The 57,050-nt window shown below is 64.9% G+C and carries 54 protein-coding genes and 1 tRNA gene (1 of these 55 running past the window's edge); 33 read left to right on the top strand and 22 right to left on the bottom strand.

The genetic code is table 11. The features are described 5' to 3' along the window. From AC1DT6_RS26120 to AC1DT6_RS26110, 3 genes are all read right to left on the bottom strand, one after another. Nucleotides 1-762, bottom strand: partial view of an FAD-binding oxidoreductase gene (locus AC1DT6_RS26120; protein WP_477103936.1) — the 5' portion only. It extends 651 nt beyond the left edge of the window; 762 of the gene's 1,413 nt are visible here — the first part of the coding sequence; its start codon is at nt 760-762; the stop codon falls past the left edge of the window. Between the two features lie 29 nt (nt 763-791). Next, nucleotides 792-1,538, bottom strand: a complete 747-nt coding sequence (locus AC1DT6_RS26115) for a FadR/GntR family transcriptional regulator (protein WP_441636295.1) — start codon at nt 1,536-1,538, stop codon at nt 792-794. Between the two features lie 235 nt (nt 1,539-1,773). Then, nucleotides 1,774-2,559, bottom strand: a complete 786-nt coding sequence (locus AC1DT6_RS26110) for an IclR family transcriptional regulator (RefSeq protein WP_006155981.1) — start codon at nt 2,557-2,559, stop codon at nt 1,774-1,776. Between the two features lie 237 nt (nt 2,560-2,796). Here AC1DT6_RS26110 and AC1DT6_RS26105 point away from each other — a divergent pair, with 237 nt between their 5' ends. The 3 genes from AC1DT6_RS26105 to AC1DT6_RS26095 are packed head-to-tail and all read left to right on the top strand — an operon-like array spanning nt 2,797 to nt 5,248. Then, the gene (locus AC1DT6_RS26105) at nt 2,797-3,522 is read left to right on the top strand and encodes a (Fe-S)-binding protein (RefSeq protein ID WP_441636298.1); all 726 of its coding nucleotides are present in this window, start codon (nt 2,797-2,799) and stop codon (nt 3,520-3,522) included. Nucleotides 3,523-3,563: 41 nt separating this feature from the next. Then, nucleotides 3,564-4,973, top strand: coding sequence for a LutB/LldF family L-lactate oxidation iron-sulfur protein (locus tag AC1DT6_RS26100; RefSeq protein WP_441636300.1), 1,410 nt, complete (start codon nt 3,564-3,566; stop codon nt 4,971-4,973). Beyond that, entirely contained in the window at nt 4,973-5,248 is a 276-nt protein-coding gene (locus tag AC1DT6_RS26095) for a hypothetical protein (RefSeq protein ID WP_441636302.1), read from the top strand. Before AC1DT6_RS26100 ends, AC1DT6_RS26095 begins: the two co-directional genes overlap by 1 nt. A gap of 65 nt (nt 5,249-5,313) precedes the next feature. Here AC1DT6_RS26095 and AC1DT6_RS26090 read toward each other — a convergent pair whose 3' ends face one another. The 15 genes from AC1DT6_RS26090 to AC1DT6_RS26020 all read right to left on the bottom strand — a co-directional run bounded on the left by AC1DT6_RS26090 (nt 5,314) and on the right by AC1DT6_RS26020 (nt 20,245). After that, nucleotides 5,314-6,108 (bottom strand): ABC transporter ATP-binding protein, encoded by a 795-nt coding sequence (locus tag AC1DT6_RS26090; protein ID WP_035860073.1) that lies wholly within the window; start codon nt 6,106-6,108, stop codon nt 5,314-5,316. A 1-nt stretch (nt 6,109) separates the two neighbouring features. Further along, entirely contained in the window at nt 6,110-7,006 is an 897-nt protein-coding gene (locus AC1DT6_RS26085) for an ABC transporter permease (RefSeq protein ID WP_035860075.1), read from the bottom strand. A 149-nt stretch (nt 7,007-7,155) separates the two neighbouring features. Then, a complete protein-coding gene (locus AC1DT6_RS26080; protein WP_477103934.1) occupies nt 7,156-8,127 on the bottom strand; it encodes an ABC transporter substrate-binding protein in 972 nt (323 codons plus the stop codon). Between the two features lie 320 nt (nt 8,128-8,447). Further along, a complete protein-coding gene (locus tag AC1DT6_RS26075; RefSeq protein ID WP_441631272.1) occupies nt 8,448-9,506 on the bottom strand; it encodes an aldo/keto reductase in 1,059 nt (352 codons plus the stop codon). Nucleotides 9,507-9,601: 95 nt separating this feature from the next. Then, complete coding sequence (locus tag AC1DT6_RS26070) at nt 9,602-10,636, bottom strand: quinone-dependent dihydroorotate dehydrogenase (protein ID WP_441631270.1); 1,035 nt, start codon at nt 10,634-10,636, stop codon at nt 9,602-9,604. A gap of 111 nt (nt 10,637-10,747) precedes the next feature. Further along, a complete protein-coding gene (locus tag AC1DT6_RS26065) occupies nt 10,748-11,572 on the bottom strand; it encodes an arginyltransferase (protein WP_441631268.1) in 825 nt (274 codons plus the stop codon). Nucleotides 11,573-11,663: 91 nt separating this feature from the next. Further along, nucleotides 11,664-12,410: a leucyl/phenylalanyl-tRNA--protein transferase gene (gene aat / locus AC1DT6_RS26060; RefSeq protein WP_441631266.1), complete on the bottom strand. Its 747-nt coding sequence runs from the start codon at nt 12,408-12,410 to the stop codon at nt 11,664-11,666. 28 nt (nt 12,411-12,438) lie between these two features. Then, on the bottom strand, nt 12,439-13,023 hold the full coding sequence (locus AC1DT6_RS26055; RefSeq protein WP_035860091.1) for an NUDIX hydrolase: 585 nt from the start codon (nt 13,021-13,023) through the stop codon (nt 12,439-12,441). A gap of 196 nt (nt 13,024-13,219) precedes the next feature. Beyond that, nucleotides 13,220-13,295: transfer RNA gene (locus AC1DT6_RS26050), tRNA-Met, on the bottom strand. 123 nt (nt 13,296-13,418) lie between these two features. After that, nucleotides 13,419-14,171, bottom strand: coding sequence for an RES family NAD+ phosphorylase (locus tag AC1DT6_RS26045; protein ID WP_441631264.1), 753 nt, complete (start codon nt 14,169-14,171; stop codon nt 13,419-13,421). Then, nucleotides 14,131-14,520: an MbcA/ParS/Xre antitoxin family protein gene (locus tag AC1DT6_RS26040; protein ID WP_035860093.1), complete on the bottom strand. Its 390-nt coding sequence runs from the start codon at nt 14,518-14,520 to the stop codon at nt 14,131-14,133. Before AC1DT6_RS26040 ends, AC1DT6_RS26045 begins: the two co-directional genes overlap by 41 nt. A 156-nt stretch (nt 14,521-14,676) precedes the next feature. Further along, entirely contained in the window at nt 14,677-15,912 is a 1,236-nt protein-coding gene (gene boxA, locus AC1DT6_RS26035) for a benzoyl-CoA 2,3-epoxidase subunit BoxA (RefSeq protein WP_477111171.1), read from the bottom strand. Between the two features lie 74 nt (nt 15,913-15,986). Further along, complete coding sequence (gene boxB, locus AC1DT6_RS26030) at nt 15,987-17,411, bottom strand: benzoyl-CoA 2,3-epoxidase subunit BoxB (protein ID WP_441631260.1); 1,425 nt, start codon at nt 17,409-17,411, stop codon at nt 15,987-15,989. A 78-nt stretch (nt 17,412-17,489) separates the two neighbouring features. After that, the gene (gene boxC / locus AC1DT6_RS26025) at nt 17,490-19,172 is read right to left on the bottom strand and encodes a 2,3-epoxybenzoyl-CoA dihydrolase (RefSeq protein ID WP_477103932.1); all 1,683 of its coding nucleotides are present in this window, start codon (nt 19,170-19,172) and stop codon (nt 17,490-17,492) included. A gap of 134 nt (nt 19,173-19,306) precedes the next feature. Further along, nucleotides 19,307-20,245 carry a helix-turn-helix transcriptional regulator gene (locus AC1DT6_RS26020; RefSeq protein WP_441631256.1) on the bottom strand — a complete coding sequence of 313 codons (939 nt, stop codon included), beginning with the start codon at nt 20,243-20,245 and terminating at the stop codon, nt 19,307-19,309. A 222-nt stretch (nt 20,246-20,467) separates the two neighbouring features. Between AC1DT6_RS26020 and AC1DT6_RS26015 the strand changes: the two genes are divergently transcribed. From AC1DT6_RS26015 to AC1DT6_RS25970, 10 genes are all read left to right on the top strand, one after another. Continuing rightward, a complete protein-coding gene (locus AC1DT6_RS26015; RefSeq protein WP_477115002.1) occupies nt 20,468-22,102 on the top strand; it encodes a benzoate-CoA ligase family protein in 1,635 nt (544 codons plus the stop codon). A 48-nt stretch (nt 22,103-22,150) separates the two neighbouring features. After that, nucleotides 22,151-22,966, top strand: a complete 816-nt coding sequence (locus tag AC1DT6_RS26010) for an alpha/beta fold hydrolase (RefSeq protein ID WP_441631252.1) — start codon at nt 22,151-22,153, stop codon at nt 22,964-22,966. Nucleotides 22,967-23,111: 145 nt separating this feature from the next. Further along, on the top strand, nt 23,112-24,293 hold the full coding sequence (locus tag AC1DT6_RS26005) for an ABC transporter substrate-binding protein (protein WP_045241734.1): 1,182 nt from the start codon (nt 23,112-23,114) through the stop codon (nt 24,291-24,293). A 137-nt stretch (nt 24,294-24,430) separates the two neighbouring features. Further along, the gene (locus tag AC1DT6_RS26000; protein WP_441631249.1) at nt 24,431-25,297 is read left to right on the top strand and encodes a branched-chain amino acid ABC transporter permease; all 867 of its coding nucleotides are present in this window, start codon (nt 24,431-24,433) and stop codon (nt 25,295-25,297) included. Nucleotides 25,298-25,301: 4 nt separating this feature from the next. Further along, complete coding sequence (locus AC1DT6_RS25995) at nt 25,302-26,327, top strand: branched-chain amino acid ABC transporter permease (RefSeq protein WP_441631247.1); 1,026 nt, start codon at nt 25,302-25,304, stop codon at nt 26,325-26,327. Beyond that, on the top strand, nt 26,324-27,127 hold the full coding sequence (locus tag AC1DT6_RS25990; protein WP_441631245.1) for an ABC transporter ATP-binding protein: 804 nt from the start codon (nt 26,324-26,326) through the stop codon (nt 27,125-27,127). Before AC1DT6_RS25995 ends, AC1DT6_RS25990 begins: the two co-directional genes overlap by 4 nt. After that, a complete protein-coding gene (locus AC1DT6_RS25985; RefSeq protein ID WP_441631243.1) occupies nt 27,124-27,834 on the top strand; it encodes an ABC transporter ATP-binding protein in 711 nt (236 codons plus the stop codon). The genes AC1DT6_RS25990 and AC1DT6_RS25985 overlap by 4 nt, the downstream gene beginning before the upstream one ends. Before the next feature lie 306 nt (nt 27,835-28,140). Then, nucleotides 28,141-30,042, top strand: coding sequence for a potassium transporter Kup (locus tag AC1DT6_RS25980; protein WP_477115001.1), 1,902 nt, complete (start codon nt 28,141-28,143; stop codon nt 30,040-30,042). Nucleotides 30,043-30,363: 321 nt separating this feature from the next. Then, nucleotides 30,364-30,609 carry an AbrB/MazE/SpoVT family DNA-binding domain-containing protein gene (locus AC1DT6_RS25975; protein WP_052686225.1) on the top strand — a complete coding sequence of 82 codons (246 nt, stop codon included), beginning with the start codon at nt 30,364-30,366 and terminating at the stop codon, nt 30,607-30,609. Further along, entirely contained in the window at nt 30,609-31,031 is a 423-nt protein-coding gene (locus AC1DT6_RS25970) for a type II toxin-antitoxin system VapC family toxin (RefSeq protein WP_441631240.1), read from the top strand. Before AC1DT6_RS25975 ends, AC1DT6_RS25970 begins: the two co-directional genes overlap by 1 nt. A gap of 140 nt (nt 31,032-31,171) precedes the next feature. Here the strand turns inward: AC1DT6_RS25970 and AC1DT6_RS25965 are convergent, their stop codons facing one another. Next, entirely contained in the window at nt 31,172-33,541 is a 2,370-nt protein-coding gene (locus tag AC1DT6_RS25965; protein WP_441631238.1) for a Tex family protein, read from the bottom strand. A 164-nt stretch (nt 33,542-33,705) separates the two neighbouring features. Between AC1DT6_RS25965 and AC1DT6_RS25960 the strand changes: the two genes are divergently transcribed. The 3 genes from AC1DT6_RS25960 (at nt 33,706) to AC1DT6_RS25950 (ending at nt 37,118) form a co-directional block, all read left to right on the top strand. Continuing rightward, nucleotides 33,706-34,518 (top strand): hypothetical protein, encoded by an 813-nt coding sequence (locus AC1DT6_RS25960; protein ID WP_441631236.1) that lies wholly within the window; start codon nt 33,706-33,708, stop codon nt 34,516-34,518. 140 nt (nt 34,519-34,658) lie between these two features. Next, nucleotides 34,659-34,862 (top strand): DUF465 domain-containing protein, encoded by a 204-nt coding sequence (locus AC1DT6_RS25955; protein WP_035860131.1) that lies wholly within the window; start codon nt 34,659-34,661, stop codon nt 34,860-34,862. Between the two features lie 144 nt (nt 34,863-35,006). Continuing rightward, the gene (locus AC1DT6_RS25950) at nt 35,007-37,118 is read left to right on the top strand and encodes a DNA repair helicase YoaA (protein WP_441631277.1); all 2,112 of its coding nucleotides are present in this window, start codon (nt 35,007-35,009) and stop codon (nt 37,116-37,118) included. An 84-nt stretch (nt 37,119-37,202) separates the two neighbouring features. Here the strand turns inward: AC1DT6_RS25950 and AC1DT6_RS25945 are convergent, their stop codons facing one another. After that, a complete protein-coding gene (locus AC1DT6_RS25945) occupies nt 37,203-38,033 on the bottom strand; it encodes an outer membrane protein assembly factor BamD (protein WP_035860133.1) in 831 nt (276 codons plus the stop codon). 16 nt (nt 38,034-38,049) lie between these two features. Here AC1DT6_RS25945 and AC1DT6_RS25940 point away from each other — a divergent pair, with 16 nt between their 5' ends. Together AC1DT6_RS25940 and pgeF are read left to right on the top strand one after the other, a co-directional pair. Continuing rightward, on the top strand, nt 38,050-39,267 hold the full coding sequence (locus AC1DT6_RS25940) for an RluA family pseudouridine synthase (protein WP_035860220.1): 1,218 nt from the start codon (nt 38,050-38,052) through the stop codon (nt 39,265-39,267). Beyond that, nucleotides 39,257-40,048 (top strand): peptidoglycan editing factor PgeF, encoded by a 792-nt coding sequence (pgeF, locus tag AC1DT6_RS25935; RefSeq protein WP_441631233.1) that lies wholly within the window; start codon nt 39,257-39,259, stop codon nt 40,046-40,048. The genes AC1DT6_RS25940 and pgeF overlap by 11 nt, the downstream gene beginning before the upstream one ends. A gap of 13 nt (nt 40,049-40,061) precedes the next feature. Here pgeF and AC1DT6_RS25930 read toward each other — a convergent pair whose 3' ends face one another. Next, on the bottom strand, nt 40,062-40,343 hold the full coding sequence (locus AC1DT6_RS25930) for a hypothetical protein (protein WP_441631231.1): 282 nt from the start codon (nt 40,341-40,343) through the stop codon (nt 40,062-40,064). Between the two features lie 370 nt (nt 40,344-40,713). Between AC1DT6_RS25930 and phaC the strand changes: the two genes are divergently transcribed. From phaC to AC1DT6_RS25870, 12 genes are all read left to right on the top strand, one after another. Further along, nucleotides 40,714-42,507, top strand: coding sequence for a class I poly(R)-hydroxyalkanoic acid synthase (phaC, locus tag AC1DT6_RS25925; protein WP_441631229.1), 1,794 nt, complete (start codon nt 40,714-40,716; stop codon nt 42,505-42,507). Between the two features lie 79 nt (nt 42,508-42,586). After that, nucleotides 42,587-43,768, top strand: a complete 1,182-nt coding sequence (locus tag AC1DT6_RS25920; protein ID WP_441631227.1) for an acetyl-CoA C-acetyltransferase — start codon at nt 42,587-42,589, stop codon at nt 43,766-43,768. Nucleotides 43,769-43,883: 115 nt separating this feature from the next. Continuing rightward, entirely contained in the window at nt 43,884-44,624 is a 741-nt protein-coding gene (locus AC1DT6_RS25915) for a 3-ketoacyl-ACP reductase (protein WP_035860140.1), read from the top strand. Nucleotides 44,625-44,824: 200 nt separating this feature from the next. Then, nucleotides 44,825-45,073, top strand: a complete 249-nt coding sequence (locus AC1DT6_RS25910) for a hypothetical protein (RefSeq protein WP_441631224.1) — start codon at nt 44,825-44,827, stop codon at nt 45,071-45,073. 6 nt (nt 45,074-45,079) lie between these two features. Then, a complete protein-coding gene (gene phaR / locus AC1DT6_RS25905; protein ID WP_035860143.1) occupies nt 45,080-45,631 on the top strand; it encodes a polyhydroxyalkanoate synthesis repressor PhaR in 552 nt (183 codons plus the stop codon). Between the two features lie 262 nt (nt 45,632-45,893). Then, the gene (locus tag AC1DT6_RS25900; RefSeq protein ID WP_441631222.1) at nt 45,894-46,196 is read left to right on the top strand and encodes a type II toxin-antitoxin system HigB family toxin; all 303 of its coding nucleotides are present in this window, start codon (nt 45,894-45,896) and stop codon (nt 46,194-46,196) included. A gap of 3 nt (nt 46,197-46,199) precedes the next feature. After that, entirely contained in the window at nt 46,200-46,556 is a 357-nt protein-coding gene (locus AC1DT6_RS25895) for a helix-turn-helix domain-containing protein (protein WP_477103931.1), read from the top strand. A gap of 427 nt (nt 46,557-46,983) precedes the next feature. Beyond that, nucleotides 46,984-47,964 carry a tRNA dihydrouridine synthase gene (locus AC1DT6_RS25890; RefSeq protein ID WP_441631218.1) on the top strand — a complete coding sequence of 327 codons (981 nt, stop codon included), beginning with the start codon at nt 46,984-46,986 and terminating at the stop codon, nt 47,962-47,964. A 178-nt stretch (nt 47,965-48,142) separates the two neighbouring features. Continuing rightward, on the top strand, nt 48,143-49,522 hold the full coding sequence (rimO, locus tag AC1DT6_RS25885; protein WP_045241720.1) for a 30S ribosomal protein S12 methylthiotransferase RimO: 1,380 nt from the start codon (nt 48,143-48,145) through the stop codon (nt 49,520-49,522). Between the two features lie 103 nt (nt 49,523-49,625). Beyond that, nucleotides 49,626-50,810, top strand: coding sequence for a beta-ketothiolase BktB (gene bktB, locus AC1DT6_RS25880; protein ID WP_477115000.1), 1,185 nt, complete (start codon nt 49,626-49,628; stop codon nt 50,808-50,810). A 12-nt stretch (nt 50,811-50,822) separates the two neighbouring features. After that, nucleotides 50,823-51,476: a hypothetical protein gene (locus AC1DT6_RS25875; protein ID WP_441631214.1), complete on the top strand. Its 654-nt coding sequence runs from the start codon at nt 50,823-50,825 to the stop codon at nt 51,474-51,476. A gap of 105 nt (nt 51,477-51,581) precedes the next feature. Further along, the gene (locus tag AC1DT6_RS25870; RefSeq protein ID WP_441631212.1) at nt 51,582-52,808 is read left to right on the top strand and encodes a cystathionine beta-lyase; all 1,227 of its coding nucleotides are present in this window, start codon (nt 51,582-51,584) and stop codon (nt 52,806-52,808) included. A 60-nt stretch (nt 52,809-52,868) separates the two neighbouring features. On the opposite strand, the gene serB is transcribed toward AC1DT6_RS25870, so the two are convergent. Beyond that, the gene (gene serB, locus AC1DT6_RS25865) at nt 52,869-53,723 is read right to left on the bottom strand and encodes a phosphoserine phosphatase SerB (RefSeq protein ID WP_441631210.1); all 855 of its coding nucleotides are present in this window, start codon (nt 53,721-53,723) and stop codon (nt 52,869-52,871) included. A gap of 1,271 nt (nt 53,724-54,994) precedes the next feature. On the opposite strand from serB, the gene AC1DT6_RS25860 reads away from it, so the two are divergent. From AC1DT6_RS25860 to AC1DT6_RS25850, 3 genes are all read left to right on the top strand, one after another. Then, nucleotides 54,995-55,456, top strand: a complete 462-nt coding sequence (locus AC1DT6_RS25860; protein ID WP_477114999.1) for a hemerythrin domain-containing protein — start codon at nt 54,995-54,997, stop codon at nt 55,454-55,456. Between the two features lie 133 nt (nt 55,457-55,589). After that, nucleotides 55,590-55,724, top strand: a complete 135-nt coding sequence (locus AC1DT6_RS25855; RefSeq protein ID WP_441631206.1) for a hypothetical protein — start codon at nt 55,590-55,592, stop codon at nt 55,722-55,724. A 463-nt stretch (nt 55,725-56,187) separates the two neighbouring features. After that, nucleotides 56,188-57,050 (top strand): phospholipase D-like domain-containing protein (locus AC1DT6_RS25850; protein WP_441631204.1); only part of this gene is annotated, 863 nt, incomplete at its 3' end.

Raw genomic sequence — 57,050 nt, 5'->3', positions numbered from 1 at the left:
CTCAAAGGCTTGCAGGCGCGCGCCACACTGGGCGAACAGCAGTTCGAAAAGCTCCAGCGCCTGCAGGGGCGACGCCACCGCGGCCAGCACCACCGAGCGCGCATCGGTGCGCGGAAACAGGCGCAGCGCCGCGGCGGTGATCACGCCGAGCGTGCCCTCGGAGCCAATCAGCAATTGTTTGAGATCGTAGCCGGTGTTGTCCTTGCGCAAGGCGCGCAGCCCGTGAAAGATCTCGCCGTTGGGCAGCACGGCCTCGACGCCCAGCACCAGTTCACGCGCCATGCCATAGCGCACCACATTGACACCGCCAGCATTGGTAGCAAGGTTGCCRCCGATCTGGCAGGAGTCCTCGGCSGCCAGGCTGAGCGGTAGCAGGCGATGCGCTTCTTGGGCGGCGCGCCGCAGGTTACCCAGGATGCAGCCCGCTTCCGCGACCATCGTGTTGGCGATGGTATCGATCGAACGGATCGCGTTCATGCGGTCCATGCTCAGCACCACGTTGACCGGACTGCTGTCAGGAGCGGCGCCGCCGCACAGGCCGGTATTGCCGCCGCGCGGCACCACCGGCACCGCGGCCTGCTGGCACAGCGCCAGGCAGCGGGCCACCTCATCCACCGAGCGCGGCCGTACCACGGCTTGCGCATTGCCACGGTAAAGGCCGCGCCAGTCGGCGAGCCAGGGCGCGACCTGGTCGGGCTCGGTGGCAACCACGTCGGGGCCCAGTGTTTCGATCAGGCGGGGCAGGAAGGCTGTATTTTGCATGGTGGTTCTATCTGGAGAGACGATGCGGCTCAGGCCGCTGAATGGGATGGTTCCTGCCGGGCTGCGGGGGACTCGGCGCGCGCGTGCGGCCGCAGGCCCAGGCGCGCCGCCGCGCCCTGCAGATGGGACACGGCAGCGGCGCGCGCCAGTTCCGGGTCGCCGGCACGGATTGCGTGGAAGATGGCCAGGTGCTCTTGGTGGACTTGTTCGGACAGGCCATCCTGCTGGCGCGTATTCAGCCGTGCCACATGCACGGCCTGGTGCAATTGCAGGTTCAGGTATTGGAGCAGTTGCAGGTAGTACTTGTTGTGCGTGGCGGTGGCGATTGCCACGTGGAAGGCGGTGTCCGCCTCCACGCTGCGGTGAGGATCATGCAGTTGCGCCGCCAGCCGCTCCAGCAGCGATTGCATCTCAGCGACATCCTGCGCGGTGCGTCGTTGCGCGGCCAGCGCGGCGGCAGCGCTCTCGAGGTCGAGCCGCAGTTCGTAGATGCTCGCCAGTTCGTCGCGATCGATGTCCATCTCCCGCGGCAACTGGAAACCGGCGTTGCCCACGCGGGAGCGCACCGTGCTGCCCACGCCCTGACGGCTTTCGATCAGGCCCTGGGAGCGCAGGTGTTCGGTCACCTCGCGAATGACGGCCGGGCTCACGCCGTAGTGCCCGGCAAGCTGCTTGCCGGTCGGCAGGCGGGCGCCAACGGGGTACGTGCCGTTGGCGATCTCGGCGCGCAGTTGCTGGGTCACCTGTTCGGTGAGGGTGATGGCTTTGGTACGCATGCCCGGCAGGATATCGTTGTTCAGGTTATCTGAAAACTAAGTGTAAACCCTTGCCGTTGCGGATCGATGCATGAATGGGGAAATGGGGTTAAGCGCGCCGCCGGCGATTGAGGATCAATAACAGCCAAGCGGCAACCCAGCGGCAGGCGTCAGCGGAAAAGCAGGATAGCGGGGTGAAGGCGGTGCCGGGACCGGGCGGGAAGGGTGTCCCGCCTATCCCTCACCCCCGAGGGGCTCAGGCGGCCACGTCGGTCGCGTAGCCCATGCCGCGCGAGATCTGCAGCGCGGTTTCCTTCAGGTTCTGCAGCCAGCTGTCCTGCAGGCGGTCGGCCGGGGCCGATAGCGAGAGCCCGGCAACCAGCCGGCGCGAATCGTCGTAGATGCCGGCTGCAATGCAGCGCACGCCGAGTTCCAGTTCCTCGTTGTCGCGCGCGTAGCCGTTCGTGCGGACCCAGTTGAGTTCGCGTTCCAGCTTGATCAGGTCCGTGATCGAGGTGCGCGTATGGCCGGCCAGCCCGGTGCGGGTGGCATAGTTGCGCACCCGCGCGACTTCGTCGGCCGCCAGGAACAGCTTGCCCACGGAGGTCAGGTGCAGCGGCGCGCGTCCGCCAATGGCGCGCACCACCTGCATGCCGGAGCGTTCGCTGTACGCGCGCTCGATGTAGACGATCTCATCGCCCTGGCGCACAGACAGGTTGACGGTCTGGCCCGTCACGCGATGCAGTGCGCGCATCGGCGCCAGTGCCGCGTCGCGTACCGACAGGCGGGCCTTGACCAGGTTGCCCAGTTCCAGCAACCGCATGCCAAGCCGATAGCTGCCGGGATCGGAGCGGTCGACGAAACGGCAGGCCACCATATCGTTGAGGATGCGGTGCGCCGTGGAGGGGTGCAGGCCGGTGGTCAACGACAGTTCTTTCAGGCTGACCGGATCAGCATGCTGGGCTAGCGCATCCAGCAAGGTCATCATGCGCTCGATGACCTGGATGGATGTCTTTCCTGGTGCCTTGTCTGCTTCTGCCATGGGGAAATGTTGCCGTGCGGCAAATTAAGCGGTTGCCTGATTCTATCTCGCATTGTGAAAATTTCAATAGGTGAAATGACATTACCGAAAGAAACTTCAGATTCCGCCGATGGCGGATGTGCCGGGAAAGGCATGCAAAAATGCAGTGAATTCCCCCGCGCCATGAACGCTTTTGTATGCCGCACGGTGCGCAAGAGCGCATAATTGCGGGGTTTCGGGGTCTGGAAAAGGGAAACAATGCGAGTCGGTCTGTTCGCCACCTGCCTGGTGGACCTCATGCGTCCGGAAATCGGTTTCTCGGTGCTCAAGCTGCTGGAGAAGGCGGGTTACGAAGTGATGGTGCCCGAGGCGCAGACCTGTTGCGGCCAACCTGCCTACAACTCGGGCGAACGCGTCGGGGCGCGCGATCTGGCGGAGAAATTCCTGCGCGAGTTCGAGATGTTCGACTATGTGGTGATCCCGTCGGGCTCATGTGGCGGCATGGTGCTGCATCACTACGCCGACCTGCTGGGCGACGATCCCGAACTGAATGGCCGCTATGAGGGCTTGCGCTCGCGCGTGTTCGAGCTGACCGACTTCCTGGCCAACGTGGCCAAGCTGGGCGAATTCGATTCCAGGTTCGCCGGCCGCATTACCTACCATGACTCCTGCTCCGGCCTGCGCGAACTCGGCGTCAAGAGCCAGCCGCGCGCCTTGCTGGCGCAATTGCCCGGCGTACAGTTGAGCGAAATGAAGGACTGCGAGGCCTGCTGCGGATTCGGCGGCACCTTCTCGGTCAAGTACGGCAATATCTCGACAGCCATCGTCGACGAGAAGTGCGCCAACATCAAGGCCAGCGGCGCTGATGCCGTGGTGCTGGGCGACCTTGGCTGCATGCTCAATATCGAAGGGCGCCTGCGCCGGACCGGCGACACACGTACCCAGGTGCTGCACATCGCGCAAGTGCTCGCCGGCGACGCCTGAGCCCGGGCGGACGAAAAACAAACCTTGGCGAGATCCCCGCTATGCAAGTTCGCAGCATGGAATTCAAGGCGCGCGCGGGCCAGAAACTGGCTGACCAGCGCCTGCAGCAGAACCTCAAGAAGCTTTCCACCAAGTTCGTGACGGCGCGCGCCGATGCCATTCGCGACATCGATTTCGATGCCACGCGCGAGGCGCTCAAGGAGCGACGTGACCGCGCGTTGCAGAACCTCGATGTCTGGCTGGCCACTTTCGAGGAAAACGCCACGCGCCGCGGCGCCACCGTGCTGTTTGCCGAAACCACCGCGGATGCCGCGCGGCTGGTGGCGGAGATCGCGCAGAAGCATGGCGTCAAGAAGGTCATCAAGAGCAAATCGATGGTGACCGAGGAAATGCGCCTGAACCAGGTGCTTGGCGAGATGGGCGTGCAGAGCATCGAGACCGACCTCGGTGAGTACATCCTGCAGATCAACGACGCGGAGCCGCCGTCGCACATCATCGCCCCGGTGGTGCACAAGGACAAGGAAGAGATCGCCGACCTGTTTGCCAGGGTGCACCACAAGCCGCGCCTGACCGATATCCCCGAGATGACGCGCGAGGCGCGCGAAGTGCTGCGGCCGGAATTCCTGTCGGCCGACATGGGCGTGACCGGCGGCAACTTCATCATTGCCGAAACCGGATCGGTGGCGGTGGTGACCAACGAAGGCAACGAGGGCATGTGCACGGTGATGCCACGAGTGCACGTAGCCGTGACCGGCATAGAGAAAGTACTGCCGACGCTGGAAGACCTGGCCACCGTGATGCGGCTGCTGCCGCGCTCGGCTACCGGGCAGGCGATCTCCAATTATTTCTCGCTGCTGACCGGCCCGCGTGCCGAGGGCGAGCGCGATGGCCCGGAGCATATGTATTTCGTGCTGGTCGACGGCGGGCGCAGTGGCCTGATCGGGGGCGACTTCCAGGACATGCTGCGCTGCATCCGCTGCGGCGCCTGCATGAACCACTGCCCGGTGTACCAGAAGATCGGTGGCCATGCCTATGGCTGGGTTTATCCTGGCCCGATGGGCAGCGTGCTGACGCCGAGCTATACGGGCCTGGCCAACGCGCTGGATCTGCCACAGGCAGCCACGCTGTGCGGCGAATGCAACCGCGTGTGCCCGGCTTCCATCCCGTTATCGGACCTGTTGCGCAAGCTGCGGGAGAAACAGATGGAACGCGGCCTGCGCCCCTGGCAGGAGCGGCTCGGGCTGCAGGTGTGGGGCTACGTGGCGCGCCGTCCGGCGCTCTATGCCTTCGCCACCCGCATTGGCGCGCGCCTGCTCTCGCGCATGGGCGGCAGCAGCAAGCTGATCGCCAGGCTGCCGATGGCAGGCCGGGGCTGGACGGAGACCCGCGACCTGCCCGCACCGAGCGGACGGACCTTCCGCGAACTCTACAAGGAAAGGAGGGCCCGTTGATGGCCACGACCACTGACAACGCGCCGGCGCTGGCGGCCATGCGCGCAGCGCTTGAACAACATATCGGCGGCCAGCTCGCCGCCGATGGCCTGGTGCGCAACTGGCGCGAGGCAGCGCCCGCGCTGGTATTGCCGCCGATGTTCGAGCAGGCGATGGAAGAGTTGCTGCGCCGGCTGGAGATGTCGGCAGTGTTCGCGCAGGACAGCTGCTCGTTTTCGAGTTCGGCGGTGACCGACCAGCTCAAGCGCTGGCTGGACAAGGCGGCCACGGCCTGAACGTGGCCGGCCAAAATGCGGAAGGCCCCCGCCGAGACGGGGGCCTTCCGCATTTTGGCCGGGGCTTAGCCTAGCAGCAACGCATCGTCATCCAGTTGCTCATGCCGTGTCTGCTCGAACATGCGCAGCAGATCCGGCACGTCCAGTCCGGCGCGCTGATCGCCCGACACGTCCAGTACGACCTGGCCCTGGTGCAGCATCACCGTGCGCTGCCCGTAGTCCAGCGCCTGGCGCATGCTGTGCGTAACCATCATGGTGGTGAGCTTGGCTTCCTCCACGATCTTGGCGGTCAGCTCCAGCACGAAGGCCGCCGTCTTCGGGTCGAGCGCGGCGGTGTGCTCGTCCAGCAGCAGGATGCGCGAGGGCTGGAGCGAAGCCATCAGCAGGCTCACGGCCTGGCGCTGGCCGCCCGAGAGCAGGCCGATACGGTCCGTCAGGCGATTTTCCAGGCCCAGGTTGAGCAGGCGCAGCTTGTCGCGGAACAGCTCGCGCGAGGGCTTGTTCAGCGCCGCGCGGAAGCCGCGCCGGCTGCCGCGCGCCATGGCCAGCGCCATGTTCTCCTCGATGGTCAGCGCTTCGCAGGTGCCCGCCATCGGGTCCTGGAACACGCGTGCCACCAGCGGGGCACGGTCCCAGGCCGGCTTGCGCGTGACATCGATATCATCGATGGTGATGCGGCCCGAATCGACCATCTGGTCGCCGCTGATGGCGTTGAGGAAGGTCGACTTGCCCGCGCCATTGGAACCGATCACGGCAACGAACTGGCCGGTCGGGATATCCAGGCTGAGGCCGCGCAGCGCGCGCGTCTCGATCGGGGTGCCGGGATTGAAGGTGAGTTTCAGGTCTTGTGCGCGCAGCATCTCAGGCACCTCCGTTCTTGCGGCCGAACAGCTTCTTGCGGGTTCCCGGCAACACCAGGGCGCCGGTCACCAGTACCGCCGTGACCAGGTTCAGGTCTTGCGCCTTGAGGCCGATGAACTCGCTGTTGAGCGCCAGCGCGATGAAGAAGCGGTAGAGGATGGCGCCCAGCACCACGGCCAGCGTGGTGTACACCAGCCGGCGCGCCGGCAGGATGCTCTCGCCGATGATCACCGCGGCCAGGCCGATCACGATGGTGCCGATGCCCATGGAGATGTCGGAACCGCCCTGGGTCTGCGCGAACAGCGCGCCCGCGAGTGCCACCAGGCCATTGGACAGCGCCATGCCGGCCAGCGTGGCGCGGCCGGTGGCGATGCCCTGGGACCGCGCCATGCGCGGGTTGGCGCCGGTGGCGCGCATGGCCAGGCCGAGCTGCGAGGAGAAGAACCAGTCCAGGCCGAGCTTGGCCACCACCACCACGATCAGCAGCAAGGCCGGGCGCAGCATGTAGTCCGGCAGCCAGTCAGGTTGCAGGATGGTGAAAATGGTGGACTCGGTGATCAGCGGCACGTTGGGCTTGCCCATGATGCGCAGGTTGACCGAGTACAGCGCGATCATCATCAGGATACTGGCGAGCAGGTCCATGATCTTGAGGCGTACATTGAGCCAGCCGGTGATGAAGCCGGCAAAGGCGCCCGCCACGATCGCCAGCCCTGTGGCGATGAAGGGATCCTGGCCGGAAGCGATCAGCGTGGCCGCCACGGCGCCGCCCAGCGGGAAGCTGCCGTCGACGGTCAGATCGGGAAAATTGAGGATGCGGAAGGAGATCAGCACCCCCAGGGCGACGAGGCTGAAGATCAGGCCGATCTCCAGGGCGCCCAGAAGGGAAAAGAGGGACATGGGGAAATCCAGTTGCTATTTCCGGCACGGGAGGCCGGATCAGGAACGCCTGGCGCGCTGCCCGGGTCGGGCGACGCGGTACGGGCGTTCCGGGGGCGGGCCCGGATAGAGCCACCTGCGCGCGAACGCGCAGGGTCAGCGTGCCGTGATTACTTGATGACGGTCTTCGCTTCCTTGACCAGTTCGGGCGACAGCGTCACGCCTTGCTTCTCGGCCGCGCCGGTGTTCACGAACAGCTCCAGCTTGTCGCTGGTTTCCGAAGCGATCGCGCCGGGCTTCTCGCCCTTCAGGATACGCACCACCACCTTGCCGGTCTGATGGCCGAGGTCGCCGTAGTTGATGCCCAGCGCGGCAATGGCGCCACGCTTGACGCTGTCGGTATCGGCAGCCACCAGCGGGATCTTTGACTCGTTGGCGACCTTGACCAGGGCTTCGTACGCCGACACCACGTTGTTGTCGGTGTTGGTGTAGATCACATCGACCTTGCCGATCAGGCTCTTGGCGGCGGCGCCGATGTCGACCGTGCGCGGCGCGGCGGCTTCCTTCAGCGTCAGGCCTTCCTTGGCCAGCATCGCCTTCAGTTCCTTGACCACCACCACCGAGTTGGCTTCACCGGGGTTGTAGACCATGCCAACCGTCTTGGCCTTGGGCACCACGCGCTTGATCAGGGCAACCTGGCGGTCCAGCGGCAGCTTGTCCGACACGCCGGTCACATTGGTGCCCGATGCGCCCCAGCCCTTGACCAGCTGGGCGGCAACCGGGTCGGTCACGCCGGAGTACACCACCGGCACCGACTTGGTGGCGGCCACCACGGCCTGTGCCGACGGCGTGGCGATGGCGACGATCACATTGGGCTGGTCGCCGACGAACTTGCGCGCGATCTGCGCGGCGGTGCCGGTATTGCCCTGTGCGCTCTGGTATTCCCACTTCAGGTTCTTGTCGGCATCGTAGCCAGCGCTCTTCAGTTCGTCGCGCACGCCATCACGGATGGCGTCCAGCGCGGGATGGTCGACGATCGACAGCACCTTGACGGTCTGGGCCTGCACGGCGCCGCCATACAGCAGCGCGAGGGCCACGGCGCTGCCCAGGATGGTCTTGCTCGATGTCTTGAGACACTTCATGGTATGGATCTCCCCCGGAGTGGGTTCTGGGTAATCAGCCGCTCTTGGTTTTCGATGGGTTTGGTCCGCAGTCCTGCCCGGTGGCGCGTGGCGCCGGCCGGCCGGTCCGTTGCGGGAACGACACACCAGGCGGCAGGCAGGCGGTCGCTGGGGCGCAGCGGATACGACGGCGATAAGCCTGCGAGGATACCATTTTCGAGACGCGATTTGCCCTGTTTTGCCCTGTTCTAGTGCGGCACTAGGGGAAAACGGCAGGACCGGAGCGCGCTGAGGGCGGCTCCGGTTGGCGCGCCGGCATCGGTGCGCGGAACGCGGGAAGTCTACTGGGCGGGGTTGTGAATCTCGGCGTGGATGTGGGCGATGGCTGCGGTTGCCGCTTCGGGCAGGGGCACCTGCCAGGCGTCGATGTTCTCGCGCAGTTGCTCCACCGAAGTGGCCCCGACGATCGTGCTCGCCGCGAACCAGCGCGAGTAGGCCCAGGCCAGCGCCAGCGTCGCCGGCGAGATGCCGTGCTCGCGCGCCAGCGCCACATAGCGGGCGGCGGCGGCCAGGCTTTCCTGGCGCAGGTAGCGCGGGCTCCAGTCGGGCGGGAAGCGCGTGAGCCGCCCTTTGGCCTGCGTGTCGAACACGGGATGCGCGAGATCGCCGCCCAGGTATTTCCCGGTGAGCTGCCCAAAGGCCAGCGGGCTATAGACCAGCAGGCTGACGTCGGTACGGAAGCAGGCCTCGTCCAGGCCCTGCTCGTAGCTGCGGTTGAGCAGGTTGTATGGGTTCTGGACCGTGGCGATGCGCGGCAGGCCGTGCAGCTCTGCCTGCTTGACGAATTCGGCCACGCCCCACGGCGTTTCGTTGGACACGCCGACGTAGCGGATCTTGCCCGCGCGTACCAGTTCGCCCATGGCTTCAAGCTGCGCCTGGACCGAGGCGCACTCGCGCTCGTTTTCCGGATTGAACTGCTTCTGCCCGAAGATGGGCGCGTTGCGAGCCGGCCAGTGGATCTGGTACAGGTCGATGTAATCGGTTTGCAGGCGCGCCAGCGAGGCGTCCACCGCCGCGCGGATGCTGTCCGGCGTCAGGTCGCTGCCGTTGCGGATCCACGGCATGCGCGCCGGGCCGGCGACTTTGGTCGCCAGCACGATACGGTCGCGCTGCTGGCGCTTGAGCCAGCTGCCGACGATGCGCTCGGTGCTGCCATACGTTTCGGCGCGCGGCTTGACCGGGTACATCTCGGCGGTGTCGATAAAGTTGATGCCGCGCGACACGGCGTAGTCGAGCTGGCTATGGCCTTCGGCTTCGGTGTTCTGCTCGCCGAAGGTCATGGTGCCGAGGCAGATGCGCGAGACCTGCAGGTCGCTGCGGCCCAGACGAATGGTTTCCATTGGCTATCCTTGTTAGGCGTTGACGCCCGGTATGGGGAGGGCGGCTGTGGTATCACCGGCTGCCAGCACCCTGGCAACCCCAATCGAAGCGCGCCTCAGCCGCGCAGGGCGGCGGCACATTCCTTGACCAGCACCGGTCCGCGGTAGATCAACCCGCTGTACACCTGTACCAGTTGCGCGCCGGCCGCAATCTTGGCTTGCGCGTCGGCGCCGCTGAAGATACCGCCCACGCCCACGATGGGCACCGCATCCCCAACCACCTCGCGCAGGCCCTTGACGACGCGCGTGGACGACTCGAACACCGGCCGGCCCGACAGGCCGCCGGCTTCCTCGCCGTGCGGCAGCCCCTTGACCGCGTCGCGCGCGATGGTGGTGTTGGTGGCAATCACGCCATCGATGCGGTGGCGCACCAGCGCATCGCCGATATTGCGGATCTGGTCGGCGTCGAGGTCGGGCGCGATCTTGAGCGCGAGCGGCACGTAGCGCTTGTGCTGGTCGGCCAGGCGCTGCTGCGCGTCCTTGAGCGTCGAGAGCAGGCTGTCGAGTTCACTCGCGCCCTGCAACTGGCGCAGGTTCTTGGTGTTGGGCGACGAGATATTGACGGTGACGTAGCTGGCGTGCGGGTAGACCCGTTCCAGGCAGTGCAGATAGTCATCCACCGCGCGCTCGATCGGCGTATCGGCGTTCTTGCCGATGTTCAGGCCCAGTACGCCGCCCTCGGCCTTCCAGCGCGACGCCTTGACGTTGGCGATAAACGCATCCACACCGCCATTGTTGAAGCCCATGCGGTTGATCAGCGCATCGGCCTGCGGCAGGCGGAACATGCGCGGGCGGGGGTTGCCCGCTTGCGCGCGCGGCGTCACGGTACCCACTTCGATAAAGCCGAAGCCGAACGCCGCCAGCCCGTCGATATAGGCGCCATCCTTGTCGAGCCCGGCGGCCAGGCCCACCGGATTGGGAAACCGCACGCCCATCACCGTGCGCGGGTCATCGGCGATGGTGTTGCCGATGCAGCCCGCCAGCCCCAGACGCTTGGCGCGCAGCAGGTTGTTGAGGGTGAAATGGTGGGCGTCCTCCGCATCCATCGAAAACAGGGCGGGGCGAAACAGGGGATAGAGCGCGTTCAGCACAGGGAATCAGCTTGGAAGTCGGGACCAGGACGGCATTGTAGCGGTTGGGCCGGAAGCGGTACTGCCGCGCAGGCGCGACCCGGCTCCAGCCGCCCCCCCGGATACCGGCCATCAAGTCTCCGGCGCTTCCTCGCCGGGCTGCGGCGGAACGATCGGGATGGCAGTGGGAGAGGCAACCGCGACCGCTTCCTGTGGCGAATCGAAGGGGCGCCACTGGTTGGCGGTCAGCACCTGCAGCGGCTGGTAGCGCGCCTTATAGGCCATCTTGCGGCTATCGGCGATCCAGTAGCCCAGGTACAGGTGCGGCAGGCCGAGTTCGCGGGCCTGCTGGATCTGCCACAGGATGTTGTAGGTGCCATAGCTGGCTTTGACTTCCAGCGGGTCGTAGAAGGTATAGACCGAGGACAGCCCGTCGTCGAGCACGTCGATCATGCTGACCATGCGCAGGCGGCCGGCCTCCGGCGAGCCCGGCGGTTCGCGGAATTCGACCAGGCGCGAGTTGACCCGGCTTTGCAGCAGGAACTGCTCATACTGGTCCCGGCTGTCCTGGTCCATGCCCCCACCGGCATGGCGCATCGACTGGTACAGGAGATAGAGCGAATAATGCTCTTCGACATAAGTCAGCGGCGCCACCAGGGCCTGCAGGCTCTCGTGCTGCCGCCAGGCCCGGCGCTGGCTGCGGTCGGGGCGAAACTGGTCCACCACCACGCGGCATGGCGTGCAGGCGCGGCATTCATCGCAATAGGGGCGGTAGGTAAAGATGCCGCTGCGCCGGAACCCGGCGCGGACCAGCCGCGAGTAGACGTCGGCATTGATCAGGTGGGCGGGCGTGGCCACCTGCGAGCGCGCCATGCGGCCATCGAGGTAGCTGCAAGCGTAGGGCGCCGTAGCGTAGAACTGCAGCGCGGAAAGGGGGAGTTCCTTTAGCTTGCTCATGTGTCTGCAACGGCCAGGGATGAAACAGCAACGCAGGTAAGCCGATGGCGCCGTGACCGGACGCTGCGCAGTGTGGCCGGAGGGGCGGGCCCTATGCCCGATCCTGAATCCGGGTCCATCTCTGCAGCACCGTCTTGTCGAAGCGCCACGGGTTGATATCCGGCTGGCGGGTGGCGATGCGGATATGGGCCGCGAACTCAGCACGCGGAATCGGACTCGCCCCGAGCGAAGCCAGATGATCGGTTTCCTGCTGGCAGTCTATCATCGCCACGTCGTGGTTGCCGAGGAACGCGCACAGCGCGGCCAGGGCAATCTTGGAAGCGTCCGTGCGCCGCGCGAACATCGATTCGCCATAGAACATGCGCCCGAGCGCCACGCCATACAGCCCGCCCGCGCGCTCGCCGCGGTACCAGCTCTCCACGCAATGCGCCAGGCCGTTACGGTGCAGCGCACCATAAGCGGCAATGATGTCTTCGGTGATCCATGTGCCATGCTGGCCCTCCCGCGGGGTCAGCGCGCAAGCCTGCATCACGGCGATAAAGTCGTCGTCGACGCGGATTTCCCAGTCGGGGTCGCGCAGCACGCGCTTGAGGGTCTTGCGGAAGGTGGCGGAAACCCGCAGCGCCTGTGGCGCCAGCACCATGCGCGGATCGGTGCTCCACCACAGCACCGGCTGGCCTTCGGCATACCAGGGGAAGATGCCTTGCCGGTAAGCCAGCAGCAGGCGCTGGGCCGACAACTCGCGGCTGGCCGCCAGCAGGCCGGGCGCGTCCGACCCGGGGCCGAGCGCACGCTCGACCGGCGGGAACGGATCATGCGGATCCAGCCAGGTGATCATGCGGGAGTGGCGGGCAACGCGCCCGTGTTCAGGGTTCGACCGTGGCCCGGCTGGTCAGCGGGCGCATCGGCTTGTCGATATCCAGGCTGTGCAGGCGGAAGGTGCCGTCCGTCAGCCGTCCCGCCGCGCGGTCAGCGAAGAAGCAGCGCAGCGAATGGATCACGGTGGGGAAGGCCAGTTCGTCCCAGGGCACGTCGGCTTCCTCGACCAGCTTCACCTCCAGGCTCTCCTCTCCCGCGGAGATATCGAGATCCTCCAGCGTGGCCAGGTAGAACATATGCACCTGATGCACATGCGGCACATTCAGGATGGAGAACAGCTCCCCGATCTTTACCCGTGCACCGGCTTCCTCGAGCGTCTCGCGGGCGGCGCCCTGCGCGGTGGTCTCGCCGATCTCCATGAAGCCGGCGGGCAGCGTCCAGAAGCCGTAGCGCGGCTCGATGGCGCGCTTGCACAGCAGGACCTTGTCCTCCCACACGGGAATGGTGCCGACTACATTGCGCGGATTGACGTAGTGGATGGTGCTGCAGTTGTCGCACACTGAACGCAGGCGCGAGTCGCCTTCTGGGATGCGCAGCACGACCGCATGGCCGCAGTTCGAGCAGAATTTCATGAGAGGCGTCCGGGAGGAATGGCGAAAGTGTATCACCGCCGATGCGGGCTGCCGGGGGTGCGATGCTAGTTTGGGAAAGGTCCGCGAACGGGGTGGCGGCCATGTAGAGAATTCGTCGCGCAAAAAACAAAAAACGCCCGGAGGGGCGTTGATTTGTTCTGCGTCCGACAGCCGGTCGCGTGGGTCTGCGTGGCTTTGGTTGCGGGGGCAGGACTTGAACCTGCGACCTTCGGGTTATGAGCCCGACGAGCTGCCAACTGCTCCACCCCGCGTCCGTCGAAGAAAAAGATTGTAAGGCAATTCCTTTTGTTGCGCAACAGCTAATTGCGTAACAATGGGAAAAGGCGCAAGACCATGCCCCTGCAACGCATGCCAGCGCGATGGCGCACCGTCATTCAGTCCTTGTCCGTGCCGTCCGGGCTGCGCTGCCACGCGCTGGCCGGGAACTGAAAACTGTCTCGCTGCAGCAGGTCGTCTCGCTGCCAGATGACACGGTCGGGACGTACCGTCAGCATCCAGGTGGTGGTCACGCGGGGGTTGGGTTCGGCGAAGGCGCGCGGCGTCAGCAGCGCGGCACAGGGGCCGTGTTCCGGGTCGCGTACCGAGGTGTAGCGGATCATGCCCAGGCCCGCCTCGCGCGCCACCCGGGCCAACGCCTGGCACGCATCGTAGCGGACGGGATCGGTCCACTGCGCCGCATCTTGCACGAAGGGCGGGGCGTCGAGCGCGATGCCGTCGGTGCGAACGCTGACCTGAAACAACGTGTGCGGGCGCGCATCGATGCGCGGCAGCGCGGGACTGTCGAGCAGGAAGCGCCAGCGCCAGTAGCCAAGCTCGGCGCAGGCGGTGCGGATATCGTCGGCGCCGTAGAACACGCCTGGATCCTGTTCGGCGCGAAAGCGCGAGCCCCACGGCGACGGGGGGTAGCGGAACGGCGTGAACAGCAGGTAATGGAGATGGCGAGCGTCGGCGGGCACGGCGGGCTTGCCGGCGTCGAGCACGGCTTCGAGCACTGCCTGTTCTTCCAGGCTGTCGACCAGCGGCATGGTCGAGACTACGTGCTGGGCCTCCACCGCGCGCCAGAGCGTGAGCGCAAAGGCCTTGCGCTCAGACGCGACCGCGGGTGGCATCCAGATAGTGAACGACACGTACCAGGCCCTCGGTTGTGCGGATCAGGTCGAGCGGTTTGCCGCCCAACGCCAGGTTTTCATTGGCAAGCCAGAGACGGGCCTGGTCGCTGTGTCCGAGGATGGCGTCGAGCGAGCGGAACAGGCGCACGAACAGCACGCCGAATTCCCATTCCTTGCGGTGCGCATCGAGCACATAGCCGCCGGATGCCATTCGGGAAACGGAGGCTGTGCTGATGCCCAGCACGTTGGCCACGCCTGCCTGGCTGATGCCGAGAAAGCCGGCGGCACGCATCACCGCCTTGGTGAGTGTGGTGCCGGGGTCCGGACTGCCGGCAGGAAGATGCTCGGGGACTTGCCTTGGTTGCATCGCCTCGCTCCTGTTTCTTCAGAAACATTATAGGCGGTTCGTTTCGTAAGGGAAGTAGTAAACGACGCCGCATCTGTAGGGTTTGGTGGCTTCGGCGGCGGCAAGTTCTCCGGCAATACGATATGTGGCCGGCCAGATTGCATTGGCCTGACAGGCCTAATAAGTCTCGATGTGGAGCCGTCCCTCCGCTTTCATGCGCGCCTCCAGTTCGGCCCAGGGAAGTCCCGCATCCGCGCACGCATCCCCGAACGCGGCGAGCACGCCGTCTTCCATGCCTTTGAGACCGCAGATATAGACATGGCCGTGCGGGTCGTTCAACAGGCCGGCCACGCGCGCGCCGGCATCCCGGATAGCGTCCTGCACATAGCGGCGTGGCTGGCCGGAGTCGCGCGAGAAAGCAAAGTGGATATCCAGGAAACTCGGCGGCAGTTTCATCAGCGGGCCGAAGTAGGGCAGTTCCCGCGCATTGCGCGCGCCGAAGAACAGCATGCGCTGCCCGGCGAAATGGTCAAGGTTGCGCCGCATGCGTTCGGTCATGGCGCGCATCGGTGCCGAGCCTGTGCCGGTGCAGATCATCATCACGCTGGCTTCGCGGTGGTTCGGCATCAGGAAGGTGCTGCCGAACGGGCCGACCACGCGCACCTCGTCGCCGCGCGCGAGGTCGCACAGGAAGTTGGATGCCACGCCGCGAACCGGCCGCCCCTCGTGGTCCTGCTCGACCCGCTTTACCGTCAGCGCGATGTTGTTGTAGCCCGGCCGCTCACCATCGCGCGGGCTGGCGATCGAGTACATGCGGATATAGTGCGGCTTGCCCGCCGCGTCGGTGCCGGGCGGCACGATGCCGATAGCCTGGCCTTCCAGTACCGGGAAGAAGTGCTGCCCGAAATCCAGCACGATGTGGTGGACGTCGCTCGACGCGTCGTCGGCGGTCAGGCGGTAGTTGCCGGCGACAGCGGCCGTGGCGGGAGCACGCACGCCGTGCAGGTTGACGTAGGGATGCGCGGCCGACCAAGGCGCCTTGGGCGAGGTATGCCCGCTGGTTTCCACCTGTTGCGCCTGCGGTTCCTGCGCACTTTCCGGCGCGGCCGGATCGGGCTGGCTCTCTGCCTCGCCGGTTGCCGGCAGCGGCGTGTGGCCAGGCAGTTCATCCCAGAGCAACTGCGCCGCGATCGGATAGGCCTCGCTTTTCAGTATGGTGCGCCAGTTGTCGATGGCACCGGTAGGGCACGGCGACAGGCAGGCGCCGCAACCATTGCATACGTCGGCCTTGACCACATAGTTGCGGTCGTCGTGGGTAATCGCGTCGATCGGGCAGGTGTCTTCGCAGGTGTTGCAGCGGATGCAGATTTCGGGGTCGATCAGGTGCTGCCTGATGATCTCGGGGGCGCCCATCTCTTGTCTCCTTGGCGTGCGGCGGGTCTGTTGCCGCCGCTGCGCCGAACGTTGCCGGTGGGTCAGTCGTTGCGTCAGTTGAAGCGCACGTACTCAAAGTCCATGGGCTGGCGGTTGACGCCGACCATCGGCGGCGCGATCCAGTTGGCGTACTTGCCGGGTTCGGTCACGCGGCCCATCAGCGAGGCAACGAAGGCGCGGTCTTCTTCCGTTGCCAGCCATTCACGTTCACTCGCCTGCCATTGGCCTTCGGTAAGCAATTCGCCCGCGGGCGAGACATGCACGTTGGCAAAGCTGCCGATCTTGCGGTTGAACGCCTTGTGCGGCACCGTCATGCGGAAGTCGATGCCGTGCTTTTCAATCACCTTGTTCCAGCGCGCCACGCCGCCGATGGAATCCTTGATGTAGTCGTCGCGCAGCACCTCGTTGAGCGCGTTGAGCATGGGTACCTCGCGCTCGCCCAGGCGGCCGTCCTGGATATCGAGGATGCGGTACACGTCGCCCTTGAGCACGTGGTCGTCGTTGCGCTTGCCTTCCTCGAAGCGGCCCTTGAGCCCGGCGCTGTAGAAGGTGGCGGCGTTGGACGACTGGTCCGCGCCGAACAGGTCGATCGTCACGCTGTAATGGAAGTTGAGATAGCGCTGGATGGTTTCGAGGTCGATCACGCCCGCCGCGCGGACCTCGGCCGGATCCCGGATATCGCGTTCGCGCATCACTTCGCAGGTGCGCTGGATCACGCGTGAGACGCCGGATTCGCCCACGAACATATGGTGGGCTTCCTCGGTCAGCATGAAGCGCGTGGTGCGCGCCAGCGGATCGAAACTGGATTCGGCCAGCGCGCAGAGCTGGAACTTGCCATCGCGGTCGGTGAAGTAAGTGAACATGAAAAAGGCCAGCCAGTCGGGCGTGCGCTCGTTGAAGGCGCCGAGGATACGGGGGTTGTCCTCGTCGCCGGAGCGGCGCCCGAGCAGCGCTTCGGCTTCTTCCCGCCCGTCGCGGCCGAAGTGGCGGTGCAGCAGGTAGACCATGGCCCACAAGTGGCGGCCTTCCTCCACATTGACCTGGAACAGGTTGCGCAAGTCATACAGGGAGGGGCAGGTCATGCCAAGATGGCGCTGCTGCTCGACCGAGGCTGGCTCGGTGTCGCCCTGGGTGACGATGATGCGGCGCAGGTTGGCACGGTGCTCGCCCGGCACCTCCTGCCAGGCCGCCTCGCCTTTGTGCTCGCCGAAATGGATGCGGCGCGCGGGATCGGCGGGCTGGAGGAAGATGCCCCAACGGTAGTCGGGCATCTTGACGTGATCAAAGTGCGCCCAGCCGGAAGGATCGACCGAGACCGCGGTGCGCAGGTAGACATCGTGCTGGTGCGAGCCCTCTGGCCCCATGTCGCGCCACCAGTCGAGGAAGGCAGGTTGCCAGTGCTCCAGCGCGCGCTGGAGCGCGCGGTCATCCGACAGGTTGACGTTGTTGGGGATCTTCTGGCTGTAGTCGATGCTCACGGGATGTCTCCTGGTTTTCTTTTTGTCTTCTATTTATCTTCTTTTGTCTTGTCGCGTGTTGCACTTGCGAGTGCCGGTTCAGACGCGGTCCCAGTCGAAGCGGGCCTTGTTGCCGGAGCCGAAGACTTTGAGCGCGCCGTGTTCGCCAATGGCATTGGGCCGGTTGAAGATCCAGTTTTGCCAGGCGGTGAGGCGGCCGAAGATGCGGGTCTCCATGGTTTCCGCCGGCCCGAAGCGCAGGTTCGCTTCGAGCCCGGTCAGCGCGTCCGGCGACAGGCTTGCGCGCTCTTCGATGGCGATGCGGATCTCGTCTTCCCAGTCGATGTCGTCGGGCGTGGCGGTGACCAGCGCCAGCGAGGCGGCGCTGATGGCGTCTAGCGGCGCGCCGGCATGGTCCTGCACGGCCTGGATCGCGGCCTCATCCTGGTAGAAGCGCGCGGCCAGCCGCGTCAGTCCGTTGACCATCGGGTAGCGGCCGAAGTTGGCAGCGCAGGCGAACAAGCGCGGCGCGTCGTCCGGCGCGTCGGGCAGGTGCAGCATATAGCTGCGGTCGGCAGCCAGCGCCAGTTCCAGCAAGGTGCCAGCAAAGCACGAGTCCGGTTCGATCAGCGCGAACAGCGTGCGGGAGGAAACTTCCAGGCGCGCCAGCGTGCGCCGCAGCATGCCGATGGTCTCGCGCACGAACCAGTGGCCGGCATGCGCTTCCAGCAGGGCATCGGTGGCCAGGACCTGATGCGGGTCGCCTTCGGTCTTGAGAATCCAGATGCCGATGTCGAGATGATTGGCGCGCAGCGTGAGGATGGCGTCGTCGAGCTCGCGCGCCATCTTCAGCGGCCACCAGTCGGCGCCAGCGGCGAGGATCTGGGCTAGCGTCTGCGGCTGCTGTTTGCGGGGGCCGAATACCGCTAGCGTTGCCTTGCGCGCAGCCGGGTCCAGGTGTACCTGGACGGTGTCATAGCGGTAGCCGTGCGCATCGTGGCTGCGCGACAGCGGCGTGAGCCGTACGCCCGGCTGGTCCGCGGGGCGGTCGCTGTCGGCGGCAAGCGCAAGCGCGCGCTGTTGTACGTGTTCGGCAAACCGCGCCGGTTTCACCACGGCATCGACCAGCTTCCACTCGAGTGCCCTCTGTCCGCGCACGCCCTCGGTGGTGGTGCAGAAGATGTCGGCATGGTCGCGCCGCACGCGGCGCTTGTCGGTGACGCGCGTAAGGCCGCCGGTGCCCGGCAGCACGCCGAGCAGCGGCACTTCGGGCAGGCTGACGGCCGATGAGCGGTCATCGACCAGCACGATTTCGTCGCAGGCCAGGGCAAGCTCATAGCCGCCGCCGGCGGTGGTGCCGTTGCAGGCCGCGATGAATTTCAGGCCTGAGTAGCGGCTGGCGTCCTCGATGCCGTTGCGGGTTTCGTTGGTGAACTTGCAGAAGTTCACCTTCCAGGCATGGGACGACTTGCCGAGCATGAAGATGTTGGCGCCAGAGCAGAAGATGCGTTCCTTGGCGCTGGTGAGCACCACGGTACGCACCTCGGGATGCTCGAAGCGGATGCGCTGCAGGGCATCGTGCAGTTCGATATCCACGCCGAGGTCGTAGGAGTTCAGCTTGAGCGCATAGCCGGGCCGCAGGCCGCCGTCCTCGTCGACATCCATGGACAGCGTGGCGACCGGGCCGTCGAACGCCAATTTCCAGTGGCGATATGTCGCGGGGTCGCGTTCGAAAGTGATGGGGGGATGCGCGGTGGTGGCAGGGACGGCCGGGGCGGACATTGTTGTCTCCTTTATGCACTATATTGTCGATCATCCTCTGTGATGAAATATAGTGCACAAATCCGGACGGCGCAATCCTTGTGCGATAACTTTCAGACCGGGCTGGCACGCCGGGCGGCAGCCAGCGCCGCCGCTCAGGTGCCCAGCACGCGGAGCTGGGCGCGCAGTGCCTGCAGGGAGGTGTTGGGATCCTGGCCGCTGGTGTCGATCGTCGCATCGGCGCGCGAGTAGAGCGGGGTGCGCGCCTGCAGGATGCGGCGCAAATCGTCCATGGCCTCCCGGTTGCCTTCCATCGGGCGCATGTCACCTTGCGCCACCACGCGCGCCATATGCTCCTCGGGCGAAGTCTTTACCCAGACCGCGTAGCAGCGCGCCAGCAGCAGGTTGAAGGTGGAGGGCTCCGAGACCAGGCTGCCAGGCGTGGCAAGCACCATGCGATCGTGCTCGCGCAGCACGCGTTCGAGTGCGCGCATCTCGTAGCGGCGGTAGGCCGCCTGTCCGTACAGCGAGTGAATCTCTGCCAGGCTGGCGCCGGCTTCCTGCTCGATGACGCCGTTCAGTTCGACAAAGGGTACTTCCATTGCCGCCGCCAGCGCCCGCCCGAGGGTGGACTTGCCCGCGCCGCGCAGCCCGATCAAGGTGATGCGGCGATGACGCAGGTCATGGGACGCCGACGGCGCCAGCGCGTAATGGCAGGCTTCGCGCACGCGCGCCAGGTCACCGGCGGGCAGTTGCGCCAGCCATTGCACCAGTTGCGAGAATTCGGAGGCCGGCTGGCCGCCGGGGGCATGCTGCGTTTCCATCTCCGCCAGCACCACCGGCAGGGGCACGTCGAGCGCGCGCGCGACCTGCCGCAGCAGCAGCACGGAAGCATTGCCGGTACCGGTTTCCAGGTTGGCGAGATAGCGCTCGGAAACCTCCGCGCCGCGAGCCAGGTCCTTGCGCGACATGCCGCGCGCAGCGCGCAGCGAGCGAATGCGCTCCCCGAGTTGCGTCAGGTAGGGATCGCGCTCGCCGGCAGGGCGGGAGTCGGAGGAGTCTGGGGCCAGCAGGGGATCTGGATCGCGGCGCATGGACGGCTTTTACGTGTCAATGAGATCCGGGAGGCATCCGGATCGGGGTTGCGATTATAAGGGACAGTACGCTCGTGTCATATAGTGCATTACTCTGCTTGCATAATAGTTGATATGCAATAAAATGCATCAACAAAAGAAAGAACAGAAGACACAACAAATACCTGACTCCGTTTCCCCATGACCAAGCTTGACCGGGGGACGGCATCGAGGAGTGGAGACATGACGCCCCCTGTTGCATCCCCGTCCCCGGTGGCCGGCGCGGGTTTGCCGCCGGCTGCCGTCGCAGTGCTGCCGGCACGGTACAACGCGGCCGCGGACCTGCTGACGCGCAACCTCACCGCCGCCCGCGCCGGCAAGCTCGCCTATGTGGACGATGCCGGCACGCTCACCTTTGCCGCGCTCGACCGGCGCAGCCGGTGTTTTGCCGCCGCGCTGCTGGCGTCCGGTGTGCGCCCGGAGGAGCGCTTGCTGCTGTGTGCCCTCGACACCATCGATTTCCCCACGGTCTTCCTCGGGTGCCTGCTGGCTGGCGTGGTACCCGTGGCCGTGAATACCCTGCTGACGGTCGACGACTACGCTTATATGCTGGAGCACAGCGGCGCGCGCGCGGTAGTGGTGTCGGCGCCGCTGGCCGCCACGATGCGCGAGGCTATCGGCAAGGCCGGCACGGATCCCGCGCTGATGCTGGYCGGCCCCGATGACGCATCCGCCGGCCCGGCGCCCAGCGTGGCCGGGATGGCAGGGCAGGGCGCGCCGCTGGAAGGCGCTGCCGCAACGCGACCGGACGACATTGCATTCTGGCTCTATTCGTCCGGCTCCACGGGGCGGCCGAAGGGCACCGTGCATACGCATGGCAACCTGTTTCATACCGCCGATCTCTATGCGCGCCAGGTGCTCGGCCTGCGTGAAGACGATGTGGTTTTTTCCGCGGCGAAGCTGTTCTTTGCCTATGGCCTAGGCAACGCGCTGACGTTCCCGCTCGCTGTTGGCGCCACCACGGTGCTGATGGCCGAGCGCCCCACGCCGCAGGCTGTTTTCCGGCGCCTGCGCGAGCACCGGCCCACGGTTTTCTGCGGCGTGCCGACGCTTTACGCAGGCATGCTGGCCGCAAGCGACCTGCCCGCGCGGGCGGACGTCGCACTGCGGCTTTGCACCTCGGCGGGAGAAGCGCTGCCCAAGGATATGGGCGATCGTTTCCAGGCGCATTTTGGTTGCGACATCCTTGATGGGATCGGCTCCACGGAGATGCTGCACATCTTTCTCTCGAACCGTCCCGGCGACGTGCGCTACGGCACCACCGGCAAGCCGGTGCCCGGTTATGCGCTGAAGCTGCTCGACGAAGCGGGTCAGCCGTGCGCGCCGGGCGAGATCGGCGACCTCTTTATCAAGGGGCCGAGCGCCGCGCTGATGTACTGGGGGAACCGCGACAAGAGCCGCGACACCTTCGTTGGCGAATGGACCCGCAGTGGCGATAAATACCTGCAGGATGCGGACGGCTATTTCATCTACGCCGGGCGCAGCGACGACATGCTCAAGGTGGGCGGCATCTATGTCTCGCCATTCGAGGTGGAGGCGGTGCTGGCGCAGCACCCGGCCGTGCTGGAGGCCGCGGTGATCGGCGTGACCGATGCCGACGGGCTGGTCAAGCCCAAGGGCTTCGTGGTGATGCGCCCCGGCCACTCGTGGCATGAGGACATGGCGGCGGAGTTGCAGGTCTTTGTCAAGTCGCGGCTGGCTCCCTACAAATATCCGCGCCAGATCGAATGCGTGGCCGAGTTGCCGAAGACGGCCACCGGCAAGATCCAGCGTTTCCGCCTGCGCCAGCGCGAGGAAGCTGCGCAGGCCGGGGGCTGAGAATCAAAGTCCAAGGCAAGAAACAAAGACATAGGCAAAGGCAAAAGCATGCAAAGCGAGTTGGTGGAAATTCCTTTCGACGGCCGCCGTATCCAGGTGGAAGTGCAGTGGCTGCGCCCGGACCGGCAGGAGCGCCCGCTGGTGGTCTTCCTGCATGAAGGGCTGGGTTCAATCAGCATGTGGCGCGACTATCCGGCCGCCCTGTGCGAGGCCGGCGATTTTCGCGGGCTGGTGCTGTCGCGCTATGGCTATGGCCGCTCCACGCCGCGTCCCGCGGAGGAAAAGTGGGGCGTCGACTTCATGCACCGGCAAGCGAGCGAGGCCTTGCCGGCGCTGTTTGATGCACTTCAGATCGGGCCCGGCCGCAGCCGCGGCATGCCCTGGCTGTTCGGTCACAGCGACGGCGGCTCGATCGCCCTGATCTACGCCGGCAGCTTCCCGCAGGCAGTCGACGGGATCACCGTGCTGGCGCCTCACATCATGGTCGAGGACGTGTCGGTGAACAGCATCCGGGCCACCCGCGAAACCTACCTGCAGACCGATCTGCGCAGCAAGCTGGCACGCCATCATGCCGACGTGGATTCGGCCTTCTGGGGCTGGAACGACATCTGGCTCGATCCCGCCTTCCGCGCCTTCGATCTGCGGCCCTTGCTGCCGCAATTGCGTTGCCCTGTGCTCGCCGTGCAAGGCGAAGACGACGAATACGGCACCATGGCACAGATTGAGGGTATCCATCGATATGCGCCACAAACCGTCCTGCTTAAACTCCCGCGATGCGGCCACTCGCCGCACCGCGACCAGCCAGGGCCGTTGACGGATGCGGCGGTCCGGTTTATAACGGCGCATACTTCATACCTAAAATAATTTCGCGCCCCCTGCACGTTAGCCTGCATTTCCAGCGATTCCGGCAGTTCGCGAAGTCCGCGATTGCCGCGAGTCGCCCGGAAGCCCGCAGGCCGGCGATGCCGGCCCAGGCGACGGAAGTCGGCTTGACCACCAGGAGACATCCATGCATCGCTTCACATCGCGCGGGCTGGCGCCCGCATGCCTTGCCATTGCTGCATCCTTCGCCTTCGCCGCGGGCGCCAGCGCCCAAGGCACCGGCAAGATCAAGGTTGGCTTCATGCTGCCCTACACGGGTACTTACGCCTCCCTCGGCAATGCCATCGAGAATGGCTTCAAGATGTACGTGCAGGAGCAGGGCGGCAAGCTGGGCGGGCGTGAGATCGAGTACTTCAAGGTGGACGACGAGTCCGATCCCGCCAAGGCGCCGGAGAACGCTACCAAGCTGATCAAGCGCGACCAGGTCGATGTGGTGGTAGGCACGGTACACTCCGGCGTGCAGATGGGCATCGTCAAGGTAGCCAAGGAAAACAACACGCTGCTGATCATTCCCAATGCGGGCGTGGACGAAGCCACAGGCCCGCTGTGCGGCCCCAATATCTTCCGTTCTTCGTTCTCCAACTGGCAGCCGGGCTATGCCATGGGCCACGTGCTGGCCGAACGCGGCATGAAGAAGGTGGTCACGCTGACCTGGAAGTACGCGGCCGGGGAGCAGTCGGTCAAGGGCTTCAAGGAGGCCTTCGAAGCCAAGGGCGGCAAGGTGGTGAAAGAACTGAGCCTGCCGTTCCCCAACGTCGAGTTCCAGGCGCTGATCACCGAGGTGGCGTCGATCAAGCCCGATGCGGTGTTCGTCTTCTTTGCCGGCGGCGGCGCCGTGAAGTTCGTCAAGGACTGGGCCGCGGCGGGCCTCAAGGACAAGATCCCGCTCTACGCCTCGGGTTTCCTTACCGACGGCACGCTGGAAGCGCAGGGCAATGCGGCGCAAGGCCTGGAAACCACGCTGCACTATGCCGATGGCCTGTCCAACGCGCGCGACAAGGGCTTCCGCCTGGAGTACGCCAAAACCTACAAGCTGCAGCCGGACGTGTACGCCGTGCAAGGCTACGACGCCGCCCAGCTGCTGGCCGCCGGCGCCGGCGCGGTGAAGGGCGACATGACCAAGAAGGCCGAGGTCATCAAGGCGATGGAGCAGACCAAGGTCGACAGCCCGCGCGGCGCCTTTACGCTGTCGAAGGCGCACAATCCGGTGCAGGATTTCTACCTGCGCAAGGTGGACGGCCGCGAGAACAAGGTCGGCGCGATTGCCGTAAAGGGGCTGGCCGATCCGGCGCGCGGCTGCCGTCTCTGAACGGTTGAATGCTGTGGCCCGGCGCCGCTCCCGCGGCACCGGGCAGAAGTCCGGCCCGCCATGCCGTGTCCCGTCCGGGCCGGTAGCGGCGGAGCCGCATACCGCAACCGAGTTGCCGCTTTGCCGCATGGATATCCATGGATATCGTTTCCTTCTTCATACAGTGCCTTAACAGCATCCAGTACGGTTTGCTGCTCTTCCTCGTGGCGAGCGGCCTGACCCTGATCTTCGGCATCATGGGCGTGATCAATCTTGCCCATGGCAGCTTCTACATGCTGGGTGCCTACCTGGCCTTCACCCTGGCCGGGCTGACCGGCAACCTGTTGATCGCCATCCCGCTGGGCATCGTGCTGGCGGTGGCATTCGGCTATGTGCTGGAGTGGGTRTTTTTCAGCTACCTCTACGAGCGCGAGCATCTGCAGCAAGTGCTGATGACCTACGGCCTGATCCTGGTGTTCGAAGAGATGCGCAGCATCCTGGTGGACGACGACGTGCACGGCGTGACGGTGCCGGCGATGCTCGACTGGGCGCTGCCGATCGGCAACGACATGACCTATCCGGTCTATCGCCTGTTTATCTCGGCGATTTGCCTGCTGGTGGCCGCGGCCTTGTACCTGGTGATCCGCCGCACGCGGCTGGGCATGATGATCCGCGCCGGTGCGACCAACCGCGAGATGGTGCAGTCGCTGGGCATTAACGTCACGGTGCTGTACCGCTTCGTGTTCGCCCTCGGGGTGGCGCTGGCGGTGCTGGCCGGCATGATCGCCGCACCGGTGTCCTCGGTCTATCCCGGCATGGGCGGCCAGGTGCTGATCGTGTGCTTCGTGGTGGTGGTGATCGGCGGCATCGGCTCGGTCAAGGGGGCCATGGTGGCCTCGCTGCTGCTGGGCTTTGTCGACACATTCGGCAAGGTGTTCTGGCAGGAGGCCTCCGGCGTGCTGATCTACCTGTTGATGGCACTCATCCTGCTCTGGAAACCCCAGGGCTTGTTCAAGGCGGGGTAAGGATATGCCGAGCGATATCAACGCACTGGACCGTCCGCTGCGCGCGCGTGGCGGGTCCGCGCACTTGCTGGGCGGCCTGGGATGGCTGGCGGCCTTTGCCGTGCTGGCGGTGCTGCCGCTGCTGCTGAATGCGGACGGGCAACGTTTCTATATCGAGTTGCTCAGCAAGGTCATGATCATGGCCATCTTCGCGCTGTCGCTCCAATTGCTGATCGGCTACAGCGGGCTGGTCAGCCTGGGTCACGCCGCCTATTTCGCCATGGCCGCCTATGCCACCGCGATGATGGCGCCGCAGGCCGGGCCGGGCAATGGCTGGCTCTTGCTGCTGGGCGCGCTTGGCGCGGCGGCGCTGCTGGCGCTAGTGGTGGGCGCGCTGGTGCTGCGCACGCGCGGCATCTATTTCATCATGGTCACGCTCGCCTTCGCCCAGATGGTGTACTTCGTGTTCCACGACACCAAGATCGCAGGCGGCAGCGACGGCACCTATATCTATTTCCGGCCCGAGTTCGGCTTGTTGGGGGCGCGGCCGTTCGATGTCAACGACGTCACGCATTTCTACTGGCTGGTGCTCGGCGCGCTGGCGCTGACGGTGGCCGGCCTGGCGGTGGTGCTGCGCTCGCGCTTCGGCCATGCGCTGGTGGGCATCAAGCATAACGAGCAGCGCATGCGCGCCGCCGGCTACGCCACCTACCGCTATCAGCTCGGCGCCTTCGTGGTGGCCGGCACGTTTGCCGGCCTGGCGGGCTATCTGTATGCCATCCAGTATGGCTTCGTCAATCCGGAGATCGCATCCTGGCACCAGTCCGGCAACGCCATGCTGATGGTGATTCTGGGCGGCGCCGGAAGCCTGGCCGGGGCGGTGCTGGGCGCCTTTTCCTTCGTGTTGCTCGCGGAATGGTTCAGCACGCTGACGAAGCACTGGCAACTGCTGATGGGCGGTTTCGTCATCGTGGCGGTGGCCTTGCTGCCACATGGACTGGTCAGCCTGGCGCGCGGGGTTGCGCGCCGGCGCCAAGGGGGATCCCGATGAATGCACCTGTCTTGTCGGCCCGCAAGCTGACCCGCCGCTTCGGTGGCCTCACGGCGGTGGGCGACGTGGATATCGACCTCGCCTTGCATGAGATCCACGCGGTGATTGGCACCAATGGCGCGGGCAAGTCGACGCTGATCAATATGCTGTCGGGCGAACTGCCGCCTTCGTCGGGCAGGCTGCAACTGCAGGGGCGCGACGTGACCGGCTGGTCGCAGCCGCGCCTGGCGCGCGAAGGCGTTGGCCGCAGCTACCAGCGCAACAATATCTTCCTGCCGCTGACGGTGCGCGAGAACTGCCGGCTGGCGGCCCAGTCGCGCGCGCAGCGGGCCTGGCGGCTGTGGGAAGACGCGCAGCGCTGCCGCACCAGCCGCGCGCTGGGCGACGAGGCGCTGGAGTGCGCTGGCCTGGCGGGTTGTGCCGATACCGTCGCCACGGCCTTGTCGCATGGCCAGAAGCGTCAGCTCGAGGTCGCCATGTGCCTGGCCACCCAACCTACCGTGCTGCTGCTGGATGAGCCGCTGGCGGGCATGGGCGCGGAGGAGTCGGCGCGCATGCTGGCCCTGTTGCGCTCGCTGCGCGATGGCCATGCGGTATTGCTGGTCGAGCACGACATGGAGGCGGTCTTCTCGGTCGCCGACCGTATCACTGTGATGGTCAACGGCGCCGTTATCGCCTCGGGCGAACCGGACGCGATCCGCGTCAACCGCGAAGTCCAGCAGGCTTATCTTGGCGAAGAGGGCGAGGAGGGGGGGGCGACCCCCGTGCAAGCGGCGCCACGCAGGGAGCAAGCGGCATGAGCGCGATGATTCAAGCGAGCGGCGTGCACGCCTGGTATGGCAGCAGCCATGTCCTGCGCGGGGTCGATTTCAGCGTTGGCGCGGGCGAGACCGTGGGATTGCTTGGGCGCAACGGCATGGGCAAGAGCACGTTGCTGCGCACCTTGCTGGGCCATGTGCGGCAGCGCGAGGGAACCATTCTTGTCGCCGGGCGCGACGTTTCGCGCGCGCAGCCCTATGAGGTGGCGCGCCTGGGAGTGGCCTATGTGCCCGAAGGGCGTGGGATTTTCCCCAACCTCTCCGTGCGCGAGAACCTGGTGATGGCGGCGCGCAAGGGCCCGTCAGGACGGCTGGACTGGGACGAAGCAAGGGTGCTGGATCTCTTTCCGCGTCTCAAGGAGCGCCTTGGCCATGGCGGGCAACAGCTTTCCGGCGGCGAGCAGCAGATGCTGTCGATCGGGCGCGCCCTGATGACGAATCCCGATTGCCTGATCCTGGACGAGGCGACCGAAGGCCTGGCGCCGCGTATCGTCGCCGAGATCTGGCAGGTCATCGCCACCGTGCGCGCCACCGGCATTGCCTCCGTGGTGGTGGACCGCAACTACCGCACGGTACTGGCTAATGCCGACCGCGTGGTGGTGCTGGAGAAGGGCGCGGTTGTCATGAACGGTCCCGCCGCGGAACTGGCGGTGCAACCGGGCCTGCTGGATCGCTATTTAGGTGTCTAATTGTGCCTAAATCGACACAAATTGTGGTGGTGTAGCAACGGCAAGACGCATGCATGGCTCCGCCAGGTTTGTGGTTCAAGGCGCGCAAAGCGCTTGACCGGCCGGGACTTCCCTCTCATGCTTGACGCGTCATCAGCATATGGCGGGTTTCCAGGCGGGACGCTCCCAGTGGTCGCCACCCGGCACTTCATCTAGAATGGCGCGCGTTTGTGCAATGCAATAGCGGCGCGTTGCCGTTGCGCCCGATCAGGCGCACGCGCCGTGTGCCGAGGGCGTTGCGCGAGCCCTTCAACCAGACCTTTATCCATGACCCAGCCCGCAACCACCAGTCATTATTTTGTAGAAAGTCCCAGCAGGCGCGCGCTGGTGATCGGGGCAATCGGTGTCGTCTTCGGCGATATCGGTACCAGTCCGTTGTATGCGTTGAAGGAGTGCTTCAGTAGCGAGCATGGCATTCCCTTCAGCGACGCGGCCGTGATGGGCATCATTTCCATGCTGTTCTGGGCGATGATCATCGTGGTGTCGCTCAAGTACGTGATGTTCGTCATGCGGGCCGACAACGACGGCGAGGGCGGCATCCTGGCCCTGATGGCGCTGGCGCTGCGCACCGCCGCGCCGCGTTCGCGGATGGCGAAACTGCTGATGATGTTCGGCATCTTCGGCGCCTGCATGTTCTATGGCGACGCGGTGATCACGCCCGCGATCTCGGTGCTGTCCGCCGTCGAGGGCCTGGAAATCGCCGCGCCCGGGCTTTCTCACTTTGTCATACCGATCACCCTGGTGATCCTTGTGGCCCTTTTCATGATCCAGCGCAGCGGCACCGCCGCGGTGGGCAAGCTGTTCGGGCCGATCATGATGGTGTGGTTCGTGGCGCTCGGCGCGCTGGGCGTGTATCACATGGTGCATGCGCCCGGGATCCTGATGGCGGTGAATCCGTACTATGGGGTCATTTTCCTGATGGAGCATTCGCTGCAGGCCTTTGTGGTGCTCGGCTCGGTGTTCCTGGTGCTGACCGGCGCGGAAGCGCTCTATGCCGATATGGGCCACTTCGGCATCCGTCCGATCCGCATGGGCTGGTTCGCGGTGGTGATGCCGTGCCTGATGCTCAACTATTTCGGCCAGGGCGCCATGCTGCTGCAGAATCCCGAAGCCATCAGCAACCCGTTTTACCTGATGGTGCCGCAGCCTTTGCTGATCCCCATGGTGCTGCTGGCCACCTGCGCGACGGTGATTGCCTCGCAGGCGGTGATCTCGGGTGCCTTCTCGCTGACCAGCCAGGCCATCCAGCTTGGCTTCGTGCCGCGCATGCGCATCCGCTATACCTCGGACGCGGAAATCGGCCAGATCTACCTGCCGGTCATCAACTGGCTTCTGCTGGTGCTGGTGGTGATCGTGGTGGTGGCCTTCAAGAAGTCCGACAATCTGGCGGCTGCCTACGGCATCGCGGTGACCACCACCATGGTGATCACTACTTTCCTCGCCGCCGTGGTCATGCGCAATGTGTGGAAATGGAACCCGGTGCTGGTGACGCTGATCGGCCTGACGTTCCTGCTGGTCGACCTGGCCTTCTTCTCCGCCAACCTGCTGAAGATCGCCGAGGGCGGCTGGTTCCCGCTGCTGATGGGCGGCAGCGCCTTCTTCCTGCTGATGACCTGGCACAGCGGCCGCAAGCTGCTGCGCGCGCGCAGCCTGGAGGAYGGCATTCCGCTSGARCCSTTCATCGSCGGCCTGCTGGCKCACCCRCCGCACCGSGTSGARGGSACGGCCGTSTTCCTGACCGGCAATACGGAGTCGGTGCCGGTCTCGCTGCTGCACAACCTCAAGCACAACCGCGTGCTGCATGAACGCGTGGTGTTCCTKAGCTTTGTGACGCGCGACGTGCCCTACGTGGACGACGATCATCGCCTCACGTGCAAGGACCTTGGCGGCGGCGTGTTTATCCTCAAGTCAGAATACGGCTTCAAGGAAACACCGGACGTGCAGCGGGTGCTGGACCTGGCCCAGCGCAAGCTCAATATGCAGTTCGAGTTGATGGAGACGTCGTTCTTCATCGCACGCGAGTCGGTCATTCCTTCAAAGCTGCCGGGCATGTCGATGTGGCGCGAGAGCTTGTTCGCCTGGATGCATCAGAACGGCGCCAAGCCTTCGGATTTCTTCCAGATCCCGGCCAACCGGGTGGTTGAGCTTGGTACCAAGGTGGAGATCTGACGCCAGGTTTGAGGGCTCGCATGCGCTGACGAGCCACGGCCGTGCAAACTGAATGTTTGATGCCCTATGGCTACAAGATCCGTCAATTCCTGGATCTTGTAGCCATAGGGCATCTTTTTTTGGTTTGATGTCTGTTGTTCACGACCCACCGGGTGGCGGTTGGCTAGTCTGTGCGCGGGACCGACCTCCGCACGTTTCGGATGGCCTGGGTGCTTCTGCCGCATCGGTAGCCGGCGCACGTTTGCTCCTGGCTACAGGTTGCCCCGGAATCAGCGATGCGCTAGTATGTATATACGTTAATGTATATCAAAGGGGGCGACGGTGAACCTGCAAATCGCGAAATGGGGCAATAGCCTCGCGCTACGTATCCCCGCTGATTACGTTCGCCACGCTGGTCTCAAGGAGGGCGACCAAGTGCAGGCCAACCTGACCGTGGATGGCGGTATAAGCATTCGTGCGGCCAAATGGGACCGGAAGGCTTTCGCGCAAGAACTGGAGTCGACTCGCGAGGCGATGCCGATGACGGAATCGGTCATGAAGGAGTTGCGGCACGGAGCGCGCTACTGATGGTGTACGTTGACACGAGTGTACTGGTGGCGCTCTGCGTGAATGAGCCAATGAGTCCCGCTGTTTCGCAGTGGTACGCGGCGTGTACCGAAGAAATGGCCTCTGCCGCGTGGTGTGTTACCGAATTCGCGAGCGCCCTTGGCATCAAGCAGCGGACAAAACAACTGTCGGTCGAACAGGGGGCATCTGCATGGCAGGCATTCGAACGCCTGTGTGCTGGCGACCTACAGTTACTGCCAGTCGAACCGCAGACATTCCATCGCGCTGCAGTGCTAACCCTGGATGCGTCCGCGGGGCTCCGTGCGGGCGATGCGCTGCACCTTGCATCTGCGCTGGATGCCAAGGCTAAGACCATGGCGACGCTCGATGACGTGCTGGCCCGCAATGCGAAGCGAATGAAGATTAATCCGCTCGCGTTTTGAGCGCCGCCTGGCGGGGCGCTCCTTATCGCCTACCTCGCAGATTCACATCTCCAAGGGGTAACTCCGTCATAATGCCGCACACGCGACAAAAGAAGCCCCTGTGCATGGCACAGGGGCTTTTATCCACGGGCGCCTGACGCTCAGCGCTTGAGCTTGGCGAACGCCGCCGCCATCGCGCCGGACGGCTCCGCTTCGCGGCGCTGGCCGCCGAAGCCCTTGCCCTGGCCGGGGCGCTGTCCCTGTCCCTGGCGCGGCCCGTTGCCGCGGTCCGATTGTCCCGCGCGGACCGGGCCCTGGCCGGGCTCGTCGTCCAGGCGCATGGTCAGGCCGATACGATTGCGCTTGACGTCCACCTCCATCACCTTGACCTTGACGATCTGGCCGGCCTTGACCGCCTCGTGCGCGTCCTTGATGAACTTGGTGGAGAGGGCGGAGATGTGGACCAGGCCGTCCTGGTGCACGCCGATATCGACGAATGCGCCAAAGGCTGCGACGTTGGTGACCACGCCTTCGAGCACCATGCCGGGTTGCAGGTCCTTGATGTCCTCCACGCCGTCCTGGAACGTCGCGGTCTTGAACTCGGGACGCGGGTCGCGGCCGGGCTTCTCCAGTTCGGAGAGAATGTCGCGCACCGTCGGCAGGCCGAAGGTCTCGTCGGTGAAGGTCGTCGGCGACAGGCCGCGCAGCGCGTCGCGGTTGCCCATCACGTCGGGCAGGCCCTTCTTGATATGGTCGAGGATGCGCTTGACCACGGGGTAGGCCTCCGGGTGCACCGAGGAGCGGTCCAGCGGATTGTCGCCATCATTGACGCGCAGGAAGCCGGCGGCTTGTTCGAATGTCTTGTCGCCCAGGCGCGGCACCTTTTTCAGCGCATCGCGGTTGGCGAACGCGCCGTTGGCATCGCGGTACTCGACGATATTGCGCGCGAGCACGGTGTTCAGGCCCGATACGCGCGCCAGCAGCGGGGCCGAGGCGGTATTCACGTCCACGCCCACGGCATTCACGCAATCCTCCACCACGGCGTCCAGCGCGCGCGCCAGTTCGCGCTGGTTCACGTCATGCTGGTACTGGCCCACGCCGATCGACTTCGGGTCGATCTTGACCAGCTCGGCGAGCGGATCCTGCAAACGGCGCGCGATCGAAACCGCACCGCGGATCGACACGTCCAGATCGGGGAATTCCTTGGCCGCCAGTTCCGATGCGGAGTACACCGAGGCGCCGGCTTCGCTGACCACGATCTTGGTCAGCTTGGCCTCGGGCAGCTGTTTCATCAGGTCCTGCACCAGCTTGTCGGTCTCGCGGCTGGCCGTGCCGTTGCCGATCGAGACCAGCATCACATTGTGCTGCTTGGCCATGCGCGCCAGCGTGGCGAGCGAGCCGTTCCAGTCGCGGCGCGGCTCGTGCGGGTAGATGGTGGCGGTGTCGATGAGCTTGCCGGTGGTGTCGACCACGGCCACCTTGCAGCCCGTGCGGATGCCCGGGTCGATGCCCATCACCGACTTCGGACCGGCCGGCGCGGCCAGCAGCAGTTCGTGCAGGTTGCGGCCGAACACCTTGATGGCTTCGCTCTCTGCGGTTTCGCGCAGTTGCGTCAGCAGCTCGGTCTCGAGGTGCGGCTGCACCTTGACGCGCCAGCACCAGCGGCACACGTCGGCCAGCCACTTGTCGGCGGGACGGTTCTGGTTCTGGATGCCGACGTGGCGGGCAATCATGCCTTCGCACGGGTGCGGCACCATGGCGTCCTGTTCCTCGCCCAGGCCGAGCTTGACCATCAGCACGCCCGCATTGCGGCCGCGGAACAGCGCCAGCGCGCGGTGCGACGGAATGGTGCGGATGGTCTCGCTGTATTCGTAGTAGTCGCGGAATTTCTCTTCCTCCGCGCCTTCCTTGCCTTCCATCACGGACGAACTCACCATGCCGTTGTTCCACAGGTGCTCGCGCACCTTGCCGAGCAGTTCGGCGGTTTCGCCGAATTGCTCCGACAGGATGTCGCGTGCGCCGTCGAGTGCGGCCTTGACGTCGGGCACGCCGCCATCGGCGGTGGGATTGCCGTTGACATACCTGGCGGCCTCGGTCTGCGGGTCCAGCGTGGGATCGGCCAGCAGGGCAAGGGCCAGCGGCTCGAGCCCGCACTCGCGCGCGATCTGGGCACGGGTGCGGCGCTTGGGCTTGTAGGGCAGGTACAGATCTTCCAGGGCCTGCTTGGTCTCGGCGCCTTCGACGGCCGCGCGCAGTTCGGGCGTCAGCTTGCCTTGCTCCTCGATGGAAGCGAGGATGGTGGCGCGGCGCTCTTCCATCTCGCGCAGGTAAAGCAGGCGCTCTTCCAGGTTACGCAGATGCGTGTCGTCCAGGTTGCCGGTGACCTCCTTGCGGTAGCGCGCAATGAAAGGCACGGTCGCGCCTTCGTCGAGCAGTTCCACGGCCGCGGCCACCTGGCGGGGTTGGACGGAGAGTTCGGCCGCGATGAGCGACACGATCTTTTGCATGACGGAAGCTGGCAGATTGGACATCAGGAAAACAGTCGGTCGAAAGCGGGGCATTTTGCCACAAGCTTGCCGCGGCGCGGCGCGGTGTTCAGGGCAGGGCACAGCCGGCGTTCCGGCGGAGGCTGGCCAGGCATCAATAAGCCGCCGTGCCCTGGGGCAAGAGGCGGGGCGGATGTTAGAATCCGGGCATGATCGTCAAGCCACATCCGGCCCCACTCGCGGCCGCGTTATCCGACTGCTCCGCCACCCCGGCCAAGGCCCGCTCTCTGTCCGCGCAGCTGCGGCTTGCCTTGCTGTGCGCCGGCCTGGCGGTGTTGCTCATGCCAATGCGCGGCCATGCGCAGGCGGCCCCGGGCGCTGCGCAGGCCCCTGCCCAGGCAACTGAGGCGCAAGCGCCGCAGCCGCCGTCGCGGGATTTCGCCGCGGAGCGCAAGGCCATCGTCGATTCGCGTGCCTGGACCGATTATCGCTACGGCAAGGCGGAGCACGATTGCTACAACAGTTTTTTTGTTACGCACTGCATCGACAAGGCCAAGGATGTGCGCCGCGGGGAACTGCAGGTGCTGCGCAAGCGGGAACTGGAGGTTGGAGAAGCGGAGCGCGCCTTCAAGGCGGTCGAGCGCGACCAGGCTCAGGCCATCAAGCGTGCCGAGTACGAAGCCGGCCAGCCTGCCCGCGAAGCCAATGAACGCGCCAGCCGCGAGAGTTTCGAGCGCAAGCAGCAGGAACAGCAACTGCGCGATGCGCAGCATCAGGCCGATGCTCCGCAGCGTGCCGCCAATGCCGAGGCTTACAACAAGAAGCAGGCTGACTTCGATGCGCGCATCAAGGCAGCGCAAGAGCAGGGCGCGCAGCAGGCCAGGCAGCGGCAGGAAAATGTAAAGGCGTTCGAGGCGAAGCAGCGCGAAGCCGAACAACGGCAAAAAGACGTCGACGAGCGCCGCGCCAAGGCCAAGGAACAGCAGGGGCAGGCCACGACGCCGCGTCCCTTCGGTTTCTGAGCGGTGCGAGCCGCGCCCACAGCCGGGGGCAATACCGGCGACAATGGCCGGTGCAAGACGACGCGACGCGCCACGCGGTGCCAGCGTCGGAAGCCATACCGGCCCGCCGGCGCCAGCGCCGGCTTTGATCGGGGGAGCCCATGGACCGCAACCTGAATACCTTATCGCGGCAGATCATGGAGTTGCAGATCGAACACCGCGATCTCGATTACCTGATTGACCGCATGGCGGCTGACGCCACGCACGACGAGCTGCAGCTGCGGCGCCTGAAAAAGCGCCGCCTCAAGCTCAAGGATGCGATTACCTTGCTCCAGCTTCAGCTCGAGCCGGACGTGCCCGCCTGATTCCCCTTGTCCACGGGCCGTCGCTGAAGCGGTCCGCCATAAAGCCTCGCCTTGCCCGCCTCCGAAGAAGACCTTTCCGCCACGCCCGCGGTCCCCGTAACGACCACCGTGTCCGCTGCGGCCGACACGCCAGATACGCCCGCAATGCCGGCCGCCAGCGGTACCGGGCCGTCCGGTGCCGCGGTATCGCATGCCGCCGAACTGGCTACCATCTTCGCCCCGACCGGGACCCTGGCGCAGGGCATCGAAGGCTACCGCCCGCGCGAGGCGCAAGAGCGCATGGCCGAGGCCGTGGCCAGCGCGATCGAGCGCGCCGACACGGTCATCGTCGAGGCCGGCACCGGTACCGGCAAGACCTTTGCCTATCTGGTCCCCGCCATGTTGTGGGGCGGCAAGGTCATCCTCTCCACCGGTACCAAGAACCTGCAGGACCAGCTCTTCCTGCGCGATATCCCCACGGTGCGGCGCGCGCTCAATGTGCCGGTGTCGGTCGCGCTGCTCAAGGGGCGGGCCAACTATCTCTGCCACTACCATCTGGAACGCGCCGAAATCCAGGGCCGCCTGGCCTCGCGGCAGGACGCCGCATGGCTGCGCGAGATTGCCCGGTTTGCCAAGGTGACGTCCACGGGCGACAAGGCCGAGCTTGCCTCGGTGCCGGAAAACGCGCCGGTATGGCAACTGGTCACTTCGACTCGCGACAACTGTCTCGGCACGGAGTGCCCGAACTACAAAGAGTGCTTTGTCATGCGCGCGCGCAAGGAGGCGCAGCAAGCCGACCTGGTGGTGGTCAACCATCACCTGTTTTTTGCCGACGTCGTACTGCGCGACACAGGCATGGCGGAACTGTTGCCGGCGGCCAACACAGTCATCTTCGACGAGGCGCACCAGCTGCCGGAGACGGCCACGCTGTTCTTTGGCGACAGCCTGTCGACCAGCCAGTTGCTGGAGCTCGCGCGGGATACCGTGGCCGAAGGCCTCTCGCACGCGCGGGACGCCGCCGACTGGGTGCGCATCGCGGCACCCCTGGAGCGTGCCGCGCGGGACTTGCGGCTGGCCTTTACCAAGGACAATGCGCGCCTGGCGGTGAACCAGATCGAAGCGGACCCGCGCATCAGCAAGCCTTTTTTTGAGACGCTGGACGCACTCGAAAGTGCGCTGGGGGAGTTCGTGACCCTGCTGGAAAGCCAGGCAGAGCGCGCCGAGTCGCTGGAGCAGTGCCACCGCCGCGCGGTGGAGCTCGATCAGCGCCTGGCGGCCTGGCGTAGCGAATCCAAGGCCGCGCCGCAGCCCGCCGCGAGCGGCGAGGCGCAAGATGGCGCGGTGGCGGCCCCTGCAGCCGCCTTCGGGCCGGACACGGTGCGCTGGGTGGAGGTGTTCTCCCACACGGTGCAGCTGCATCGCACCCCGTTGTCGATCGCGCCAATCTTTACGCGTCAGCGCGAAGGCCACCCGCGAGCCTGGGTATTTACCTCGGCCACGCTCTCGGTGAAGGGCAATTTCAGCCACTACGCTGCCCAGCTCGGGCTGGACAAGGACAGGTCGCTGACCTTGCCAAGCCCGTTCGACTACGCCGAGCAGGGCCTGCTCTACGTGCCGCGAGACCTGCCGGCGCCGCAGTCGCCCCAGTTCACGGAAGCGGTGGTGCAAACCGCGTTGCCGCTGATCGAGGCGGCGGGCGGTCGCGCCTTTCTGCTCTGCACCACGCTGCGGGCGGTGCAGCGTGCCTCCGATATGCTTTACGAGGCCTTCGCGGAGCGCGGCCTGGCACTACCCCTGCTGGTCCAGGGCCAGGCCAGCCGCACGGAACTGCTCGACCGTTTCCGTGAGCTTGGCAATGCGGTGCTGGTCGGCAGCCAGAGTTTCTGGGAGGGCGTCGACGTGCGTGGCGAGGCGCTGTCACTGGTGATCATCGATAAACTGCCGTTTGCGCCACCCGACGATCCCGTGCTGGCCGCACGCATGGAAGTGCTGCAGAAAAAGGGCCTGAGCCCGTTCGCCGTGCACCAGTTGCCGCATGCGGTGATCACGCTCAAGCAGGGCGCGGGGCGCCTGATCCGCTCCGAGACAGACCGTGGGGTGCTGGTGATCTGCGATACCAGGCTGGTGGAGAAGCCCTATGGTCGCCAGATCTGGCAGAGCCTGCCGCCCTTCAAGCGGACGCGCGAGGCCGAGACCGTGATCCGCTTCCTGGAATCGATCCGGGACGGCGGGGAGGCGCCAGCGGCGGACCAAGGGGGCGAAGCGCGGCCCGATTGAGCAGGCAACAAAAAGCCCGGTCGAGACCGGGCTTTTTGTTGCCGGGGCTTGCGCCTCCGGCCTACTCAATTGCATGCCTGCCGTTCAGAACACTTCCCACCAGGACTTGTCCTTGCGGCGTTCTCCATACTTGATGTAATCGCTGTTGGGGAAGTTCTTTTCCATCACGCGGGCGGTATCGTCGCGCAGATCCTTCATGCCCAGCGAGTCGTAGGAACGGATCATGATGTACAGCGCTTCTTCGTTGGCCGGGGCGCCATCATATTCCTTGAGCGCCTGCTGGGCGCGGTTGGCGGCGGCCAGGTAGGCGCCACGCTTGTAGTAGTAGCGTGCCGCATGGACCTCGTGCTGGGCCAGCGCGTTCACGATGTACTGCATGCGCGCGGCGGAGTCCGGCGTGTACTTGCTGTCGGGGAAGCGCGTGACGAGGGTGTTGAATGCGTCATACGCGGCGCGCGCGGCCTTGGGGTCGCGCTCGCTCAGGTCCTGGCCGGAAAAGCGGCCGAGCCAGCCCAAATTATCATTGAAGTTGATCAGGCCCTTCAGGTAATAGGCATAATCCACGTTCGGGTGATTCGGATGCAACTGGATGAAGCGGTCAACCGAGGCCAGGGCCGCGGCGGTTTCGCCATCCTTGTAGCTGGCATAGGCGGAATCGATCTGCGCCTGCTGCGCGAAACGGCCGAAGGGGTAACGTCCTTCCAGCTTATCGTACAGCTTGACTGCACGGGTGAAGTCGCCGGAATCGAGTGCGTCCTTGGCTTCCGAATATAATTTGTTAGCCGACCAGCCGGCAGTTTCGTCTGGTTGATCCGACAGCAGGCCGCACGCCGATAGCATGACGCAGCCGCCTGCGAGCAGAATCGCTCCAATTCTTGCGCGCCAGTTGGCGCGCTTCATGCTCATCGATTGCATGGGCAACATATCCCGGATGAAAAATAGCGTCAAGCATTATAGCCCAAGCCCCTTGCCGGCAACCGCCGCCAAGGGCATCGCGCAGCAAGCTGCCGATTCAGCCGACACTTTGAACGAAGTGGAGGACCTGGAAGACCTGACCGATGTGGCCGCGCTAGGCGGCCTGGAGGCTGGTGCGCAGGCATCGCCGATCGAGTTGGAAATGCAGCAAGTGGAGTTTGAAGTAGACGGTGCGTCACATGGCGAGCGCCTCGATAAATTGCTGGCCCGCCATCTCAGCGGATTTTCGCGCAGCCGCCTGCAGCAATGGATCGAGAGCGGCGCGGTGCTGGTCGACGGCGAGGTGCGCCGCTCGAAGGCTTCGGTCCAGATGGGCGAGCGCGTCGTGGTGCGGCCGCAGGCCCCGGCCGAATCGCGCGCCTTCGTGCCGGAAGACGTGCCGCTCGAGGTGGTGTACGAGGACGCGGCAATGCTGGTCATCGACAAGCCCGCCGGGCTGGTGGTGCATCCCGCGGCCGGCAACTGGGGCGGCACGGTGCTCAACGGCCTGCTGCACCGCTATCCCGAGGCCGTGGGCCTGCCGCGCGCCGGCATCGTCCACCGGCTCGACAAGGAAACCTCCGGGCTGATGGTAGTGGCGCGCACGCTTACCGCCCAGACCGATCTCGTGCGCCAGTTGCAGGCGCGTACCGTCAAACGTACCTATCTGGCGCTGGTGTGGGGCGAGACGCCCGAATCGGGCACCATCGATGCGCCGATCGGCCGCGATCCGCGCGAGCGGATCCGCATGGCGATCGTGCTCACCAACAGCGGCAAGCCTTCGCGCACCCATTTCCGCACGCTGGGCACGGTGCCGCTCGGGCGGGGCCATGTCTCGATGGTGATGTGCCAGCTCGAAACCGGCCGCACGCACCAGATCCGCGTGCATTTCGAATCAATCGGCCATCCCCTGGTCGGCGATCCGGTCTACCATCGCGCCGCTACGCAGCGCGGCCAGCGCCCGGCCATCAAGGCGCCGCTGCCGGTGCCGCTGGGGCGCCAGGCGCTGCACGCCTTCCGGTTGGGGCTGGTGCATCCGACGACCGGCAAGTCCATGTCGTGGGAGGCGCCGCCGCCCGACGACCTGCAGGCATTGATCGAAGCGCTCGATTTCGACCGCGCCGATGATGAGGACGAGGATGACGGCTGGGTGGAGGGCGAGGACGGCGCATGGGAGTACGGCGATGACGACTGAGGCGCCGTGGCTGGTTCCTGACTGGCCGGCCCCGGCGCGGGTGCGCGCGTTGTCCACCACCCGTCAGGGCGGCTTGAGCCAGGCCCCTTACGGCCTGGCGGACGGCAGCCCGGGCGGGCTTAACCTCGGCACCCACGTGGGCGACGATCCCTCGGCGGTCGCCGGCAACCGGGCGCGCCTGGCCGCGCGGCTGCCGGCCGCGCCAGGCTGGCTGGAGCAGGTGCATGGCTGCGCGATCGCCACCGAGGACAAGTTCGCGGCCGATGGCGCGGTTCCGCAGGCGGACGCAAGCATTGCCGCGACCCCTGCGCGGGTCTGCGCCGTAATGACCGCGGATTGCCTGCCGGTGCTGCTCTGCGATCGTGCCGGCACGGTGGTGGGCGCGGCGCACGCTGGCTGGCGCGGGTTGTGCGGCGGGGTGATCGAATCCACGGTGGCACGCATGGGCGAGCGGGCAGGCGCGCAGGCCGAGTGGCTGGCCTGGCTTGGTCCTGCGATCGGCCCGCAAGCCTTCGAGGTCGGCGCCGAAGTCCGGCAGGCCTTTCTTGCCCAGGCGCTGCCCGAAGAAGCGGGACCGGTGGATCGCGCATTCCGCGCCGGCGCGGACGGCAAGTATTTCGCGGATATCTATGCGCTTGCCCGCATCCGCCTCGCGCGCGCGGGCTGTACCGCGGTGTATGGCGGCGACGCCTGCACCGTCAGCGATGCGCGGCGCTTCTACTCTTACCGGCGCGATGGCGTCACTGGCCGCATGGCCAGCCTGGTCTGGTTGGTCGCCTGAATTCCCCTCGCCGTTAGTCCCGGGCGGGCGGCAGGGCTGGTCGCGCGCCCGTCGCCTGGGCGGGTTGGGTTGCCTCGGGCTCCCCGGCGGCCGCGGGGTCCGGCTCGCTCTTGGCCTGTTTTGCTTCCTCGGCCTTGCGCCGGCGCCGGCGTCCAGGCGTGCCCATGATGTACACCAGGATCGCCACCGGGAACAGGCCATAAAAGACGAAAGTGGCCACGCCCGCGACCACGGTATGTACGGTAATGGCCATCATCAGGACCACGTACAGCCAACCGATTGCAACGATGTACATCAGAAAGTCATCCTTCTCGTGCAAGCTTGCCCCGGGGCCGGAGTGGCTGCGCCGGGCTGCCCGCAGATTCGCGCCGGGCGCATTTTGCCATTAGCGCCGGTCCGCGCAATTTTCCGCATTGACAGGCAGAACATTGCAAGGCAACAATGGCCTCGAGTGGCTTGCGATTATGTGTTCGCGAGCATTCGCAGGCTCCGCCGGCACCATCCGGTCCGCGGAGAGGCGTGTCCGGCAAGCATACCGCATGACGTCACCAGCCGAGGGTGTCAGCGCGGGCCGGTTTCGAGGCTGGAGGCGGGGGTGAGTCCCGCAGTGGTGGCACGCCGCCCAGCCAGCTTTCAAATAAGTGACGGCAGAGAGACGAAACATCATGGCAACCGGCAAAGGTGCGGCAGCTTCCGCCAAGGAAGACAAGTCCCAACCGTTTTCATTTGCTTCGGGGCCATTTGATCCAGCGACATGGCTGGAATGGACCCGTCAGGCACAGGCCAACGGTATGGCGACCCAGCAGGGCATGTCCGGCATGCCCGGCATTCCCGGTTTCGAGGCTTTGACGGGTTCCGCCATGGCGGGCGTGAAGATCGCGCCCGATCAGTTGGCCGGCATCCAGCAGCGCTACATGAAGGACTTCAGCGAGCTGTGGCGAAGCATGGCCGAAGGCGGCGCCAATCCGGCGGAGGCACTGGCCGACCGCCGCTTTGCAGGCGATGCCTGGCGCAGCAGCGCGGCCTTTCACTACGCGGCTGCCTTCTACCTGATCAACGCACGCGCCATGAATGAGCTGGCCGACGCGGTCGAGGCCGATGCCAAGACCCGCCAGCGCATCCGCTTCGCCGTCTCGCAGTGGGTCGATGCCATGTCGCCGGCCAATTTCCTCGTCACCAATCCGGAGGCGCAGAAAAAACTGATCGAGTCGGGCGGTGAGTCGCTACGGGTTGGCGTGCTCAACATGCTGGAGGACCTTGGCCGCGGCAAGATCTCACAGACCGACGAATCCGCCTTCGAAGTGGGCCGCAACGTGGCTGTCACCGAGGGTGCGGTCGTCTACGAGAACTCCTACTTCCAGTTGCTGCAATACAAGCCGAGCACCGAAAAGGTGTTCACGCGCCCGCTGCTGCTGGTGCCGCCGTGCATCAACAAGTACTACATCCTCGACCTGCAGCCGCAGACCTCGCTGGTGAACTACATGGTGGAGCAGGGGCACACGGTCTACATGGTGTCCTGGCGCAACCCGGATGCCTCGATGGCCGAGATCAGCTGGGATGACTACATCGAGCATGCCGCCATCCGCGCCATCGAAGTCACGCGCGAGATCAGCGGCCAGGACCAGATCAACGTGCTGGGCTTCTGCGTGGGCGGCACCATCGTGTCCACCGCGCTGGCGGTGCTGGCCAAGCGCGGCGTGCGGCCCGTGGCCAGCCTGACATTGCTGACCACGCTGCTGGATTTCGCCGAGACCGGCGTGCTGGATGTGTTTGTCGACGAAGCCCACGTCAAGCTGCGCGAAGCCACCTTGGGCGGCGTCGGGGGCGCGCCATGCGCGTTGCTGCGCGGCGTGGAACTGGCCAACACGTTCTCTTTCCTGCGCCCCAACGACCTAGTCTGGAACTATGTCGTCGACAACTACCTGAAGGGCAATACTCCGGTACCGTTTGACCTGCTGTTCTGGAACGGCGACGCCACCAACTTGCCGGGACCCTGGTACTGCTGGTACCTGCGCCATACCTACCTGCAGAACGAACTCAAGGAGCCGGGCAAGCTGACCGTGTGCAATGCGCCGGTGGACCTGGGCAGCATTGACGTGCCCACCTATATCTACGGCTCGCGCGAGGACCATATCGTGCCCTGGGCATCGGCCTACGCCTCGACCGCGCTGCTCAAGAACAAACTGCGTTTCGTGCTTGGGGCATCGGGCCATATTGCCGGTGTGATCAACCCGCCGGCCAAGAAGAAGCGCAGCCACTGGACCAACGACAAGCTTCCGGCGTTGCCAGAGGACTGGCTCAGCGATGCCACCGAGCATGCCGGCAGCTGGTGGCCCGACTGGGCATCCTGGCTGGGCAAGCACGCCGGCGCGCGCAAGGCAGCGCCCACCGACTACGGCAACAAGGATTACCGCGCCATCGAGGCGGCACCGGGCCGCTACGTCAAGGCGAAGGCATAGGATTTGTCCGGGCCGGCACCCCATTGGGCAGCCGGCCTCTTTCACCCCTTATCCGCATTCAACTCGAGAGGACCTCCCAATGACTGACATCGTCATCGTATCCGCTGCCCGTACCGCGGTGGGCAAGTTCGGCGGCTCGCTCGCCAAGATCCCCGCACCTGAACTCGGCGCCATCGTTATCAAGGCCGCGCTCGAGCGCGCCGGCATCAAGCCCGAGCAGGTCAGCGAAGTGATCATGGGCCAGGTGCTGGCCGCCGGCTCCGGCCAGAACCCGGCGCGCCAGGCCGCGCTGAAGGCTGGCCTGCCCGTGATGGTGCCGGCCATGACCATCAACAAAGTCTGCGGCTCCGGCCTGAAGGCCGTGATGCTGGCGGCCAACGCCATTGCCGCGGGCGATGCCGAGATCGTGGTGGCGGGCGGCCAGGAAAACATGAGTGCCGCGCCGCACGTGCTGCCGGGCTCGCGCGACGGCTTCCGCATGGGCGATGCCAAGCTGGTCGACAGCATGATCGTGGACGGTCTGTGGGACGTCTACAACCAGTACCACATGGGCGTCACCGCCGAGAACGTCGCCAAGGAATACGGCATCACGCGCGAAGCGCAGGACGCGTTCGCGGCGGCCTCACAGAACAAGGCCGAAGCTGCCCAGAAGGCTGGCAGGTTTGACGAGGAAATCGTGCCGGTGCCGATTCCCCAGCGCAAGGGCGATCCGGTGCAGTTCGCCACCGACGAGTTCGTGCGCCACGGCGTCACGCAGGATGCGCTGGCTGGCCTGAAGCCCGCCTTCGACAAGGCCGGCACGGTGACCGCGGCCAATGCCTCGGGCCTGAACGACGGTGCCGCCGCGGTGGTGGTGATGTCGGCTGCCAAGGCCAAGGAACTCGGCCTGACTCCGCTGGCGACCATCCGAGCCTACGGTACCGCCGGTGTCGATCCCAAGGTAATGGGCATGGGCCCGGTACCTGCATCGCAGCGTTGCCTGTCGCGCGCCGGCTGGAGCGTGGAAGAGCTCGACCTGATGGAAATCAACGAAGCCTTCGCTGCCCAGGCCCTGGCCGTGCACAAGCAGATGGGCTGGGACACGTCCAAGGTCAACGTCAACGGCGGTGCTATCGCCATCGGGCATCCGATCGGCGCGTCGGGCTGCCGCGTGCTGGTCACGCTGCTGCATGAGATGAAGCGCCGCGGTTCGCGCAAGGGCTTGGCCTCGCTGTGCATCGGCGGCGGCATGGGCGTGGCGCTGGCGGTGGAACGCGAGTGACAATCTGCATCGCTTGCCGCAACGCATAGCGCGCAAGCTGGTCTGAGGGGTGTGCTGGCGGGGAGAGGGCTTCTTCCCGCTGGTTTCAATAAAAACTAGCCATCAAGGAGTAGATATGACTCAGCGCATTGCATACGTAACCGGTGGYATGGGTGGCATTGGAACGGCCATCTGCCAGCGTCTGGCCAAGGATGGCTACAAAGTGGTGGCCGGTTGCGGCCCCAACTCGCCGCGCCGTGAAAAATGGCTCGAGCAGCAGAAGGCCCTGGGCTTTGATTTCATCGCGTCGGAAGGCAACGTTGCCGACTGGGATTCGACCAAGGCCGCATTCGACAAGGTCAAGGCCGAAGTCGGTGAAGTCGACGTCCTGATCAACAACGCCGGCATCACGCGTGACGTGGTGTTCCGCAAGATGACGCGCGCCGACTGGGACGCCGTGATCGATACCAACCTGACCTCGCTGTTCAACGTGACCAAGCAGGTCATCGACGGCATGGCGGACCGTGGCTTCGGCCGCATCGTCAATATTTCGTCGGTCAATGGGCAGAAGGGCCAGTTCGGGCAAACCAACTACTCCACCGCGAAGGCAGGCCTGCACGGCTTCACCATGGCGCTGGCGCAGGAAGTGGCGACCAAGGGCGTGACCGTGAACACGGTGTCGCCTGGGTACATTGCTACCGACATGGTCAAGTCGATCCGCCAGGATGTGCTGGACAAGATCGTCGGCACCATTCCCGTCAAGCGCCTTGGCGCGCCCGAGGAAATTGCGTCGATCTGCGCCTGGCTGGCGTCCGATGAGTCGGGCTTCTCGACCGGCGCGGATTTCTCGCTGAACGGCGGCCTGCATATGGGGTGATGGGCTAGGGCCGCCTTTGGTATTCGGGTGGCTTTTTGTCTTGGGAGGTCCTCTTCGGAGGGCCTTTTTTGTTTTTGGTGGCGGAACTGGCAGGGCGGCCAATCCGGGCAGTCAACCGAAGTCCCCGCATGTTCTCCAAATAGACCTTGAGCTGCCCCATTCCCCGCAGCAATATTGCATTGCACTCCCTGCACCGCACCATGCCGACTGAACCGGGTAAAAACCTGCCCCCGCATTTCCCGCAATCCATTGCCCCGTGCGGGTTTTCCTTAACGGCCCCGGCTTTCAATAGTGCCTTGTTGGGCATAGAATCAGGGCAGCGGCTTGCCCGCACCAAAATAGATCATGCGTTGCAGGTCAACACGTTGTATCCCCCGCTGCCGGTTTCGATTTTGCGCACCGCACAGCATGCGGTGCAGCAGCATGCAACAGCGACGATAAAAGGATAGAGCACGATGGCTACCACCAAGAAAGGCGCAGAGCGACTGATCAAGAAGTATCCTAATCGCCGGCTCTACGATACGCAGACCAGCACCTACATCACGCTAGCCGACGTCAAGCAGCTCGTGATGGACACCGAGGATTTCAAGGTGATCGACGCCAAGTCAGGCGACGAGCTCACGCGCAGCATCCTGCTGCAGATCATCCTGGAAGAAGAGACCGGCGGCGTGCCGATGTTCTCCAGCTCCATGCTGTCGCAGATCATCCGCTACTACGGCCATGCCATGCAGGGCATGATGGGGACCTACCTGGAGAAGAACATCCAGGCCTTTATCGATATCCAGAACAAGCTGGCCGAAAACTCCAAGGGGCTATACTCCGGCGAGCCGTTCAGCCCCGACATGTGGTCCCAGTTCATGAACATGCAGGGCCCGATGATGCAGGGCATGATGAGCAACTACATCGAGCAGAGCAAGAACCTGTTCGTGCAGATGCAGGAACAGATGCAGAGCCAGGCCAAGAACATGTTCGGCACGTTCCCGTTCAACCAGCCGGACAAGAAGTAAGCCGTCGCCAGCCGCCCTGGCGAGGCGGCATGGTATTGCCTGGCAGGGCAACAGTTCTGTAACAGTTCTGTTGGGCGGGCCTGGCCCGGTTAGGGCCAGGAGTCGGGATCTCCCTCCATTGGCACAAGGCCGCTCGCTGCCGCCGACACTGCGTATTCCACCATTCGAATTCCATTTACCGCCCCCGCTTGCGCGCAAGACGGGTGACTGCGTTTGCCGAATCGATCTGACGTAGTCCCATTTTGGGACTATAATCAGTGCCATGCGAATTATTGCGAAACGACATCTGCTGATGTTCTGCGAGAAGCACCCGGGCGCAAAGCAGCCGCTGCTGGCGTGGCACGAGGAAGCCATCCGGGCGCGATGGTCGACACCGCAAGACATCAAGGACCGATACGCGTCGGCCAGCTTCGTAGGTAGCAATCGTGTGGTGTTTAACATCGGCGGTAACAACTACCGGTTGATCGTCGCAGTCGCATACCGCGTGGGCGTTGTGTACGTGAAGTTCATCGGGACACACGCCGAATATGACCGGGCCGATGCGGCAACCGTGGAACTGGAGTAACGCATGGACATTCGACCTCTGCACACTGACGATGACTATCAGGCGGCGCTGGCCGACGTGTCGGCGCTCGTCGATATCGATCCGGTACCCGGCACCCCGGAAGGGGATCGCCTGGAGATCATGGCAACCCTCATCGAGCGCTATGAAGCGGATCATTTCCCGCTGGAGCACCCGGACGCAATCGAGGCAATTCGTTTCAGGATGGAGCAGGGCGGTCTGACTGCACGCGATATGCAGCCGTATTTCGGAAATCTGAATCGGGTGTATGAGGTGCTGAACCGCAAGCGAGGCCTCAGCCTGGCCATGATCCGGCGCCTCAATCAGGAACTGAAAATCCCGGCGGAAGTCTTGATCGCCTGACTCCTGCCTTTCGCGTTAAGCAGGGCGTCCCGCCAGGCGAGCGCCACAAAGCCAGAATCCCGCGCAAGGCGGGACAGGACCGGGCAGGTGCGGACGCCGAACATGCCACCTGCAAGCGCAACGCACTGTGAAATCCAGTTGCGTCCCGGCGCGAAAATCCTGCCGAGATTTGCTGGTTGGGGCGATCGGTTAAAATCACGCATATCCGGGTGACGCGCGGCTTCATCGCGCTGGCTACCCTTCTCAAATGTGGCGATTCATATCGAGGACTCGCCTGCACAGTGCGAATCCCAATGCCTTCCGAAATCCAGGACATTCACCAGGTGCTTGCCGCCGAGGCCAGGCCCGTTCCGGCGGCCGGTTTCGTGTTTTCCGGTTTTCCGGCATATCGCCAGGACAAGCGCCACACTTCGGCGCCAGCTTTCGCATGAGCCGGCTGTTTCTGGCCCCCATGGAAGGGCTTGCGGACTACGTGTTGCGCGACGTGCTGACCGGCGCGGGCGGATACGACGGGTGTGTGTCCGAGTTCGTCAGGGTGACCGGCTCTCTGCTTCCCGAGCGCGTCTACGAGAGGGACACCCCCGAGATCCTCGACGGAGGCCATACTCCTAGTGGCACGCCGATGGTGATCCAGCTGCTTGGAAGCGATCCGGAATGGCTGGCGCTGAACGCGGCCCAAGCAGCGACGTTGTCGCCGCATGGACTCGACCTGAACTTCGGTTGCCCCGCCAAAGTCGTCAACAGGCACGGTGGCGGGGCCATGTTGCTGGCGGACCCTGAGCTGCTGAACCGGATCGTTTCGTGCGTTCGCGCCGCGGTGCCTGCCAGCATCGCCGTAACGGCAAAAATGCGGCTTGGCGTGTCCGATACCTCGCTGGCGATCGACTGCGCCACCGCGCTGGCGGAAGGCGGCGCGGCTTCCCTCGTCGTGCATGCCAGAACGCGCGACCATGGCTACCGGCCGCCGGCCCACTGGGAGTGGATCGCGCGTATCGATGCTGCCGTGGACGTGCCCGTTGTTGCCAACGGAGAAGTCTGGACGGTCGCCGACTGGGAACGCTGCCGGGCAGTCAGCGGCTGTGCCGACGTGATGATAGGGCGGGGCGCCGTATCCGATCCTTTCCTGGCCTTGCGGATACGCGGGCTGATGGAAAGGGTGGCATCCGGCGAGGAATGGCCGCTCGTGCTTCGTCACATTGCCGACTACCTGAAGAAGTTGCAGGCCCGTGTCGAATGCCGTCATGAGCACGGACGCGTCAAATTGTGGCTCAGCTATCTGAAGCGGACCTGGCCGCAAGCCGCCGAGCTGCATGCGGCCATCCGGCGCCTGCAAGATTCGTTCGAGATTCAAGACGTGATTGAGCGTGCCCTGGCGGACATGCCAGGGACTTCATCCGCGCGGATGTGACGCCGCTGCGCAGGGCAGGCTGGCCCATTGATGCGATGAGACTGGTTGCGACAGGTTTACCGCGGCATGTCGGGGATCAGGCGCCGAGAAACTTTGGCGAGCGGTTAAAATGCGCGATTGGCTTTGTACCGCCAGGCGGCCATGTCCCGCCTCGCCCGCCCCACATTTGGAAGTAACCGTGAAAAACCCTTCAGAATCAACGACTAATAAAGACCATATTCCAAATGTGGGATTCGTGAGCCTTGGCTGTCCAAAGGCGCTTGTGGATTCCGAGCAGATCATTACCCAGCTGCGCGCCGAAGGCTATGCCATCAGTGGCACCTATGACGGCGCCGACCTGGTGGTCGTCAACACCTGCGGCTTTATCGACGAGGCGGTGCAGGAAAGCCTGGACGCGATCGGCGAGGCGCTGGCCGAGAACGGTAAGGTTATCGTTACCGGCTGCCTGGGCGCCAAGAAGAACGCGGCGGGCGAGGACATCATCACCTCCGTCCACCCGAAGGTGCTGGCCGTGACCGGCCCGCATGCGCTGGGCGAGGTGATGCAGGCGGTGCACACGCATCTGCCCAAGCCCCATGACCCGTTCCTCGACCTGGTGCCGGCCGCCGGGATCAAGCTCACGCCCAAGCACTACGCTTACCTGAAAATTTCCGAGGGCTGCAACCATCGCTGCTCTTTCTGCATCATCCCTTCGATGCGCGGCGACCTGGTCTCGCGTCCGGTGGCGGAAGTCATGCTGGAAGCCGAGAACCTGTTCAAGTCCGGCGTCAAGGAACTGCTGGTGATCTCGCAGGACACCAGCGCGTACGGTGTGGATGTGAAGTACCGCACCGGCTTCTGGGACGGCCGCCCGCTCAAGACGCGCATGACCGAACTGGTCGCGGCGCTGGGCGAACTCGCCGCCAGGTACGGCGCCTGGGTCCGTCTGCATTACGTGTACCCGTACCCGCACGTCGACGAGATCATTCCGCTGATGTCGCAAGGCCATGTGCTGCCTTACCTGGATGTGCCGTTGCAGCACGCCCACCCGGACGTGCTCAAGCGCATGAAGCGCCCGGCCAATGCCGAGAAGACCATGGACCGCATCCGGGCCTGGCGCGAGATCTGCCCCGAACTGACCATCCGCAGCACCTTTATCGCGGGCTTCCCCGGCGAGACGGAGGAAGAGTTCCAGACGCTGCTGGACTTTATCGCCGAGGCCGAACTGGACCGCGTGGGCTGCTTTGCCTATTCGCCCGTAGAGGGTGCCACCGCCAACGATCTGCCAGGCGCCTTGCCTGACGAGGTCCGCGAAGAGCGCCGCGCGCGCTTCATGGAAGTGGCGGAGGAAGTGTCCGCCCGGCGGCTGCAGCGCAAGGTCGGGCAGACCCTGCGCGTGCTGGTCGACGAGGTCAACCAGGATGGCGGTATCGGCCGTTCCTCGGCTGACGCGCCGGAAATCGACGGCCTGGTTTATATCGACCCGCCGGCGCAAGGCTCGCCGCGCTACAAGGTCGGGGAATTCGTCTCGGTGAAGATCACCGGCGCCGATGGCCACGACCTCTGGGGCGAGGTCTGAGCCAGGCAAGGTCCGTGCGCTGCGATAGGTAAAAGTACGCTCGTTCGTTTTTTGCGGCGCGCCGTTATACTGTGCGCTGCAACATCAGCCCTGGAGACACAAAATGACACGTGAAGTGGTGGTGGTGAGCGGCGTCCGGACCGCAATCGGTACCTTTGGCGGCAGCCTGAAGGATCTTTCCCCGACCCAGATGGGCGCCATGGTCGTGCGCGAGGCGCTGGCCCGCGCGCAGGTCAGCGGCGATGAAGTTGGCCACGTGGTGTTCGGCAACGTCATCCAGACCGAGCCCAGGGACATGTACCTGGGTCGCGTGGCGGCAGTGGAGGGCGGCGTCACGATCGACGCTCCGGCGCTGACCGTCAACCGCCTGTGCGGCTCGGGCCTGCAGGCCATTGTCAGCGCGGCGCAGACCATTTTGCTGGGCGATGCCGATGTGGCCATCGGCGGCGGGGCGGAGAGCATGAGCCGTGCTCCCTACCTGGCGCAATCGGCCCGCTGGGGGGCGCGCATGGGCGACGCCAAGATGCTCGACATGATGCTGGGCGCGCTCCACGATCCCTTCCACGGGATCCACATGGGCGTCACCGCCGAGAACGTGGCCAAGGAATACGACATCASCCGCGSCCAGCAGGACGAGGCYGCGCTGGAGTCCCATCGCCGCGCCTCGGCAGCCATCCGTGCCGGCCACTTCAAGGACCAGATCCTGCCGGTCACGCTGAAGGGCCGCAAGGGCGACGTCACCTTCGACACCGACGAGCACGTGCGCCACGACGCGGTCCTGGAAGACATGACCAAGCTCAAGCCGGTCTTCGTGAAGGAAAACGGCACGGTCACCGCAGGCAACGCCTCGGGCCTGAACGACGCCGCTGCCGCCGTGGTGCTGATGGAGCGTGCCGAGGCCGAGAAGCGCGGCCTCAAGCCGCTGGCCCGCCTGGTTTCCTACGCCCACGCCGGYGTCGATCCCAAGACCATGGGCATTGGCCCCGTGCCGGCCACGAAGAAGGCGCTGGAGCGTGCCGGCCTGACCGTGGCGGACCTCGACGTGATCGAAGCCAACGAAGCCTTTGCCGCGCAAGCCTGCGCCGTCACCAAGGCGCTCGGGCTGGATCCGGCCAAGGTCAATCCGAACGGTTCGGGCATCTCACTGGGCCACCCGATCGGCGCCACCGGCGCGCTGATCACCGTCAAGGCGCTGTACGAGCTGCAGCGGGTGCAAGGCCGCTATGCACTGGTCACCATGTGCATCGGCGGCGGCCAGGGTATTGCGGCCATCTTCGAACGCATCTGATCCGAGGCTGACTTGCGGCGCGTAGCGACTCTATCCCTCTCCGTTTCCCTGTCACTGGCAACCGGACTGGCAGCGGCAACGCTGGCTGGCGCCGCGCTGGCCGCCGGCGGCACCGAGCTGTCCACGGGCACGCCCGGCGCCGGTACCGCCGGCAATAGTGCGGGCAGCCCAGAGGGCTTCGGCATCAACCAGGCGATCCGCGAGGGTGAGTCGAAACGCGGCACCCAGCTTTCCACCGGCGCGGCGCCCAAGGCGCTGGCGCCGCGTCCCGAATACGCGTCATTACCGGTCTACGTGGGCACGCTCGGCGACCAGCCGGTGCGCCTGCGGCTCGGGCCCAAGCCCGACGAGCGCGACAGCGTGCATGGCGAGTACAGCGTCGGCCGCGCCGGCGGCGTGCGCGTGCTGGCCGGCGAATATGAAAACGGCGCCTTCCTGATGGAAGAGTCCAATGACGGTACGCACGTCACTGGCAATTGGGAAGGCACCATCGACGGCGCCGGCGTGGTTCATGGCAACTGGACCGACCCCGTCAACCCGGCCATCGTGCTGCCCTTCATGATCCGGCCTTTGGGCGTGCTAGTGATCCCGCCCTTCGACATGACCCCCAACAGCGGCATCACCTACGCGCCGCCGCCGCCGAAATCGTCGATTTCCGGCCGCTGAGGGAGCGGGGCGGATAGCGCCGGGTAAGGCGCACGCAAGCCAACACGCCCCCGATTGCTGGTAAGCTCGAACGTTCATCGAGTCATTGCCAGACAAGGAATCGCCGTGTCCGACCGCCAGCCTCCCGAGAAGTCCGCTGCCCAACCCGCCTACCTGCAGACCGTGGCCGTCCAGCCCGAGCTGGATATCGCACCCGGCTTCGCTTCATTTTCCCCTCCCACGCATCGCGGCTCCACCGTGGTCTTCCGCAACCTGGCGGAGTTGCGCGCACACGGCGACGGCGCCACGACCTACTGGCGCTACGGCCTGCATGCCACGCCCACCAGCGAAGCGCTGTGCCAGCATCTGGCGCTGATCGAGGGCGCGCGCAAGACGCTGCTGCTGCCATCCGGCCTCGCCGCTATCTCGCAGGTGTACTTCGCGCTGGTCAAGTCGGGCGATGACGTGCTGGTCCCGGACAACGTCTACGGCCCTAACCGCGACCACGGCGAATGGCTGGCGCGGGACTTCGGCGTGTCGGTCCGCTATTACGATCCGATGATCGGCGCCGGGATTGCCGGCCTGATCCGCCCCAATACCCGCCTGATCTGGATGGAGTCGCCGGGGTCGGTGACGATGGAAGTGCCCGACACCGAGGCCATCGTGGCCGCGGCGAAGGCGCGTGGCGTGCTCACCGCGATCGACAACACCTGGTCGGCGGGCGTCTATTTCCGGCCCTTCGACAAGGGCATCGACATCTCGGTGCAAGCGCTGACCAAATACCAGTCGGGCGGCGGCGACGTGCTGATGGGCGCCGTGCTGACCCGCGACGAAAAGCTCCACGACCGCCTCAGGCGTGCCCGCATGCTGATGGGCTGGGGCGTGTCGGCGGACGATTGCTACCTGGTGCTGCGCTCGCTGCCGAGCATGCCGGTCAGGCTGGCGGCACACGACCGCGCCGCGCGCGAAGTGGCTGAATGGCTCTGCCAGCGCCCGGAGGTGGTCAAGGTCCTGCACCCGGCCTTGCCGGACTGTCCGGGGCATGACTTCTGGCGGCGCGATTTCAGCGGCGCCACCGGCTTGTTCTCGGTCGTGCTGCATGCGCGCTATACGCGGGCCCAGGTCGATGCCTTTGTCGAGGCGCTGCGGCTGTTCGCGATCGGCTGGTCGTGGGGCGGAGCGCACAGCCTCGCGGTGCCGTATCACGTCCAGACCATGCGTCCCCAGGGCAGCTGGCCGCCAGCGGGCTGGCAAAACGCCGGCGAACTGGTACGCCTCTACATCGGGCTGGAGGATACCCGCGACCTGATCGCCGACTTGCGCGGCGCGATGGAGTCGCAACTGGTGGCATGACATGGAACGGGCTGCGCCGGACATGATCCGGGGCGGCCCGTCACTTGGTCACTTGGTCATTTAATGCGGAAACAGTTGCAGCAAGCCGTCCAGCCCGACGTGGTTGAACGCAACGCTTGCCTGCGCGCGCACCACCGGCTTGGCCCGGAAGGCCACCGACAGGCCGGCCACGGCCATCATCTTGAGATCGTTGGAGCCGTCGCCCATGACGATGGCCTGGGACGGCTCCACGCCGATCTGCGCGCACATTTCCTGCACCGTGCGGGCCTTGACGTCGGCATTGACGATCTCGCCCAGCACCTGGCCGGTGAGCTTGCCGTCAATGATCTCCAGCGTATTCGCGCGGGTGACATCGAGTTTCAGCCGAGGCTTGAGCTTCTCGGTGAAATGCACGAAGCCGCCTGAAACCAGCAGGGTGCGCATGCCCAGGGCCTGCACGGTCCGCAGCATGTCTTCCGCGCCGGGCGACAGGCGCAGGCGCTCTTCATACACGCGGTCCAGCACGCTGGCGTCCAAGCCCTTTAGCAGGGCCACGCGGCGGCGCAGGCTTTCGTTGAAGTCGGTGATCTCGCCGCGCATGGCGGCTTCGGTGATGGCCGAGACCTCGGCCTTGAGGCCGCAGAAATCGGCGATCTCGTCGATGCACTCGATGGTGATCAGCGTGGAGTCCATATCCATCGCCACCAGCTTGAAATCCGAGAGCTTGCGGCCGGCGGGCACGATGGCCCAGTCGATGGCACGGGGGGCACAGCAGGCGTCGAGCGCTTCACGCAGGGCGGGCGTCAGTGGTGCGCTGTCGCTGGCCGTTGCCACGGTTTCGTCACGCAGTGCGAGGGAAGGCGCGTGGGCAAGCGTGCGGATGGCATCGATGTCGGCGGAAGCGAGCGGGGCGAGGCTTTGCAGGATCAGGGGCATGGCGGGGGGCGCCGCGCGGCGAGGGCGTGGCGGCGGGTGCGTTGAATGCGGAGACCGTGCCGCGCTAGGCGGCGAAGGACAGTATTGTAACTGCCCCTGTGCCTGCCTCATAACGGGAAGCGAATTCGAGGTCGGCAGGTCCGTTGGCCGCACGTTATCGGGCAGCCGGCCGGTGTTTGCAGTGAGCCGTGGCTAAAGTTGCGTGCTTGAGGAATGTTGTGATCCCTGCCGGGGCGAGGACGACAGGGTTTCGCAGAGCACCCGTGAGTTCAGGTGGATGTCCGCGTTGCGGTATTCGGCGGTGAGGCCGTAGCGGGTGTGTTGGCGGGGGTTATCCATTGGGCGCCTCCTTGTGCGTGGCGGGCACGCGGTAGGAGGGGGCGATGGGAAAGCGGCATGCGAGACATGCCGGCGGTCCGGTACGGCTGAGCGCGTATTGACGCATGGTACGACCTCCTCTGTATGCGGCTTGAATCCCGCACCCCACTTCCAAATGGGGTGGGCGGGCGCATGGCAAGGTTGGAAGACCGGACAAAGGAACCGGCAGGGCCGAAGCCCTCCCCGCCAAGGCCCGCCCTCTGAGGACGTGCGCAGGCGTGACGGATGTAAAAATACCGCCGGCTGGCGGTGATCCGCCTTTGTTCGGGCTTCCAAACCCGGTCGCTGTGGTTGCAGCGACAAGAGAGTATAGCGTGAGATTGTCGAGTGGAACTCTGTGTAGGTGCGGTCGGTAACTGCTCTTAGATAGGTCGGCAGTTCATTCACGCCAAGCTGTGTGACCAACATGGGTCGAGAAGCGGTTGAATGTCATAGCTGCTTTACATGACTGCTTCCGACCCTTCTGCGCCATTCGAGGCTTCCACAACTCGAAGTCGGCTATCCGGGATCAACGGACATCCGCCTCCTCTGTCGCTCCGGCAGTTGATTGGCCAAAGGAGCCGTTCGGCCGCAGGCGGCCCGGGCCCATTAGGAGCTGAATCGCCTGCGGGCCGAGACCCTCGGACGGTTTTGGTCGACCGGGCCACCAAGCAATGCGCCGTGCGGCGCTTTTTACAAGATGATGGCCGTCTTGACCGACTTGCCTTACCAACGGTCATGCGCGTGCGAATCATTTACATGCTGGTGTCATCGGGCGGCCGGAAATAGCCCGCCTGTGAATTGAGGGGGGACGTTGCTGACGCAAGCGGCGCAAAGTGGCACGGATTGTGCGGCTGTTGGCGGGCGCTTACCCGCATTCCGCAGTTTGGCGCTTTCAAGACCGAGGCAACAACATGKACAAGTCGAAGATCCCGGCAGGCCAGCGCCAGGCGTTGGGCGCACTTATGGATGACCACCGTGCCGTCAAGAAGCTCTTCAAGTCGTTTGAGGAGAGCAAATCCGACAAGGAATCGATTGCCGGCGAAACCTGCAATCAACTCGCAATGCACGCCCGGATTGAAGAGGAGATTTTCTATCCGGCGCTCCGAGGTGTTTCCGGTGATCTCGATGACCTCCTCGACGAGGCGAATGTGGAACATGGCGTCGCCAAGGACCTCATCGCGGCGATAAGAAGAGCCGCCGATAGCGACCGCCTGGAAGCGACTTACAAGGTGCTTACGGAGTACGTGGGGCACCACGTACAGGAGGAAGAGGGGGAGTTGTTCGAACTCGTCATCAAGCACAATATTGACCTCCGCGAGGTGGCAACGCAATTGGCAACGCGAAAAGAAGAACTCATGGCGCTTGCAGCGTAACTTCCCGCTTTAGGGCCCGCAGCTTCTGGTAGCTGCGGGCTCTTTTTTGTCGCGGTGAAGCCATGAGCTCATGGCACGTGCCTTGCGATGTTATGTCGGTGCGGCGATCCGCCGCATTGTTACGGAGAGAAAAATGGCAGAGCAACCGCAATCGGAACAGACCCCTGAAGATTTTGATCAGGAGGAGCAGCAGCCAGAGAAGGCTGGCGAAGAAGAGGTGCCTGAGGAGCCCATAGAACCGGCTGACACTGAAGGCGAGAAAACTTGATGTACTTGCGCCGGCGTGAAGAAAGGCCCTGGTCTTCTCGCCCAGCCCCTCTCGCATCAGCGCGGTTTTCGAGGCAAAGGCACGACGATGAAAAATCCCTGGACTAAGAAGAATCCCCTCATGAGCATCTGGCTGAGCAGCGCCAATTCCGTAGCAGGTGCAGCTCGCGGACGGATCACTGCCGAAGGCCGGCGTCAGTCAACCGCAGTCAGGAAGGCAGCGACCAAGCAGGCTTACGGCTTCTGGAGCGACATGCTATCTGGCCCCAAACGCCCACCGGCCAAAAGGACGAAGCGCCGATAGCAGATCGGAGGAGCATCGCTGATGCTATGGAAGGGGCGGCAGATGTAGGCACGATATGCAGGATTGCAGAAGGCAACCTTGCGACGGTACCTTTTTCAACCTCGCTCAAGAAGCAAAGAGCTGAAGGTCAGGGATGCCATATTTCACTGCGGGGCGACGCATGATCTGGTATACGGTTGTCGTGGTTCTCCTGACGGCTGCAGCCGGTATCGTGGCCTACAACTTCATCGAGGGAGAAAAACGTATCGAGCGCCATTTACAGCGTCTTTACTCGATCGACGATCCTCACTTTGAACGAGAACTGAGCGTGCTTCTGGGACCACCAGTAGTAGGGGGAAATCGCTATCGTTTGCTGAAGAACGGAGACGAGATATTTCCTGCGATGTTGAGCGTAATCCGCGGCGCCAGGAAGTCGATCAACTTCGAGTCGTACATCTACTGGAGCGGGGATGTCGGCAAGGATTTTGCTGAAGCGCTGGCTGAGCGAGCGAGAGCGGGGGTCAGGGTTCATGTACTGCTCGACTGGATGGGCAGTGCGAAGATCGACAAGGCGACGCTCGATGTCATGACCGACGCCGGGGTGGATTTAAAGCGGTATCACCCGGTACGYTGGTACACGCTTGGCAAGCTCAATAATCGCACTCACCGAAAGCTATTGATTGTCGACGGCACGGTTGGCTTCACTGGTGGTGTCGGTATTGCGCCGGAATGGACTGGTCACGCCCAGGATCCGCAGCACTGGCGCGACACGCACTTTCAGGTCGAGGGGCCGGTGGTGGGTCAGATGCAGTCGGTCTTCCTGGACAACTGGATCAAGGTGAGCGGCGAGGTGCCACACGGCGAGGACTATTTCCCCGTGCTGCCGCGTGTTGGGCAGGGGCGAGCGCAGATCTTCAGCAGTTCGCCCACCGGGGGCAGTGAAAGCATGGCGTTGATGTACCTGCTTGCTATCACCGCCGCCAGCCGATCCATCGATCTATCATCCGCCTATTTTGTGCCTGACGACCTGACACTGAAAGCACT

The organism is Cupriavidus sp. 01L45 (genome assembly GCF_056399885.1).
The sequence above is the reverse complement of the archived record's forward strand: the minus strand, read 5'-3'. Positions and strand labels throughout refer to the sequence as shown.

Coding starts and splice junctions, on each gene's coding strand:
- AC1DT6_RS25955 (WP_035860131.1), top strand. CDS start 34,659: ATGGACCGCAACCTGAATACCTTATCGCGGCAGATCATGGAGTTGCAG.
- AC1DT6_RS25910 (WP_441631224.1), top strand. CDS start 44,825: ATGCCGACTGAACCGGGTAAAAACCTGCCCCCGCATTTCCCGCAATCC.
- boxC (WP_477103932.1), bottom strand. CDS start 19,172: ATGTCCGCCCCGGCCGTCCCTGCCACCACCGCGCATCCCCCCATCACT.
- AC1DT6_RS26020 (WP_441631256.1), bottom strand. CDS start 20,245: ATGCGCCGCGATCCAGATCCCCTGCTGGCCCCAGACTCCTCCGACTCC.
- AC1DT6_RS26075 (WP_441631272.1), bottom strand. CDS start 9,506: ATGGAAACCATTCGTCTGGGCCGCAGCGACCTGCAGGTCTCGCGCATC.
- AC1DT6_RS25995 (WP_441631247.1), top strand. CDS start 25,302: ATGCCGAGCGATATCAACGCACTGGACCGTCCGCTGCGCGCGCGTGGC.
- AC1DT6_RS25920 (WP_441631227.1), top strand. CDS start 42,587: ATGACTGACATCGTCATCGTATCCGCTGCCCGTACCGCGGTGGGCAAG.
- boxA (WP_477111171.1), bottom strand. CDS start 15,912: ATGGGCGCCCCCGAGATCATCAGGCAGCACCTGATCGACCCCGAAATC.
- aat (WP_441631266.1), bottom strand. CDS start 12,410: ATGATCACCTGGCTGGATCCGCATGATCCGTTCCCGCCGGTCGAGCGT.
- AC1DT6_RS26105 (WP_441636298.1), top strand. CDS start 2,797: ATGCGAGTCGGTCTGTTCGCCACCTGCCTGGTGGACCTCATGCGTCCG.
- AC1DT6_RS26055 (WP_035860091.1), bottom strand. CDS start 13,023: ATGAAATTCTGCTCGAACTGCGGCCATGCGGTCGTGCTGCGCATCCCA.
- AC1DT6_RS26005 (WP_045241734.1), top strand. CDS start 23,112: ATGCATCGCTTCACATCGCGCGGGCTGGCGCCCGCATGCCTTGCCATT.
- AC1DT6_RS25985 (WP_441631243.1), top strand. CDS start 27,124: ATGAGCGCGATGATTCAAGCGAGCGGCGTGCACGCCTGGTATGGCAGC.
- AC1DT6_RS26010 (WP_441631252.1), top strand. CDS start 22,151: ATGCAAAGCGAGTTGGTGGAAATTCCTTTCGACGGCCGCCGTATCCAG.
- AC1DT6_RS26110 (WP_006155981.1), bottom strand. CDS start 2,559: ATGGCAGAAGCAGACAAGGCACCAGGAAAGACATCCATCCAGGTCATC.
- AC1DT6_RS26090 (WP_035860073.1), bottom strand. CDS start 6,108: ATGCTGCGCGCACAAGACCTGAAACTCACCTTCAATCCCGGCACCCCG.
- AC1DT6_RS25945 (WP_035860133.1), bottom strand. CDS start 38,033: ATGCAATCGATGAGCATGAAGCGCGCCAACTGGCGCGCAAGAATTGGA.
- phaR (WP_035860143.1), top strand. CDS start 45,080: ATGGCTACCACCAAGAAAGGCGCAGAGCGACTGATCAAGAAGTATCCT.
- AC1DT6_RS26115 (WP_441636295.1), bottom strand. CDS start 1,538: ATGCGTACCAAAGCCATCACCCTCACCGAACAGGTGACCCAGCAACTG.
- AC1DT6_RS26095 (WP_441636302.1), top strand. CDS start 4,973: ATGGCCACGACCACTGACAACGCGCCGGCGCTGGCGGCCATGCGCGCA.
- pgeF (WP_441631233.1), top strand. CDS start 39,257: ATGACGACTGAGGCGCCGTGGCTGGTTCCTGACTGGCCGGCCCCGGCG.
- AC1DT6_RS25890 (WP_441631218.1), top strand. CDS start 46,984: ATGAGCCGGCTGTTTCTGGCCCCCATGGAAGGGCTTGCGGACTACGTG.
- AC1DT6_RS25990 (WP_441631245.1), top strand. CDS start 26,324: ATGAATGCACCTGTCTTGTCGGCCCGCAAGCTGACCCGCCGCTTCGGT.
- AC1DT6_RS25855 (WP_441631206.1), top strand. CDS start 55,590: ATGGCAGAGCAACCGCAATCGGAACAGACCCCTGAAGATTTTGATCAG.
- AC1DT6_RS26080 (WP_477103934.1), bottom strand. CDS start 8,127: ATGAAGTGTCTCAAGACATCGAGCAAGACCATCCTGGGCAGCGCCGTG.
- AC1DT6_RS25950 (WP_441631277.1), top strand. CDS start 35,007: ATGCCGGCCGCCAGCGGTACCGGGCCGTCCGGTGCCGCGGTATCGCAT.
- AC1DT6_RS26065 (WP_441631268.1), bottom strand. CDS start 11,572: ATGAGCAAGCTAAAGGAACTCCCCCTTTCCGCGCTGCAGTTCTACGCT.
- AC1DT6_RS26085 (WP_035860075.1), bottom strand. CDS start 7,006: ATGTCCCTCTTTTCCCTTCTGGGCGCCCTGGAGATCGGCCTGATCTTC.
- phaC (WP_441631229.1), top strand. CDS start 40,714: ATGGCAACCGGCAAAGGTGCGGCAGCTTCCGCCAAGGAAGACAAGTCC.
- AC1DT6_RS26040 (WP_035860093.1), bottom strand. CDS start 14,520: ATGCAACCAAGGCAAGTCCCCGAGCATCTTCCTGCCGGCAGTCCGGAC.
- AC1DT6_RS25965 (WP_441631238.1), bottom strand. CDS start 33,541: ATGTCCAATCTGCCAGCTTCCGTCATGCAAAAGATCGTGTCGCTCATC.
- AC1DT6_RS25970 (WP_441631240.1), top strand. CDS start 30,609: ATGGTGTACGTTGACACGAGTGTACTGGTGGCGCTCTGCGTGAATGAG.
- AC1DT6_RS25895 (WP_477103931.1), top strand. CDS start 46,200: ATGGACATTCGACCTCTGCACACTGACGATGACTATCAGGCGGCGCTG.
- AC1DT6_RS25960 (WP_441631236.1), top strand. CDS start 33,706: ATGATCGTCAAGCCACATCCGGCCCCACTCGCGGCCGCGTTATCCGAC.
- AC1DT6_RS25930 (WP_441631231.1), bottom strand. CDS start 40,343: ATGTACATCGTTGCAATCGGTTGGCTGTACGTGGTCCTGATGATGGCC.
- AC1DT6_RS26100 (WP_441636300.1), top strand. CDS start 3,564: ATGCAAGTTCGCAGCATGGAATTCAAGGCGCGCGCGGGCCAGAAACTG.
- AC1DT6_RS25900 (WP_441631222.1), top strand. CDS start 45,894: ATGCGAATTATTGCGAAACGACATCTGCTGATGTTCTGCGAGAAGCAC.
- serB (WP_441631210.1), bottom strand. CDS start 53,723: ATGCCCCTGATCCTGCAAAGCCTCGCCCCGCTCGCTTCCGCCGACATC.
- AC1DT6_RS25940 (WP_035860220.1), top strand. CDS start 38,050: ATGAAAAATAGCGTCAAGCATTATAGCCCAAGCCCCTTGCCGGCAACC.